This window comes from Marivivens niveibacter, assembly GCF_002150005.2.
GTDB lineage: Bacteria > Pseudomonadota > Alphaproteobacteria > Rhodobacterales > Rhodobacteraceae > Marivivens > Marivivens niveibacter.
The window spans coordinates 171,061-224,542 of record NZ_MSPP01000005.1 but is presented as its reverse complement, the minus strand read 5'-3'; the positions used below and the strand labels follow the sequence as shown (position 1 = coordinate 224,542).

The window sequence follows — 53,482 nt, the reverse complement described above, 5'->3', positions numbered from 1 at the left end:
CTTTCGACAAAGCGGCTTTCGCCGTCGCCGTGGCCCGCAACGCCCCACAGGTTCGGACGGTAATCGATGTCCAGCGCAGTGCGCGCACCGAATTCACGCGCCAGTTTCAGCGCCTTGATCGTCGCCGCTTCGGTCTGTGGGTTCGACAGGTGGGTGCCCGTCGCAACAACCGACCGCGCGCGTTTGATGAACGCAGGGTCAATGTCGTCTTCGCACAGCGCCATGTCAGCGCAATTCTCGCGGTAGAAAATCAGCGGGAACTGTTCTTCATCGCGGATGCCCAAAATCACCAGCGCAGTCAGACGCTCTGGATCGGTGACAACGCCTTCGACGTTCACGCCTTCGCGGACCAGCTGTTCGCGGATGAAACGGCCCATGTGTTCGTCGCCAACACGGGTGATCAGCGCAGTCTGCAGACCCAAACGGGACGTACCGCACGCGATATTCGTCGGCGAGCCGCCAATATACTTCTCAAAGGACCCCATGTCCTCCAAACGCCCACCAATCTGGGAGCCATACAAATCAACCCCAGCTCGACCGATCGTAATTACGTCAATGTCTTTGGTCATGTTCTAAAAACCTGTGTTCTTGAGAAAGGCCCGCGAGGTGCTCAGGTCATCTAAAATAGAGCCCGTATTGCGCGGATCGCGTTCCTGTTCGATGGTGATGTATCCCCCGTATCCCTTTTTCGTCAGGAACGAACGGATGGCGGGGTAGTCGATATTGCCCTTGCCGATAGGGCACATGACGCCTGCAGCACAGGCATCGAAAAAACGGATGTGTTGCGACATGACTTGGTCATAAATAACGGGGTCTATGTCTTTGAAGTGGATATAATCAACGCGGTCCCAATACTGATCTAGCGTCGTTACGGGATCCATTCCTGAATACGCCATGTGGCCGGTATCAAGGCAAAGACCAGCGGTTTCAGCGTCGATTTCGGCAACCAGCCGTGCCAGTTCATCCGCGAATTCAATGTAGCCGCCAGCGTGTGGATGGATCGTCGCGCGAACGCCAAATTCGTCTTTTGCGATGGTCGCAATGGCACGAATATTGGTCATCATTTGCGCCCAATTAGCGTCAGACAAGCGAGGTGCGCGGTCGGAGTGACCCGCTGCAAAATCTCTTTCGTCGTGACCCCAATCCATCACGGTCAGATAGGGGGCATTATAGCGTTGGCCTTTGTGGCGCCGCGGTTTGTTCAGTTTTGTGATTAGCCCGCAAATTTCACGGGTCTGCCTAATCAAATTGTAATGATTGTCAGCAGAGACCAAATCATCAAAAATTGTACCAGCTACGATCGACAAGCGTCGTTTTTCCAGTGCAGCCGAAACGCGTTTGTCATCCAACGGCATGTAGCCATAGGGGCCCAACTCTAAACCGCCGAAACCGGCGGCCGCAGCTTCGTCCAACACCTTTTCCCAAGGGGGCAGGTGTGGATTGGTAACGTCATCGACGCCCCAACAGCACGGAGCACAAGTGACAGTGAGGGAGGAGGAGGGTGTCACTGGTCACTCCGACTGAGAGGCGACGTTGATCGTTTCGAACGTCAAGCGTTCATGAAACTGTTCATGAAACGCGATGAACGTTTTGGTGTGGTCTTGTTCCATGTGAAAATCGTGGGCGGCTTGATCCGCCCACAATTCAACAAAGACAAGTCGATCAGGGTTGTCAGTGCAGGTGTAAAAGTCATACGCGATGCAGCCTTCTTCGGCGCGCGTAGCGGCTTGCGCTATGGGAGCTTGCGCAAGAATTTTGTCACGCGTGCCCGGCTTTAGATCGATCGTAATGATGAATTTATACACTTGCCCCACCCCCTGACGTTAGCGAATGATTGTCGCTTTTAGTGCGTCGATGGACGACTGAATGCCTGCTTCGGTGGACATGGTGAAATCTTCCATTTCCAGCGAAACCCAACCGTTGTAGCCACACATGCCAACAACCGAGAAGAACTCTTTCCACCACTGCAGATCGCGGCCAGCGCCAACAGCGACATAGTTCCACGAACGGTTTGCGACGTCGGTAACTTCTTTCAGTTCCAGCAGGCCGTTGACATCACACAGGCCGCGTTCGATGCGGGTGTCTTTGCCGTGGCAGTGGTGAATAGCCGAACCCAATGCGCGTGCGGATGCGATTGGCTCTGCGCCCATCCACATCAAGTGCGATGGGTCTAGGTTCATACCAACCATTTCGCCGACTTCGTTGCGCAGGCGGAACAGGGTCTCTGGGTTCCAGACCAGCATGGCCGAGAAGTTTTCCAGAGCGTAGCGTTTGATGCCTGCTTTTTTGCCGAAATCGACCAGATCGTGCCATAGAGGGAAAGCGCGGTCTTCCCACTGGTAACGGTCGCGCTCTGGCATCTCGTCAGGCCAGGATTTGGTGTAAACCAGCCAGTTTGGAACGGTGTCGCCGGGTGCTGCCTCTGGCAGACCGGACATGGTGACGATGGTTTCAACGCCGATTTCGCCAGCCAGAGTGATGGTTTCTTTCATCTCTTTCAGGTGGCGTTCGCCCATTGCACCTGGGTCCAGCGGGTTCGCCGAACAGTTCAGTGCTGCGATTTGCAGACCGCGAGCTTCGATTTCGGCCAACTTTTGTTTCAGCAGGCCTTTGTCCGCCAGCAGCTCGTCAGCGCGGAAGTGAGGGCCCTTGGACCAGCCACCGCCGGTCATTTCGATGCCTTCAACGCCCAGTTCGACGCATTTGTCCAGCATGTCAGTGAACGACAGATCGCCCATGACGTCAGTGCAGATTGATAGTTTCATGTCGCTATTCCTACGAAACGTTATTCAAAATCGATCCATGCAGCGCCGGCATCAGCCGAACGCACACAGTTTTCCAGCCAACGAACACCTTCGGTGCCTGCTTCGATGCCTGGATAGTGGTGTGTCTTTAGGAACTCTTCGTCGCCGCGCATTTTCGCGTCGATGGCCTGAGCGATCCAAAGATAGATGTTTGACCAGCTGTCGCCCAAACCTTCGGTGTGCAATGCACCCATACGGTCAGCGGCTAGGCTTTCGTCTTCTAGATACGGCATGCCGTGATGCATAATCTGCTCGGGTTCGCCCTGAACCTGATAGATTAACTGATCAGGGCGGCTGTCCGACCATGTGACCGACGCTTTGGAGCCGACAAAGCGATACTTTTGCGATCCCATGTTGCCAGCATCAACCGAGCTGACCCACAAACGTCCGCGTGCACCATTGTCGTAGTGCATCAGGACTGTCGCGTGATCCTCTAGCGGGGCACGCGATGGAATGAACGCTGTGCGGTCACACAGCAGTTTTTCCACCTTCAAATGTGGCAGAACAACTTCGGACAGATAGTATAGGTGGGTACCAATATCGCCTAGAACAAAGGTGTTGCCAGCAGTTGCTGGGTTTGTGCGCCATTTGACAGCTTCGCCCGCATCGGTGTCATCACCTGCGTTGAAACCGTGTGTGTATTGCATGTCCACGATGCGGATATCGCCCAACATGCCCTTGGCGACCATTGCAGCCATTTGATGAACCAACGGGTGACCCGTAAAACCATAGGTTACACCGACGATCAGGTTCTTCTCCGCCGCCAATTTGGCAACGACTTCGCATTCCTCGACCGTGAAAAACAACGGTTTTTCACAGATAACATGAATGCCGGCCTCTAGTAGAGCCTTAGTGATTTCAAAGTGGGTGAAGTTCGGTGTCGCCACCGAAACAACATCAACACCGTCTTCACGGTCTTTTTCGCCCGCGATCAGATCTTGATACGTCGCATAGCAGCGATCCTCGGCAACGCCGAGGTTCGTGCCAAAATCGCGACCACGCTCTGCGTCTAGGTCGAACGCACCAGCAACCAGCTGGTACGTTCCATCACGCAGTGCGCCCGTACGGTGTTTATACCCCACCTGACCGGTGCGGCCTCCCCCCACCATACCCCAGCGCATTGGGCGCTGGATTGTACGTTCACCGTTGATCATTGTCTCTTCCCTAACAATGAGCGCTTATTCAGCCGCGATTTTTTCTACCGCGGAGTACAACGCAGGTTTTTCAATCATTTCGATTTTTTCTAGCTTGCCGCTGTCCACTGCGCGCAAAGCTGCGTCCGCAACCAAGGTCGATGTGTAACCGTCCCAAGTTGTCGGGCCTGTCGCTGTGCCAGCCGACGCCGCAGCGATCCATTCACGGAATTCCTGGTCATATGCTTCGATAAAGCGTTCGCGCCAATCCTCTGGAATTGCCTGACGGATGCCAAACTGATCGGTGATGACAGTTGCTGGGCGGTTTGGCAGCGCTGCGATGCCTGTTTCACAGGACAGTTCGCCGCGGATGTCATAGCCATAAGCCACGTTTACCGAAATCTCGACGTCCACTATTACGCCAGATGACATGTGCAGCATGACCATCACGGGGTCGCGCAGATCATTGCCACGTGTCGAACGACGTGGAACGCGGACTTCAACGCCCGTGATTTCGTCGTCCAGCAACCAACGCGAAATATCCGCATCGTGCACTAGCGTGTCATTCAACGGCATGTCCGAAGTATACAGCCCCTCAGGCACCGACGCATTGCGGTGAACGGATTTGTACATCAGCGGAGCGCCCAATGCGCCACTATCCAGAACCGTCTTTAGGCGGCGATAGTCAGCGTCGAAACGGCGCATGAACCCAACCTGAACCAGACGTTTGCCATAAGCGACCTCTGCCTCCATCACGCGGATTGCGGACTCGGCACTGGTCACCAATGGCTTTTCACAGAACACTGGTTTGCCCGCAGCGATACAGGCCAGCAGCTGCTCTTCGTGTGCCGGACCCCAAGAACAAATAACGATCGCATCTACGTTTTCGTCGTTGATCAATTCCTGCGGGGTTTCGAACACTTTTGCGCCTGCTGGCGCAGCGGATTCGGCGCGGTCCATTGCGATGTCATTCACCGCAACGACTTCGACACCAGACAGCACTTGGGTTAGGCGGCGGATGTGATCCTGCCCGATCATACCAGTGCCGATTACACCTACTTTAAGGGACATTGCTGCGCTCACTTCTTGAAATATTTATCGACGTAGCGCTGCATTTCAGAGCGCATAAAGGTGCCGGATTCATCCATGCGGTCTTCCCATGCGAAAACGCAGGCGGTCATGATGCCGTCAAAGCCGATTTCAGCCAGGGTCGAGAAGAAATCGTCCCAAGGCACTTCGCCCTGACCGATGTCCAAGTGCTGGTGGATACGTGCGTTGGTGCCCGGAGGGTTCAAGATGTAGCGCAGACCCGAAGACGCCTTGTGGTTAAAGGTGTCAGCCACGTGTACGTGCGCCAGAACGTCCGCGCATTCACGCAGCATTTCTTTGGTGTCATCACCAAAGTAGAAAGTGTGCGGCGCGCAGTATAGGAATTTGACGTTTTTCGAATTCACGGTACGGATCAGGTCAGCAGCTGGTTTCAGCTCTTCGACCCAGTCTTCGGGGTGTGGTTCGATGTGCAGGTTGATGCCTTCGCGTTCAAAGACAGGAACCAGCTCTTCCATCGAACGCCACCATGCGTCTTCGCAGGTTTCGATCATCGCGCCGGTGTGGCAGCAATAGCAGCCGCCTTTGTCTGGGTGTGGGCCGCGACCGAATTCAGAATTCATCACGTCGACTTCTAGTTCGACAGCGATTTCGATAGCGCGCTTCCAGTGACGCACAGCAGCCTGACGTTCGTTTTCATCGTTCGAAGCCCAGCGGTACATCGGCAGCAGGGACGAAATGCCCACGCCGCTGTCTTTCAGCGACTTTTTGAACGACTTCAGGCGGTCAGGATAGACGCGAGGGGCTTTGAACCACTCAAGAAAATCCGCGCGTGGCGAAAGTTCGATCCATTCATAGCCCAGCTCTGCTACCTTCGATGGCAGCTCTTCTAGGCTTAGATGGCGGTGCATAAACGGGTCGAGGGCGATTTTCATACCTAAATCCTCCAAGGGGTGTTCGGGGTGCGCCGCTTACCTCCTAAGCGGCGCAGAATTGTCTTAGTCAGCGGAAACTTTTGGCGGATGGCCGTCGTGGGTTTCCATGTAGCCTTCGATGCTGGCTTCTAGGTCTGCCATGTTCTGGCCGCCTGCCATCAGGTCGGTGATTTCTTCGCGGGACTTTTCGCCTTTACGGAAATCAGCTGCGATGGCGCCGCGGATCAGAACCGCAAAGTGGTCGCCAACGGTCATCGCGTGCATCACTTGGTGAGTGATAAAGATCACAGCCAGACCGCGCTTTTTCGCCTCGTTCACGATGCGCAGAACGTGTGCTGCCTGTTTCACGCCCAGTGCCGCAGTCGGCTCGTCCAGGATCAGTACGCGCGCGCCGAAATACACCGCGCGGGCAATTGCCAGCGACTGACGTTCACCGCCCGACAGGCCGCCAACCAGACGGTCGCCATCGGTGATGCGGGTGATGCCCATTTTCTGGACTTCTTCCACAGCGATTTTGTTCGCGGTTTTGCGGTCGAATACTTTGAACGGACCAAAGCCTTTGGTCGGCTCTTCGCCCATGAAAAAGTTACGGCCAACCGACATCAGCGGATAGGTGCCGCCAAACTGGTGCACGGTTGCGATACCGCGGTTCTGTGCGTCTTTCGGACCCGAAAATTTGACCGGCTCACCGTCGACCAGAACTTCGCCGCGGGTCGGTGCGTGTACACCTGCCAGCGTTTTAATCAGGGTCGATTTACCAGCGCCGTTATCGCCCAGCAGACACAGAACTTCGCCAGCTTTTACCTTCAGCGAGATTTCGTGCAAAACGTCAATCGGGCCAAAGCTTTTGTCGACGTTACGTAGTTCAATTACAGGAGTGTCAGACATTGTTTCAGCCTTTCTTTTTCTTGGTGGCAGCGGTCATTGCTTTTTTGCGGAAGGTTTCATTCATACCCACAGCCAAAAGAAGCATGACGCCGATGATCAGGTTGGCCCAGTTTCGGTCGATCGATGTGAAATCGATGCCTTTGATCACGATGGCAAAGGTTAGGGTGCCGATGAAAACGCCCACGATGGATCCAAAGCCGCCGGTGAGCAGGACGCCGCCTACAACCACGCTAACGATGATGTTGAAGATGTCGTTCATGCCACCCGATACCTGAGCAGAGTTGAACAGGATCGCGTGGCACATGCCGACAAAGGATGCCGCAGTGGCTGTGCCTACAAACAACAGGATCGTAATACGGTCGACGGGGATACCTGCGTTACGGGCCGATACTTTGTCGCCGCCCATAGCGAAAATCCAGTTGCCGTATTTGCTTTGGTGCATGATGAACCAGAATACGACCGCTAGGATCAGCCACCAGATGATGACGACTTGGTGGCTGCCGCCCCAGATGAAATCACCAAAGATGGTTTTCGCCCAGCCAGGCGCGGTCAAAGGAACCGAAGCGCCACCTGTCAGCAACTTGGATCCTGCCAATACAATACCTTGCATTGCAACCAGAGTGCCCAAGGTGATGATCAGGGTCGGAACGCTGGTGCGTACCGCAAGTATGCCGTTAAACAGTCCAACAACTACACCGATGGTCAATGCGCCAAGGATGGCAAAAATCATTGGTAGTTCGTAGTGACCTGCAATGATTGCAGTGGTCATAGCGCCTGCAGGGATCATCGCGCCAATCGAAATGTCGATTTCGCCCGAAATCATCAGTAATGCCACTGGCAAAGCTACGATGCCGATACGCGCTGCGTAGTTAACCCAGCTGGCTGCGCCGCTAAGTTTACCCAGATCAACACCACCAAAAACGATGTAGAACAACAGAACGCCTATCAGGCTGATCACGGATGCCGCAGCAGGGCGGCGAAGAATAGTCATGATATCCATTGTCGCGTCCTACTTTTTCTTAGTTGCGTAGTTCATGGCCAGCGCGCGGAAGGTGTCGTTCGAAAGAACAGCCGCCAGCAACAGCGCACCGATGATGATCGAACCAACGTTCGGATCCAGCGAAGCAAAGAAGATACCTTGGTTCACGACAGCAAATGTCATGGTACCCAGCAAAATGCCGATCACAGAACCTGCACCCCCGGTCAGCAGGACGCCGCCGATGACAACGCACATGATCGAGTTGAAGATGAACGACTGACCACCAGCAACCTGTGCAGCTTGATAGGTCATGACCTGTGCAATGCCGACAAATGCCGCGCCAAAGCCAGAGGCCATAAACAAAGTGATGGTAAGTTTGTTCGTCGGAATGCCCGCGTTACGCGCACTTTCGCGATCGCCGCCGATGGCGAAAATCCAGCTTCCCAATGGGGAAAGGTGCAGGACAAAGAAATAAATCGCGACAAAGCCAACCCACCAGAAAATAGATACGTTGAACATTCCGCCGATGAATGTGCCCAACAGCTGTTTCGATGTTGCGTCAGGAACGTATGAAACGCTGGTCGAACCTTTGACCAAAACAGCAAGGCCCAAAGTCAGTCCCATAACGGCGAACATCATACCGATGGTCGCAATCAGCGAAGGGATCGTTGTGCGGGTCACAATCAGGCCGTTTACAAAACCGACCAGCAGACCAACGCCCAGACCGCCCAGAATACCAACCAAAGCAGGTAGTTCGTAGTGACCGCTTAGGACAGCTGCCATCATGGATGAGGCAGGTACGACTGAACCGACGGACATGTCGAATTCACCCGAAATCATCAGAAGACCGACGGGCAATGCGATGATGCCGACTTCGGCTGCGATGTTCAGCCAGCTTGACCAACCAGGCGCGCCAAGGAAAACCGCACCGCCCAAGATGGCAAAGAAAACATAAACTACGATAAAACCGATTAATGACCCAGTTTCGGGTCTGCGTATAAGTGACCCAAGCGAAAATCCACTCGCTTGTTCGCTGCTTTGAGTTGTCATCGAAACACTTCCTGTTTGATGGGGATTAGCCGCCGTTGCATTATTTCGTGGCGGATCGACTAAAGACGGCACACGGGCATTTGCCCGTGTCCTGCTTTAGGAACCGAGCAAGCCGAAGCCTGCTCGGTAGGAGGAGTTGGGATTAGCGAGCGCCCGCTTTAACACCCTCGATTACCAGTTCGACGTTCGAAGCATCGATGATGCCTGGGCCGGTCAGGATTTCGCGGGTTGGAATGGTTACGCCGTAGTTGACGTAGTTGTTCAGGATCGACACTGCAAAGAAACCTTGCTGGTAACCTTGCTGATCGATTGCGCACGCTTGAGTGCCAGCCTGGATGTTTGCCAGGATCGACTCGTTGAAGTTCATGCCGCAGATGCTGACTTCGCCAGATTTGCCTGCTTGCTGGATGCCGGAAACTGCTGCGTTGGTGTCAGCGTCGCCGATTGCGAACAGAGCGTTGATTTCTGGGTTCTGCAGCAGGTGAGCGCGAACAGCCTGAGCAACTGCGGTTGCGTCGCCGAACGAGGTTGCTGGCAGCTGAAGAACGGAACCGGTGCCACCGACAGATTCGATACCAGCGTTGAAGCCGTCACAGAATGCTTCGATGTTTGCAGCACCTGGCAGTGTGTTTACACATGCGCCGTTCAGGTTGCCTGCGTTGCCCTGGTATTCGCCAGCAGCGTAACCGGATTTGTAGTCAACTGCACCGACGTAGTTCAGAGCGCCCAGTTTGTCTGCAGCTTCCAGACCACCAGCGTTGTAGATAACCAGTGGGATGCCTGCTTCGACAACGGCTTCGAATGCTGGGTCCATTGCTTCTGGAACCCAATCAGGGCCAACGATTGCGTCTGCGCCTTGGTCGATTGCCTGACGGATCAGCTCTGCTGCGTCTGGGCCTAGGTTGTCGTAGTTCTGTGGGCCAAGCCAAGTAACCGAACCGCCTTGGGATTCAGCAACAACGCCTGCGTCCTCTGCGCCTTTTTTGACGCGCGACCAGAATGGATCGTCTGGCTTGCCGCCGATGACATAGATGTCTGCAGCCATAGCGGAACCTGCGACGCAAGCAGCAACGATAGTAGCCGTTGCAGAAGCAACGAAACGATTGGTCAATTTCATTTGTAATCCTCCCTTGCCCTCGACTCCTCCGAGGGCGTGTTAAGTGAGGGTAGTGTTAATTTTTGCGCGAAGTTTTGAAAATAAGAATATCATTTTTGTGTTGATTTCATCTCATTTTATGTCATTCAATTTGAGAGACAAATGGGAGGAAATATGAAAAGGCCAACGATTACAGACTTGGCAAAGGAATCCGGAGTTTCGGTGTCCACCGTCAACCGCATCCTTGCAGGGTCCACGCAGGTCAAAGCTACGACCGCGCAGCAGGTGCAAGCCGCCGCCGAGAGAATCGGTTTTTATGGGTTGGGCACGATCGAGACGCAGATCAAAAAGAATGCGCCGACTTATCGTTTGGGGTTCTTGATGCAACAATCGACGCGAGAGTTGTATCAGTTGTTCGCCCAAATGATCCGGACTGTGTGCCACGAACGACCCCTTGATGTGGTTGAACCTGTCGTTGACTTTGTTGACCTTTTGACGCCTGAAAATATTGCGCAACGGTTGAAAGTATTAGGTGAGCACTGTGATGCAGTGGCCATTATTGCCGCAGATCACCCGTTAATCGGGCAAACCATTCGCGATCTAAAAGAGGCCGGAAAACCTGTTGTCACTTATATCACTGATCAGTCCGCGCCAGAGCGGGCCGCCTTTGTTGGAACCGACAATTGGAAGTTGGGCCGAACTGCTGCATGGCTGATCACCAACATGGTCCCGCCTGAAGGCCGCATAGCTATTTTTCAGGGCAATCACCGGTATCAATGTCAGGATACCGCTGATGCGAGCTTTAGGTCATTTGTCCGCGAAAATGCTCCGAATTTGACGGTTGAAAACAGTCGTCCGACCCATGAAATTTCGGACAACGCGTATCAGATGGTGCGGGAATTGTTGGACACGACAGACGATGTGGTTGGGATCTTTATCGTTGGTGGTGGCATCTCTGGCGTGCTGCGCGCGCTTCGTCAGGCACCAGTTGAAAGACGTAAAAACATCAAACTAATTTGCCGTGATATCGGTCCAGAGACACGTAAAGGCCTATCAGAAGGTTTGATCACCGCAGCTCTGTGTCATCCTATGCGCCAAACAACCGAAGCCTTAGTGCAAACGATGATCGATTCAGTAAATTCTCAGACACCGCAATCGACCATTCAGTGCACTGTTCCATTCGAAATTATCACACCTGCAAATATCTAAGCGTCCTTCGCACCCGTTTTTGTTTCAATTCAATCAGTCGAAGCTGCGCAGTGGATGAAACGTCATGCAATAAATGATGTAAAATATTTCATTTTACGCGCTGATATCGATTTGCGTGGCGATCAAGAGTGAAGGAGTGCCTCTTTCTTGGCTGTTTATGTTCATTTCGGTCATAAAAGCACTACGTTTCCACTAGATGGATATTTTGATCGGCGCCCCAATGTCTTTGACTTTTTCCCATTTTTTGATCGTTTTCGGCATTGTCGTTGCGGTCGCGGCGGTCGTGACGGTTTTGCAGCAACGTCGGACGCCGCAGTCCGCAATTGCTTGGATTTTGGCGATCGTATTAGTGCCTTACGTGACCTTGCCGGTTTTCATGGTGCTCGGGTTTCGCAAAAAAGGGTCGAAATTTTCGAAAGTTAAATTCGCAGAGCCTGAACCGCAGGATCGAATTAGCACGCCGCTTTCAGATAATTTGCGACAGCTGGGCGCATCGATTGCGACAGGTGCGAATTCCTTAGACCTGCATAGCGATGCCGACACGGCTCGGACGTCTTTGTTCGATATGTTGGATGGTGCAGAGACTCGAATTGATGCGCTATTTTACATTTTGCAAAATGATGCCTTGGGCCGTGAATTTGTGGACCGCTTGACCGAAAAAGCCGAACAGGGTGTTGCTGTTAGGTTGAACCTGGATTGGCTGGGATCGATGAGGCGGCCGTCCAAGCAAATTGCGCAATTGACCCGCGCGGGTGGTGAGGTCCGGTATTTCCTACCGTTCTTTCATCATCCTGCTACAGGGAACATCAATCTGCGAAATCACAGGAAAATGGTTATCGCGGACGGCAAATATCTGTGGTCAGGCGGACGTAATATTGGGGCTGAATATCTAACCGCACAAATGGATCGGTGGCATGATCTTAGTTTCTGCGCATCAGGGCCTGTGGTCCAATCCTATGTTGATCTGTTCGATGCGGATTGGGATCCCGAACAGCCCCAAACGCCACAGCCGCGACATATTGGAAATACGGGTACAGCCCAATTGCAGTTGGTTCCTTCTGGACCTGACGTGGATGAGGATCCGTTTCATGACGGGTTATTGACTGCGATCTATCGCGCCAATCAACGTGTTTGGATTGCGACGCCCTATTTCATCCCGACCAGTGCGATGCAGCATGGTTTGTTAAGCGCCGCGAAAAGAGGCGTTGATGTTCGTATTTTCGTACCAGAAAAATCCAACCATCGCATGACGGATTTTGCGCGGGGATTGTACCTGCGCGATCTGCAAGAGGCTGGAGCCAAAGTATACCTGTTTCAAAACGGAATGCAGCACGCCAAGGCGGGTCTGGTGGATCACTCGGGCTGGGTCGGGTCGGCCAATTTTGATGTACGATCGTTGTTGTTGAATTTCGAAAACATCTTGTTTTGTTATGATGATACATCCGTGCAATCACTGAAACACTGGTTTGCGCAACAGCGGGAATCTTCAAAAGTTGGGATGCCTAAGGCTGGTAAGTTTGCGAAATTGGTCGAGGGAATTTTTCGCCTCGTGTCGCCTGTTTTATGATCGCGCTGCGGCCTGCAACCCATCTACCAACATATCCCAGACCCGCCTAATCCGTAAATTTCTGCGCAGGGCGTCAGTTGCTGCAATCCATATGGGCAATTTTGGCAGGGGCGGTTGGTATGTTATTCGGCAAACGCGGTCATCGTGATCTCCGACAGATGTTTGCATGCCGCCAACCCCGCAGCCCGACCGAACCAGATTCCAATGTGCTGCTTGATCATCGCATCGCACACCAAAAAAATGTCGATCAATTGGCCAGCCCAAATCGCGCATCAGTTTGATCAACGTGTCGGATTTGTCGAAGCCGACGAAAGGTAGCTTGCTTAGCTCGTCCATTGTTGACGGTTGGCCGTACCGATTAATCAATTCGTTTGAGGCATATAATGCCATTTCCTGATCGGCGATGTGTTGGGCAACGATGTCTAGCTGCTTTGGCCGGTACATGCGGATGGCGATGTCGGCTTCGCGGAATAAGAGATTTTCGGTGGCATCAGAAGGGACCAATTCGATTTCGATGTGTGGCTCTGATCTGCGTATATTTGCGATAATTTCTGGCAGAACATAGTGCGACATAACCATGCTTGCGGTAATGCGAACCGTTCCCGAAATGCCTTGGTCGAGGCCAGTCGCGATGTTCTGTAGTCGTGCGGCCTGTTCCGCCATTTGTTTGGCTGGTTCAAGCACGGATAAACCAAATTCAGTTAGCGATAGGCCGCGTAGTTCCCGTTTGAATAGCGCTGCGCCAAACATGTCTTCGGCGGCTTTGATATGACGCCCAATTGTCGGCTGGCTTTGACCCAATCGCTGTGCTGCGGCTGTGAGTGATCCGGTTTCAGCCACCGCGACAAAGGACTTTAGATAGCTCCAATCTAACTGATCTATCGGATTATCCATTCAATAATGCATACCTTTTAAACAGATTTGGGAAATTTCAATGCATATGTGAACGTACCATCTTTTGCTCACACAGCAATAGAGGGTGTCATGAGCAAGACAGTTTTGATCCTAGGGAGCTCTGGAAAAATCGGGGTTCACAGCGCCAAAGCGTTTAAAGATGCAGGTTGGAACGTCCGTAAATTTAACCGTTCGACCGACGATTTGATGACTGCGGCGCGAGGCGCCGATGTGATTGTAAATGGGTTTAATCCCCCAAATTATCATGACTGGGAAAACATCGTTCCAAAGTTCACCGCCGATGTCATACGCGCTGCGAAACACAGCGGATCCACGGTTATAATTCCTGGTAACGTTTATCATTTCGGTGACACGCCGGGCGTTTGGTCGGAACAGACCGCGCCGAACCCAGTCAGCCGCAAAGGCCGCATTCGGTTAGAAATGGAGAAAGCCTATAAGGCCAGCGGAGTTCGTACGATTGTTTTGCGAGCGGGCAATTTCATCGACCCCAACCGCGATGGTTGCGTCATGTCGATGATTTATCTGCGTTCGATTCAAAAGGGCAAAGTCACTTTGCCAGGCCCAACTCAAACGCGACAAGCGATGTGTTATTTACCTGATTGGGCCCGCGCCGCTGTTGATCTTGCCGAAAAACGGGCAGAGCTGGCAGCATTTGAAGATATTCCATTTCCGGGAAACGATTTTTCCGCTGAAGACATCAAACAGGGATTGGAGCGGATTTTAGGTCGCCCGTTAAAATATACGCGGTTCCCTTGGCCTCTATTTACCTTGTTATCGCCGGTCTGGGAAATGGCACGCGAATTGAGCGAAATGCGTTATTTATGGACCACAAACCACACCTTATGCGGCGAAAAATTTGGTCGGATTCTGCCTGATTTTAAACCGACAGATGTGGATACGGTTCTGACGGCTGCATTGCCCCATAATCTGAGAGTGCAGGGATCAGAAGTGCGGGCAAAGTCGATGGCTGCCCGCACTTAATTTAAACGCTTTATTGGTCGCGCTGAACAGATAAAGGAACGTTATTCTAGGATAACGGTTTTGCCTGTGCGTGCGGCCGCTCTGGCGGCATCCAGAACGGCGACGGTGTGGATCGCCGTTTCAATTGGGACAGGCCCTTTGCCACCGGTTTGGGCGTCATGCGCGAATTGCGTATACAAATCATAGATACGTGATTGCACAGAAGGAACTGTTTCGGCCTTTCCTTCGGTGTACAGTGTGCCCCATGCCTCTTTGGGTTCTATGCCCCAGTTTTCTGGGTCATCCGCAGGGCGTTTTCCGTTGATTGCAGCGCCGGCCTGAACGTCGGTGCCATTTACCACAAAGCATCCTTTGGATCCGTAAACGCGGATCTCGCGTTCGGTAAAGTAATTGATTTTAGACGCGCTGATGTAGGAATGAACGCCGCTTTTGTGCCGCACATGAACGACAAAACTAGCGTCCGTAGTTCCACCGGGCAGGTCAACATATTCAACTTGTGCATCAACCGCAGCGGCTGGGCCAAATTGGAACAACATTTGGTCGATCACATGGCTACCCAAATCCCGCAGCAAACCACCACCCGGACCGACCTCGAGTGTAACCCAGTCATCGAAATCCATCCGATTGTGAACGCGCCAAATATCACCCAGCTGCCCTGTATCGATCAGATGCTTCGCGGTTCTGAAATCAGTATCCCAGCGGCGGTTATGAAAGACGTTTAGCAACACCCCATTATCTTTGGCAGCTTGCGCCATTTCGCGCGCATCGTCCAAAGTTGGCGCAAATGGTTTGTCGCAAATAACGTGCAGGCCTGCGTTGATCGCCTCTAGGGCAAGGGGTTTATGGGTTTCAGGCGGAGTTGTGATTGTCACCATGTCGACGATTTTCGCATCAATGAGTTCGGTCAGTGATGCAAATACGGGTACATCTGGCAGGCGTTCATTGATTTGTGCGATTTTGTCAGGAGAACGGGCAACAACGGCAGCAACTTCGACCCCGTCGGCGGCATCAATGAAAGGTTCATGGAAAACGCGGCCGCCAAAGCCATAACCAACTAGACCTAATTTCATAACTATTCCCTCTTTAGCGATTTAATTCAGCTTCGATGTGATCGAAACTTTCAGCCAACGCCGTTTCCAGGTTGGCCATGTTCTGTGTTTCTGGCGAAAAACATTCGTACGAAAATGCCCCATCGTAACCAGATGCGATCAAGTCTTTGATCTGGGCAATGTTTGACAATCGATCGTTGCGATCGACTAATATGCGATGTGCATCGGTCATCTGCACTGTTGTTGGTGCGGGGTCTGACACACCTGAAATATGCACGATACCCGTCGCACTAGGGAAATATTCCGTTTCATGCGCCAGCGTGTGATGGAAAGTGTCGTGGACAATTTTGAACCGGTCGCCAAGGTGCAGCGTGTCGATCGTATCGACCAGTTCGGACTTTTTACGAAGCGACGATTGAGTGAAACCCAAAGGTTCGACCAAAGCCACCATATTGGCGTCTTTGAGCATCGGATAAATTTCCTTTAGCGCGATGCGCAGATTGGCCTGGCGTTCACCATTCGCACAGCCCGCGCCATCGTTACGGGGAATGAGGCTGATGGTTTCAGCGCCAGCTTTTTGAGCAATCGAAATCAGATTTTCGACTTCGCTGCGTCGTTGGTCATCCCAAGAGTTAAAAGGGTAGACTTGGCTCAGCCCCAATAATCGGAGCCCCTTTGCGCGGACCAATTCGCCGGCGTCGGCTGCGTCTATACCGTCGAATAAGGGACGCCCCAAGCTGTCCATGTCATTGCGGGCTTCGATCCCGACGCAACCCAAGTTTGCAGCCAATTCTACAAACTCAGTAAAGCTCAGATGAGGCGCAGTCATCTGATTCAGAGCTCTTTTCATCTATCCTCCTCCTTTGGTTCGGTTGTGAACCATGTTTGGTAGGCTGTCTGAAACTAGATGCGCAGGTCAATTTGAGCGCTCGCATTTAACGTCATACATGACGCAATGCGGTCATTGGGAATGACGTAATTACAGCATTTCAGGCAGGTAAACCCTTGGTTCCAGAAAGTGCTGACCTGTGCCGCCATCATATGTGCCAGCAACGATAGACGCCAGCTCCGCGCATAGTTCACGGAGCGGCGTAGCAATAATCATTTGAACGTACCCATCGGCCAACGCGCGGCGCGTTGTATCAGTCAGTTCGTTCACGACCAGACGCACCTCGCCTGCATTGCGCGTTTCCCTTAGCGCCGCGATTGCGCCTTCCATTCCGCCGCCAGCAACGCAAATTCCAGCCAGATCAGGGTGGCGATGCAGTAGATCCAACGTGGCTTCATATGTAATTTGCCGCGTTTCTAGATTAACCAATGTATCCAGCACGGTAAATTCGGGGGCTTCGGCGCGGATAAAGGACCGAAATCCTGCCTCGCGCAGGTCATGCCCGTGCCATCGATTCCCACCTACAAATACAGCGAGCTTTCCGGGTGTGTGAATGGTCTGTGTCAACATCCACGCCGCGGTTCTACCTGCACGCATGTTGTTGAGGCCTAGATAATATTTGCGGATATTCTGAGCGGTATCGTTCAATAATGTGACGACTGGCACGCCTTGGTCGGCAGCATTTTGAATGACTTGATCTAGTTTGGGGTGGTTGATTGCAACACAGGCAATCATGTCAACTTTGTCGGTTAGGTCCTCGATCGCGGCTGTGAAATCATCGGGCGATTGCGATGACACAAATCTAACGACCGTCTCGCCTCGGACGTTGGGTTGCAGCCGCATCGCGGTTGCCAATTCGTGCGCAAAGTTTTGATAAAACTCTTGCTTTCCTTTGACCAAAACAACGCCCAAACGTCGACACGGGACTGATTTTGTCAATCGGCTCAATAGGCTACCGTGTCCGTGATAGCCGACTTTATGCGCGGCATCCGCAATGCGTTGCAAGGTATCCTCGGACACTTTGCTACGGCCATTGATTGCGCGATCAACGGTTGTGACACTCACGCCTGCGGCGGCGGCAACGTCTTTGGTGGTTGGACGATTGGCCATCGTTTCCTCCGTTAAACGTTCTGTGACGTGTAGATTTCAAAGTTCAGATAGGTCGTGATTGCCCCAGCATCCGAATGCTGTTTTTTAGCTGCCACAAGGTTGCTGATCGTTTGACGGGCAAATGCATCAATCGGGTGACAAATGGCCATTGTCAGCGCGCCGTCAATCAGACCTTCGCGGGTCGCAGCGAATAATTCATAGCCGATTGTTACGAAATCTGGACCCGGATTGAATTCACGGATCGCTTCGATCGCGCCAGTTATGCCGCCGCCAGACACAAATAATCCGCCTAGGTTCGGATTTTCATGCAGCAACTCCAGCGTGATTTCTTTCGCGATGGCCAGGCTTTCTAACGTCAAACGTGGTTCCAGCAATTTGAAGCCGCTGCCATATTCGCGGAAATAGGACCGGAATCCGATTTCGTTTAGTTCCTGGTTCCTATAGCGGGGGTTACCTACGAGAATGCCAATTTCGCTAGGGCCTTTGCACATTTTGTGAAAACCCCACGCGGCTGTTCGACCGACTTTCCAATTGTTCCAACCAACAAAACCGACATCGGATTTTGCAGACAATGGTGCGATCATTGCGGTAACGGGTGTTCCGCGATCTTGGACGAAATCAATCGCTTCGGACACTCTGGGATGTTCTGCAGCAACAACTGCCATCGAATCGCATTGTGTGCCAAGCGACCTGATACGCGCCGCGACGGTTTCGGGGCTAAGGTCGCTGAGATATTCCAACTGTAGGTCGATTCCAGCGTCGTGATAAACCCTGGCGGCCTCTTCCAACGCTTTGCCCAAGTTGGAATAAAAAACGCGGTCTGCCTGTTGCAAAAGAACACCCAAGCGATGTGTTTCACGCGATTTTTTTATAGCGTTTTCAATGGATCCCAGCCCGTAAAAGCCGATTGTCTCGGCTGCGTGCAGGACCCGATCCCGAGTCGGTTTTCTCACTGATTCAGGTTGGTTGATGACTCTGTTCACGGTTGAAACAGATACACCTGCGGCATTGGCCAAATCGCGGATAGTTGGTCGCGTTCCCATGTCTCCTCCTCCTTCAATTTGTCTCAATATCAACTTCAAATGAAACTTTTTGAGGTCATTTTTTGAAACAGATTTGAACAGTCTTGATCCGTTCCACGTCAATCTGTCAATTTTCTTTCGTCAACAGCGGTGCCTTGAGGAGGGCGAAATGCCGCAACCGACAGGAGGAGACAAACAATTTCGTATCCGTTGCGCCGAACGCATTTCGATCAGTCTGATCGCTCTGCGGTTTGGACGTAGACAGAATATCTTGCGTAAGCAGGATTTGCGCGAACGTCACCTTTTTCGACCAAATACTCCTTGGGCCTATACGAATGACACAACTATGAGTTGTTCATTTCCCTTAGGTAAATGAATTAACTGAATTGGCCAGTGGCCAAGACAGCATCGAAATGTTCGGGCTGCACGAAATGCAGCTTCAATAGGGAGGAAACGAACATGAAATTCACCAAACTGGTCGCAGCAGCATCGACTGCAATGGTTCTGGCATCCGGCGCAATGGCGCAGGACATCGCCGTGATCGCGGGTTCGATCGAAGACGCGTTCATGGACAAAATCAAAAAAGGCGTTGATGACGCGACCCACATGGTCGAAGCAAACGGTGGTACCGTTCAGTATCTGCGCACCCAGAACTACGAAAACTTTGGTCCAGATCTGGTAACCCTGATCAACCAAGCTGTTGCACAGGGCGTTGACGGTATCGCGATCCCAGTTTGGGTTCCAGATGCACAGATCCCAGCTCTGCAAGCTGCTGCCGCTGAAGGCATCACCATCATGCAGTACAACTCGGGTCTGCCAGTCAAAGACGAAATCAACGCAGTGAACTACTTTGGTTCGGATGAATACGCAGCAGGCTTCGGCGGCGGCGCATACATGGCAGAGCAGGGCGCGACCCACATTCTGTGCCACATCCAGATGCCTGGTGCGATCAACCTAGAACAGCGTTGCCAAGGTGTAACCGACGGCGCAGCAGAGCACGGCGTTAAAGTAACCACCATCTCGACCCCGCCAAACCTGGACGGTGACGTAACCGGTACCGCAGAGGCATTCAAAGCAGAACTGATCGGCGACAGCTCGATCGACGCTCTGATCTCTTGCGCAGACTTTGGTGCAGCTGCAGCAGCAAACGCTGTTGAACAGACCGGTCTGGACCTGAAAATCGGTGCATTCGACTTCTCGACCGCGACGCTAGAGCGTATCGCAGCAGGTCAGCAGACCATGGCAATCGACCAACAGCCATACCTGCAGGGCTTCCTGGCGACTTCGATGCTGTTCGCTAACCTGAAATTCGGCACCGAAATCGCAACCGATCCAGTTCTGACTGGCCCAGCTATCATCGACGCAAGCAACGTTTCCGTCGTTGAAGCAGGCGCAGCACTGGGCGCACGCTAATCATTAGCTGAACCAAACCGCGCGGCCACCGTTTCAACAGTGGCCGCGCATTTAATTTGCCCGCGTACTGGGACAACGGGCAGAACATTCGACACTTGGAGACAAGCCAAATGGCCGACACATCGAATAACGAAAAATCCACAGGGGGCAGCGGCTTTTCGCTATTGGGCCTGTTACGACGTCCAGAGGCCGGTGCTGCAGCCGGTTTCATTCTGGTATTCATTTTCTTCAGCTACTTTGGCTGGGATAAAAACTTTCTGACGCCACTTGGATCGTCCACTTGGCTTAACTTTGCTTCCAAAGTCGGCATCATCGCGATCCCTGTTGGGTTCCTGATGATCGCGGGTGAATTGGATATTTCTGTCGGTGCGATGATCCCTGCGGGTGGTATCGTCATGGCCATGGCGACGAACCAATTTGGCATGAACATTTGGTTCGCAGTCGGGTTCACTATGGTTGTTGCTGGTATGATCGGCTGGGTTAACGGGATGCTTGTGACACGAACACAGGTGCCGTCACTGATTGTGACGTTGGCGACCTTGTTCGTTATTGCGGGTTTGAATGCTTATCTTTCGAAACAGATCGCAGGCACGACCCAGCACTCGGTTCCTGACGCGGGTATCGTTTCCGAATTCATCCTTGGCGACTACCATTCGTGGATCATCGGCGAAGGCGAAAACAGCTTCACTATCTTCCGCAGCCTTCAAAGCTCTTTCTTTATCTGGATCGTTTTCAGCATCGTCTGCTTTTACATCCTGCACGTTTCCCCGTGGGGTAACTGGATCTTTGCGATGGGTGGCGATCAAGAATCCGCACGCAACGCAGGTATCCCGACCAACGGTTTGAAAATCGCGCTGTTCATGCTGTCTGCTATGGCTGCTGCATTGGTGGGCGTCACCGAAGGCGTGCTTGCAAACTCTGCTTCGACCACGACGCAGTTTGGTATGATCTTTAACAGCATCATCTGTGTGGTTGTCGGTGGCGTGTTGTTGACGGGTGGTTTCGGTACTGTGACCGGCACATTCTTTGGCACGCTAACCTTTGGTATCGTGTTCCAAGGCATCAACTTTACCAGCTTTGATAAAGACCTGAACATGCTGTTCATCGGTGTTCTACTGCTGATCGCTGTTCTGATGAACGACACATTCCGCAAACTGGCGACCAATGCGTCGACCAAGAAAAAGGGATAAGTTATGTCTGACACTCCTGTAATTGAACTACGTAACGTCGACAAAAGCTTTGGCCCGATTGACGTTTTGCACGAAATCTCGCTGAAGGTGAAAGCTGGCGAAGTTCTGTGTCTGCTGGGCGATAACGGCGCCGGTAAATCGACCCTGATTAAAACGCTGGCAGGTGTGCATGCACCGACCCGCGGCGAAGTTCTGGTCGATGGTCAGCCGGTCAAATTCTCGGGTCCGAAGGATGCGCAGAACCGCGGTATCGCAACCGTGCACCAGTTCGGCGGCACTTATCCGCTGATGTCGGTTGGTCGTAACTTCTTCATGGGCGAAGAGCCGACCAAAGGCTTTGGTCCGTTCAAAGTCTTTGACCGCAAAACCGCGAACAAAATCGCTGTGGAAGAAGTCCAGAAAATGGGCATCACCCGCATCACCGACGGCGACCGTCTGGTTGGCGGTCTGTCGGGCGGTGAGCGTCAGTCGCTGGCGATTGCGCGCGCTGTGTATTTCGGTGCACGCGTTCTGATCTTGGACGAACCGACTGCGGCACTGGGTGTGAAACAGGCGGCGCACGTTCTGCGCATCGTGAACGAAGCGAAGAAACGCGGTCTGGCTGTTATCTTCATCACCCACCAAGTGATGCACGCGATGACCGTTGGTGACCACTTTGCGGTTCTGATCCGCGGCGCTATCGCAGCTGATTTCCGCAAGGGCGAAAAGTCCCGCGAAGAAATCACCGACCTGATGGCAGGCGGCCAGAACATGGCAGACCTAGAAGCCAGCATCGAAGGCTACATGGAAACCCACGACGGTCACCCGCCGAAAGTTTCCGCAGCAGAGTAACTCTCCCAAACTCTGCCTCACGCGGGCGGGGTTTATTTCCTGATAGGCGGCCTAGGTTTAACCTATGGCCGCTTTTTTTCCGCACATATCGCAAACCAACAAGGATATTTTATGAAGCTATACGTCTACGATCATTGCCCCTTTTGTGTGCGAGCCCGCATGCCTCTGGGACTGAAAAATATCGATGCTGAAGTCGTCTATTTAGATAATCATGACGAAGAAACGCCTATTGGTATGATTGGCGCAAAGATGTTGCCGATCCTAAATGATCGCGATGGCCACATGGGGGAGAGCCTTGATATCGTTCATAAATTGGACGTCATCGACGGCCAACCGATATTCGATGGTTCGCCAACAGAGGCCTTGTTAACTTGGCTTAAAACGCACGATGCAACAGTGAACACATTGGTGATCCCACGTGCGCCAAATGCAATCTATCCAGAATTTGTCGACCCTGAAGCGATCGCCTATTTTACTGCGAAAAAAGAAGCGACCTTTGGTCCGTTTGCGGAATTGATTGCTCAGACCGACGTGGCCAGAGCGAAAATGGAAGCTGCGCTAGATGAATTGATTGCCCTGCTGCCAAACGCAGAACGGCCCAGCATTGACGATATTTATCTGTTCCCGGTCTTACGTGGCCTGACAATTGTGCCCGACCTGACATTTCCCCAGCCAGTTATGGAATATATGACCATGATGGCGGACCGCTGCAAAACGCCATTGGTCCAGCTACAACGGGTAATTTGAACGTCCGTATGCATTCCTGATATACGGCCGCCAAATCAATTCAGAGGATAAATCAATGATCCAGCCAACCGCGTCTTTCAAAGAAAACCTTCAACTGATGCCTTCAATCGACGGCATTCAGGGAATTGATCTTGTGGACGTTGATGAGGTGACTGTGTCCTCTATTGAAAACCAACCTGGCAAACAGGGGTCGCTTGCTGTTTACCATTATCTGAGAAAAGAATTTGGTGAGCTGAATGCAAAGGCAGCCGAACATGGGCTGGCTATTTTCGCAGAGCACACCGAAGACGCAAAAAACCGCCCCGGTGCGCATCCTAATATCGACCGTTTGTTTGATGTGATCGACCAAAACACCGTATTGGCCATTCAGATACGTTAAACGGCGAATTGTTTAAAAACGGTCACGGGATTTTCCGTGACCGTTTCTATGTTAGGCCAAGCTGGGCAGCCAGAGCACGATGGATGGGAACGCCACGAGCAGCGCGATTGTCACCGCATCAGCGATAAAGAACGGCGTTACGCCTTTGAACACGTCTTGGACGCTTAGGTCTTCGCGGACGCCGGCGACGACAAAACAGTTCAGACCGATTGGCGGTGTGATCAGGCAGAATTCGGCCATTTTTACCACCAGAATACCGAACCAGATCGCACACATTGGGCCTGACATTCCAAACGTGCTGTCTGCCGCGGACACCATTTCACCGCCGTTCAGCGCCATGACCGCAGGGTAGACCACGGGCAAAGTTAGCAGCATCATTCCAATGGCATCCATGAACATACCCAGCACTGCATAGGCCAGCAGAATACAGACCAAGATCAACAGGGGAGGCATGGAAAGCGATGTCAGCCAATCGGAAAACGCACCCGGCAGGTCGGCAAAGCCCAGAAAACGCACGTAAATCAGAACGCCCCAAATGATCGTAAAGATCATTACGGACAATTTTGCCGTTTCCAGCAATGCACCACGCAGTTCTTTCCAGCGCATGCCGTTATAGGCGGCCATCAGGAAAACGACAAAGGCCCCGATTGCGCCGCCTTCGGTTGGAGTGCCCCATGCTTCGCCACCAAACGGATTATAGACGAACAAAACGATGGTCAGCACAACGATCAGGATGGGCGCAGCAGGGGGCAGCGACGCAAATCGTTCTTTCCACGTAAACCCACCAACGGCTGGGCCGAACCCTTTGATCGTCATCGCCATGCCGATGATCAGCGCGGCATAGACGATGGCCGAAAAGATACCGGGCAGGAAACCCGCCAGCAGCAGTTTACCCACGTCTTGTTCCACGATGATCGCATAGATCACCAAAATGGCCGATGGTGGGATCAAAGACGCCAGCGTACCACCCGCAGCCACAACGCCAGCCGCGAATTTTTTGTCGTATCCAACGGCCAGCATTTCAGGGATCGCAATCCGTGCAAAAACCGCAGAGGTCGCGATAGATGCGCCCGATACGGCCGCAAAGCCAGCGGTCGCAAATACGGTCGCCACGGCCATACCGCCCGGCACCCACGCGATCCAGCGTTTGGCGGCGGTAAACAGAGCTTTGGTTAGGCCCGCGTAGTAGGCAAGATAGCCAATCAGGATAAAGGTGGGGATCAGCGATAGCGCTTGGGACGCGACCTTGGAATGGGGGACTTGGCCTGCGGTTTTGACCGAAACGGTCAGCGCCCAGATGAACTGATCGCCTGCGAAATCCTTTTTCGCCCAGAAAATCGCAATCAGGCCAATCAGGCCCGCCAAACCAGCAGCAAAGGCCACGCGCATGCCGATAACGACCATGAACAACAGGCCGAGCGATACGATAATACCGATTTCAATAGGTTCCATGACGCTCTCCTTAGTCGTCGTGGCCCGAGACCGTTTTGGCCTCTAGCGCGGCTTGGGTTGCGACATCGATGGGCAGGGGGACGGCCACAGGGTTTTCAAGGCCCAGAACAATCGCGCGGGCATAGCCGTACAGTTGCAGCACCAGACGCGCGCACAGAACGGAGAACGCCACGGGCGCCAGCAATTTCGCGGGCCAGATCGGCAGGCCGATGTCCATCGTGCTGTCGCGGCTCCACATGGGGGCGGCGAAATCGAAGCTACGTTGGAAATGCGCCCACGATCCCCACATTAGCAGCGCCATCAGGATCAGCATCGCGAATGTTGTAATGAATTCAAAGGTGAACAGCGCCCGCCCCTTGAGCCGACCAACCAGCATGTCCATGCGGATATGGCCGCCTTCGCGTTGGGTGAAGGAAATACCCATAAACGCGATCAGGGGCATGAATTGTTCGATCCAATCCACATATCCCGGCACGGGGCGGTCGAAAAAGTTACGGCCAGCAACCGAAAACACGGCCAAAAGCATCAGCCCAAACACAGCAAGGCCCGACAACAGGGCCAATACACGTTCAATTTTTACAAAATTTTGGTCAATCCGACTAAGCGTGCTGTCGTCGGTCAGAATTTGCGCGGTACCAGCCATCGCAGTCCCCTATATCAAACCCCGCCCAACGGATGCTGGGCGGGGCGTTTCGTGAATTACTGTTTCGACGCGGCGACGGTATCAATCACCAGATCGTACAGTTCCTGCGCAGGCAAACCTCGCGCATTGTTTTCTTCGATCCACGCTTGGGCCGCTGGGGCAGCAGCCAATTCGCGTAGCGCGGTCAGCTCTTCTTCGGCCAGTTCAACACGTTCGATGCCACGTTCGTCGAGCGCAGGGCCCCATGCGGCCATGGTCTGTTCGTTGTAGTATTCGATGTAGTAATCCAGCGCTTCGTCGATGGAACTATCCAGCGCTTCGCGTTCTGCATCTGACAGGGAATCGTAGGCGTCGATGTTCACGACAACAGGGCAGTTTACCGCGCCTGGGTTCAGGTTGGTTGTCCACCAGTCAGCATTTTCGATTGTACCAAACGACATGTGCGCGTGCGGTGCGAACGATGCCGCACGGATAACGCCGCTGTCCATGGCTTGACGTACTTCGGTCGCGGACATGGATGTTGGCACTGCGCCTGCAGCCTCTAGTGCGGCACCGATGCCGCCGGTTGCGCGAACGGTCAGGCCTGCGAAATCTTCGATCGTGCGGGGCGCATCGCCCACGCCAGCCACGTTATACTGAGGCAGCGGCGACGGCATCAAAAGGCGCGCGTTCCAACGTTCCAGATCAGCCTGTGTTGCTGGGTGATTGTAGACGGCCATTGAAATTTCGCGCTCTAGCTCTAGGCTATCAACGCCGAGGAACGGCAGTTCCAAAACAGTGATCGATGGGTTTTTGTCTGGGTGATAGCCAGCGCAGAATTGAGCCATTTCAAACGCGCCGATGGAAATGCCATCCAGATTTTCGCGGTTGTTCGACAGACCGCCGTAGGAAATGTTCAGCGTGAATTCACCTCCGGTTTTTTCGTTCAGCAGCTCGGCCAGTTTTTCGACGTGTTCGGTGAATGCGCGGCGTTTGCCCCACAGCGATACATTCCATTCGGTCGCCAAAGTTTCGGTTGCAAATGCCATTGTCAGCGCAGCGGCGGCTGCGCCTGTCCATAGAGTTTTCATGATTTCCTCCCAGAAAACAAATTTTCTGGGCCAATCATGCACATATCATCGCGAAACGCCTATGAAGGAAAACGCGCGGCGATTACGCATGCCCCTGCGGATTTCCGCAGGGGCATGCTGCGCTACAGCAAAGCGTCCTTATCCAGCCCCAATTTCACGATCTTTTCGTTCAACGTGCGGCGGCCAATGCCCAATGCCTCGGCGGCGGCGTCCATGCGGCCTTGATGTGCTTTGATCGCTTTGGCAATCAGTTCGCGTTCAAATGCGGCCACGGCGGCGCGCAGGGTATGGGGGACGTCTTCGATCAGTGTGTCGGACCGCAAGGCGCTGATCATCGTGCCGCCACCGCGGCGGGCGGATAGAACACGCCTTTCGCAGACGCTGCGCAATTCACGAATGTTGCCGGGCCAATCGTGGGCCAATAGCGCGGCAAAATCGTCTGGCGTGAGTTCTGGCGGTTCGCATTCGTAGATGCGGGCGAAATCGTTCAAAAAATGCGCGGTCAGTAGCGTGATGTCATCTCGGCGTTGTCGAAGGTTTGGCAGGTCCACCACGAATGTATTCAGGCGGAACATCAGGTCACGGCGGAAATGGCCCGCAGACACCGCGTTTTCAATGTTTTCATTGGTTGCGGAAATGATGCGCAAATTAATTGCGACGGGGGCAGGGGACCCGATGGGCAGTATCTGTTTATCTTCGATCACGCGCAGCAATTTGGCCTGAACATCCATTGGACAGGCGCAAATTTCGTCCAGAAACAAGGTTCCGCCATCAGCCGCCTGCAAACGACCCTTTTGCGCGCCAAAGGTGCCGAACATGTCGGCCTCGAACGTGTCTGCGTTTAGGGTGGCGCAGTTTATCGCCAAAAACGGACGTTCGCCCATTGGCCCCAAATCATGTAGCGCGCGGGCAACCAGATCTTTGCCTGTGCCTGTTTCGCCTTGGATCAAAACAGGGGCATCGGCCGCCGCATAGTCCAGAATGGCAGCGCGCAGTTCCTGCACTGCTGGCGATCCGCCGACCAGCAGCCGATCCAGCCCCGACAATTCCAGCAGCCGTGCCTTGAGCCGCGCGTTTTGCGACCTCATCGAGCTTTGTTCAGCGGCGTGTTGTAGCACGGTCAACAGGCGTTTGGGGTGATAGGGTTTTTCCAAAAACCCATATGCGCCGTCCTGTATCGCCTGAACGGCCATGGGAATATCGCCGTGCGCTGAGATCAGAATCAACGGCGGGGCAAAGTTAGGATCCAGTTTCGTCAGTAAATCCAGCCCCGACATGCCAGGCATACGTACGTCGGATAAAATGACGTCAGGCGTGGCGCTTTTCAGGTGATCCAAAGCCTTTTCGGCGCGGGAAACGGTGTCGACCTGCCAACCCACGGCCTCTAGTAAATCGGTAAGGGAATGACGCATTTCTTTGTCGTCATCCACGACCAAAATCGAATATCGCATGGGGTTCCTTTAGGTCGGCAAATGCGCGGCGGGAAAGGTCACCCGAAACACCGCGCCACCGGTTTCGCGGTTTTGGGCGGTCATTTCGCCGTCGTGATCTTTGATAATATTGGCCGAAATCGCAAGGCCCAGCCCCATCCCCGCGCCGCTGGCCCGCGTTGTAACGAATGGTTCGGCCAGATCATTTAGCGTCGATTGACCCAGCCCGTGACCGTTATCGCCGACGGAAAACCAAACGATCTGATCGTCTTGGCCCATTGCGATTTCCACCTGCGGTGCATCGGTGTCATCGACCGCGTCCAGCGCGTTGCGGATCAGGTTGGTCATCACCTGTTCGATCCGCAATCGGCTGCCCCAGACTTGCATCGGGTCATCGGGGATGCGTTGATCAACGGTGACCTTCGCCGCGTCAATCCGATGTTGCAGCAGCGCGATCGATGCAGCCATTGAGGTGCGCAGATCAACCACCTCGAACGGTTCGGGGTCGGGCGTGGCAAAGAATTTCAGTTGCTTAGTTATCCCCTCCATCCGGTCAACCAAGCCGCCCAGTTTGCCTAGCACTTTGCCATCGGGGGCGCGGTATTCGGCAGCGGCCAGATGGTTTCGCATGGCGGAAATGGGTTGGCCCAATTCATGCGTAACGGACGCCGACAATTCGCCCAAAGCGGCCAGCCGGCTGGCCTTTTGCAATTCGCGCTGAGTGCGGCGCAGTTCAGATTCCGCCTGACGGCGTTCGGCAATTTCCAGCGCGAGTTTGTCGTTGGCGGTGCGCAAAATCGCCTCTTCTTTTTCGGAACGTTTCAGCGCCTGACCGACCTGACGGGCGTGTTGGATTTGCACCGCCAAAACGGCCAAACCCGCCAAAATCGCGATCCCTGCGGTCACCAGCCAACTGCGAGCAACGGCGCGGTCGTCGGACACGAAATAATGCAGCGACCAGCCATAGGGCAGGGCGTTGGACATCAGGTACAATCGCGGATCGCTGTTAACTTCGGCGGTTTGCGGGCCCGTGCGGCGCCAATCCAGCGAAGCCAGTTCGATATCCGCAAATTGCCGCGTGGTTGCGATTTTGCTGCGTTGTTCATCCGACAACGGGGCCAGCGTACGATAGGCCCACTCCGCGGTGGATGTTAGGATGATCACGCCGTCTTCGTTCGCCAAAAATACCTGTTCGCCCGCGGACACCCATGTTTGTTTCAAGGTGGCAAAGCTGATTTTCAAAACGATCACGCCCAGTGTTTCACCCGCGTCTGACACCACAGGTTCGGACAGGAAAAACCCCGGCAAACCAGTGGTCGCGCCGATGGCGTAGAACTGACCGCGCTGGCCGTTTGCGGCGATTTGGAAATAGGGGCGGAACGAATAGTCTTGCCCGATAAAGCTTAGGTCATTTTCGAAATTTGACGCGGCGGTGGTGATGCCGTCAGGGCGGATGAAATAGATCGCGTCCAGCTCCGCTTGATCCGAAAAATCGCGCAGCCTTGGGTTTACATAGGTCATGTCACCCGTCGCGGCCCCGTCGATCAGCACAGGATCACGGGCCAAAACATAGATCAGCGGGGCGTATTGTTCCAATTCGGCGGTGATCGAGCTGCGGTACAGGGATAGCGTGCCGTCGGCCTTGGCCACTTCGTCGGTGACGAAATACCGATAGGAAAAATGGTTCACGGCCCAACCCGCTAAGGGGGCCGTCAGAACGATGATCAGGATATAAATGGCGCGCATAGGCAAATATGGCCAAAGCCGCAGCGCAGGCGCAAGCCGTTATATTTGAACGTAGCCGCCGTGGCTGGTGATCATGTTTTCGAAATTTTCGACCTTGGCCGACGACTCAGGCGAACGCGCGATCATGACGGTCAACAACAGTTCAGCCGTGATAAAGGCGGTGGTGAGTGACGGCATCAACTGCGGCCCGATCATCGGCAACCGAATGGTTTTCCACGCGTCTTTGGAAATGGGCGACTGATAGCTGTCAGTCAGCGCCAAAATGCGCGCGCCGTTTTCGCGGGCGATTTGGACGGCGCGGACGACCTCGGATGAATAATGTTCATAGGACACGGCGACGACAATATCGTTGGCATTACAAGTCGCCATCTGGTCCAGAATTGCCCCCGGCATGCTGGGGACCTGTTCGAAATTATCGAACGCCATAGACCCCGCATAACTGAAATAATGCGCGACACTGAAACAACTGCGCACGCCCAGAGTATATACGCGACGCGCGGACAGCAGCGGATCGATGCAAGATTCCAGCGTCGCCTGCGCCTCTGGGCTGAACAGCGTTTGCATGTTCATCCAGTTCGCTTGCAGGGTTTCGCTCCAGATATCGTCGCCAGATTTGTTGTGCAGGGCGCGGGCGCGGTCGCCATAGTTTTGGGGCGATTTCATCAGGGCCTGCACGTCCTGCCGAAACGCGTCATAGCCGTCATAGCCCAGCTCAGACGCCAGTCGTGTGACGGTGTTCGCATTTACACCCGCAGAGGTTGCCAACCCACGAATCGACGAAAACGCGACCTCGGGTAGGTGATCCAGCATCCACGCCGCAAAGTTGGACAAAGCAGGCGTTCCCGTTTGTACAACACGGATCAAGGCGGACCGAATTAGTTTTGAATTTTCCATCCTTTACCTCGATTGACAGCGTGTTATTGGGGTCTAAGTGAGCTTTACCAAAAATTCAAATAATACATTTGCATTATTTTTGGAATAGGAATATCACAATCGCATTATCGCCCATTGGGTGAAACAGAGAGGAAAATCCATGAAATTCGCTAACTTTGCAGCAGCGGCCGCTTTGGCTGTCGCAGGCGCTCCGGCAATGGCGCAAGAATTCATTTCGATCGGTACCGGCGGCGTGACCGGCGTGTATTACCCAACTGGCGGCGCAATCTGCCGTATGATGGCGAAAACCCGTTCGGAACACGGCATCCGCTGCGCAGTCGAATCCACTGGTGGTTCGGTTTACAACGTAAACGCAGTGCGTTCGGGCGAACTGGAATTTGGCGTTGCACAGTCCGACGTTCAGTACAAAGCTGTTCACGGCGAAGGTTCGTTGGCAGATGCGGGTCCAAACCCTGATCTGCGTTCGGTATTTTCGATCCACCCAGAGCCATTCACCGTTGTTGCACGAGCTGATGCGGGCATCGTCAACTTTGAAGATCTGGCAGGAAAACGCGTAAACGTCGGCAACCCTGGCTCTGGTCAACGCGACACGATGGAAGTCGTGATGGCAGAACTGGGTTGGGACATGAGCACCTTTGCGCTAGCGTCCGAATTGCAAGCGGCAGAACAGTCGCAGGCGCTGTGTGACAACAACATCGATGCAATGGTTTACACTGTTGGCCACCCATCGGGTTCGATCCAAGAAGCAACCACCGCATGTGACGCCGTTCTGGTGAACGTATCGGGCGACGCGATCGACGCTCTGGTCGAAGCAAACCCATACTACCGCACCGCGACCATTCCGGGCGGCATGTACCGCGGCAACGACGCAGACACCGCAACTTTCGGTGTTGGCGCAACGCTGGTCACCTCGGCTTCGGTATCGGACGAAACCGTGTATCAACTGGTCAAAGCTGTGTTCGAAGACATCGACGGTTTCCGTTCGCTGCACCCAGCGTTCGCAAATCTGGACCCAGCTGAAATGGCAAACGACGGTCTGTCCGCTCCGCTGCACCCAGGCGCAGAGCGTTACTACCGCGAAGCAGGCCTGATCGAATAAGATCACGCTGATCGCCTGAAACACGGGCCGCCGTTTCCGCGGCGGCCCATTTTATTTGCCAAACGGGGGCACCATGACCGAAACGACACAGAAAACAGACCGAAGTTTCACCGAAGACGAGCTTCAGGATCTGGTGGCCAGCACGGATACGGGCGGACGTAATCCAACCAATCGGGCGGTCGCGTTTTTCATCTCTGGCGCTGCATTCGCGTGGTCGCTGTTTCAGTTGTGGATCGCGCAGCCGCAATTGTGGTTCGGCGCGTGGGTTCCTGTTTTAAATTCATCGCAAACGCGCCCCGTTCATTTGGGCTTTGCTATTTTGCTGGCATTTTTGGCTTATCCTGCGCTGAAATCGTCGCCGCGTAACCGCATTCCGATAACCGACTGGATTTTGGCCATCGTCGGGGCGGGCTGTGCGTTTTACGTTTTCCTGTTTTCGCGTGACCTGTCGATGACGGCCCGTTCGGGGCTGCCAACAGATACGCAGATCATCGTCGGTTCGGTCGGCATCCTGTTGTTGCTAGAGGCATCGCGCCGCGCATTGGGGCCTGCGCTGACGATCGTCGGGTCGATTTTCCTGCTGTACGCCTATATGGGGCAGGGCTGGTTGATCCCTGATATTATTGAACATTCCGGCCTGAGTTTCCGCGCGATTGTAAACGCGCAATGGTTGGACACGACGGGCGTGTTCGGCATTCCGCTGGGCGTTTCGACTGCCTTTGTTTTCCTGTTCGTTCTGTTCGGCGCGATGTTGGACAAGGCCGGCGCGGGCAACTATTTCATCCAGCTTGCTTTTGCGGGTCTCGGCGCGCTACGAGGCGGTCCGGCAAAGGCCGCTGTCGTTGGATCGGCGATGACTGGTCTGATCTCGGGTTCGTCCATTGCAAACGTTGTGACGACGGGCACGTTCACCATTCCGCTGATGAAAAAGGTCGGCTTTAGTTCCGAAAAATCGGGCGCGGTCGAGGTTGCGTCTTCGGTCAACGGTCAGATCATGCCACCCGTTATGGGCGCGGCCGCGTTCCTGATGGTTGAATTTGTCGGCATTTCCTATGTCGAGGTGATCAAACACGCCTTTATCCCAGCCGTGATTTCCTACATCGCGCTGGTTTACATCGTGCACCTAGAGGCACTAAAGAAAGACATGCCAGCGCTGGGTCCAGCGGCGAATTTGGGCAAAATGTTCCTGAAAATCGCGGTTGGGTTTGTTGTCACGGGCATCGGATTTACCGCTTTGGTCTATGGCATCAACGGTCTGCGCGCTGTTGCGCCTTCGCTGTCGGGCTGGGTCATTATGGCGGGTATCATCGCGGCCTATGTCCTGATGGTCCGCACGGCGGCGAACAATCCTGACCTGACGCTGGATGATCCAAACTCTGGCAAATTCAGCCTGCCAACCGTCAAAGAGGTGTTCCCGACAGGCTTGCATTACCTGCTGCCAATTTTGGTGCTGATCTGGTTCCTGATGGTCGAAATGCAGTCGCCTGCCAAATCGGCGTTCTGGGCTGTGGCGGTCATGTTGGGCATCATCCTGACTCAGCGCCCGCTAAAGGCAATGTTCCGCGGCGAAAGCATCGCCGCCGCATCGCGCGAAGGCCTGAACGACATGGTCGAAGGCATGATCACAGGCGCGCGCAACATGATCGGTATCGGCGTTGCAACTGCAGCGGCGGGTATCATTGTGGCGACCGTGACCAAAACACCTATCGGCACTGAATTGGCCGGATTGGTTGAACTGCTATCGGGCGGTCACCTGATGATCATGCTGCTGCTGGTTGGTCTGTTTTCGCTGATCTTGGGCATGGGCCTGCCGACCACAGCGAACTATATCGTTGTGTCGTCGCTGATGGCTGGCGTTGTAGTTCAACTGGGCGCCCAAGAAGGATTGATCGTTCCTCTGATCGCGGCGCACCTGTTCGTGTTCTATTTCGGGATCATGGCAGACGTAACGCCGCCTGTTGGGCTTGCCAGTTTTGCCGCGGCGGCGGTGTCGGGCGGCGATCCGATCAAATCGGGCTTTACCGCGTTTTTCTATTCGATGCGGACCGTCGCACTGCCGTTCCTGTTCATCTATAACCCCGCGCTGATCCTATATGGCGTGGATTTGGGAACGACGGCGGGCATCCTGCAGGCGCTGATGATCTTTGTCATTGCGACCATCGCGATGCTGTTGTTCGCGGCGGCAACGCAGGGGTATTTCCTGGCTCCCTCCCAAAAATGGGAAAGCGCAGCGTTGTTGCTGGTGGCCTTTACCCTGTTTGTGCCAGGTTTCTGGCTGGACCGCATCCAACCCCGTTTCGAAGAGCTGCCCCCAACCCAATTGGCGCAGGCCTTTGATGATGCGGCAGTGGGCGACAACATTCGGTTCGTCGTGGCTGGCCCCGCGTTTATCGACGGTAGCCCATCACAGCTAACCATCGTTCACACGGTTCAGGACGGCGATCCCGAAACGGGCCGCGCCGATGCTGCGGGGCTGTTCCTACTGCCCGAAGACGACCGCCTGTTCATGGACGAACCCATGTTCGGCACCGACTATCAGCAGAAATTGCAAGATTTCGATTTTTACACCGATCCTCGGGTCGAAGTGATCAGCCTGCTGCACCCCGCCGACCGTATGCCAAAACAGGTGTTCTGGATCCCTGCCCTGTTGCTGCTGGTTCTGGTCATCGTGCTGCAACGTCGCCGTCAAACCAAACCCGCGTTCTAAGGAGCCGCAAATGTCAAAGAATATTCTGATCCCCATTGATCTGAACACCGCTGACACCACGGCGATCAAACCGCTGGGCGAAGCTATCAACATGCTGGACGGAGGCGTATTGCACATGATCACCGTCATTCCCGAATTCGGGATGGCGCAGGTGTCGGGCTTTTTCCGCGCGGGCTATGAAAAGGACATGCTAAAGGCGTTCGGTGACAAACTGACCGAATGGGTCAACACCCACGTCCCTGATAACGTCGAGGTCCGCCCGCATGTTGTTCACGGCACCGTTTACGATGAAATCCTGCGGGCCGCCGAGAAACTGAACGTTGATCTAATCGTCATGTCGGCCCACCGCCCTGATTTATCCGACTACCTGCTGGGCCCGAATGCCGCGCGGGTCGTTCGTCATGCCAAACAATCGGTCTATGTCGTAAGGAACTAACACATGAGCCACATTTTCGGGCGCTCCACACGCGGCCAGCTGCCTACAGCGGTCGCGGGAGATGGCTGTTATCTAATTGATGCCAATGGCAAACGGTATCTGGATGGATCTGGCGGCGCGGCGGTGTCCTGTCTTGGGCATTCGAACGCGCGGGTGCGGGCGGCGCTGCATGAACAAATGGACAAACTGGCCTTTGCGCATACGGGGTTCTTTACCTCTGATCCTGCGGAACAACTGGCAGATCGGCTGGTGTACTATGCGCCCGAAGGTATCGATCGCGTCTATCTGGTTTCTGGCGGGTCAGAGGCCGTTGAATCCGCGCTCAAACTCGCCCGTCAGTATTTCATGGAAGTCGGCCAGCCTCAGCGGCACCGCGTGATTGCCCGCCGGCAGAGCTATCACGGGAATACTCTGGGCGCACTGGCAGCGGGTGGTAACGAATGGCGGCGTGCGCAGTTTGCACCGATGTTGGTTGAAACGTCCCACATCGCGCCATGCTATGAATATCGTGATCGCCGCGATGACGAAACGGCCGAACAATACGGCCTACGCGCGGCCAATGAATTGCAGGCTGAAATCGAAAGACTGGGCCCTGACAGCGTGATGGCGTTCATCGCTGAACCCGTTGTGGGCGCGACCGCAGGCGCAGTGCCTGCAGTGACCGGTTACCTAAAACGCATCCGCGAAATCTGCGATCAATATGGGATCCTATTAATCCTGGACGAAGTCATGTGCGGCATGGGGCGCACCGGTTATCTGTTCGCCTGCGAAGAGGACGGAATTTCCCCCGATATGGTCACAATCGCCAAAGGTTTAGGCGCAGGTTATCAGCCGATTGGCGCGTTGATGGTGCAGGGAAAAATATACGACGCCATCGCCGCAGGTACGGGATTTTTCCAGCACGGTCACACTTATCTGGGCCACGCTATGGCCGCGACCGCAGCAAATGCCGTTTTGTCCGAGATCGAAGAAAATGACCTACTGACGCGCGTTCGCGCTCAGGGCGAAAAGCTGCAATCGGCATTGGTTTCCGAATTCGGTCAGCACCCGAATGTAGGCGACATTCGCGGGCGCGGTTTGTTCCGCGGTGTCGAACTGGTCGCTGATCGCGATAGCAAAACGCCATTTGAAACAGGTACCAAAATCCACGCAAAAATCAAATCAGCGGCCTTTGATGCTGGGCTGATTTGCTATCCGATGGGCGGCACGATCAACGGGCAGCGGGGCGATCATGTGCTGCTGGCGCCGCCGTTCATCATCACGGACGAACAAATTGATGAACTGGTTTCGAAACTATCTTTGGCTGTGAAAACTGCACTGAAACAATGACCAAACTACCTAAAATTATGGTTGCGCCCAACGGCGCGCGCCTGACGACCAAAGATCACGCAGCGGTGCCTGTCACGATCCCTCAGATCGTAGATTGCGCGGTGAAATGCGCGGCGGCTGGCGCGGATGGTATTCACGCCCACGTCCGCGACGAAGGCCAGCAGCACGTTCTGGACGCAGGGCTGTATCGCGAATTGCTTTCCGAAATTTCGCGCGTTTTGCCCGATTTCTACGTGCAAATCACGACCGAAGCCGTCGGCAGATACTCCCCCGCTGAACAGCGCAAATTGGTTTATGACGTGCGGCCCGCTGCTGTGTCGATCGCGCCTCGTGAAATGTTTGCGGGCGAAATGGATGCAGATTTGCGCACGTTCTACCACGACTGCGCATCGGCAAATATTGCCGTGCAACACATTTTATACGACGAACCAGATGTGCAAAATCTGGCGCTGGCGGTAGAGCGCGGAGTGATCCCCGTGACAGATCTACAGGCGTTGATTGTCTTGGGTCGCTATAACGCGGGGCAAAAATCGTCGCCCGATGAATTGGGTAAACCGGCGCAGCAGCTATTGTCTTTGTTGCCGGGCGTCGATTGGGCCGTCTGTGCGTTTGGTCCCAAAGAAACCGAATGCTTGATCGCGGCGCAAAAGATGGGCGGTAAAATGAGGATTGGGTTCGAAAACAACCGCATCAATTCCGATTTAACCTGCGCTGCTGACAATGCGGAACGTGTGGCCGAATTGGTCGGCAAACTTAAGGCCTAGTAGACATGAGATTTATACCAATCGCCGCAATCGGATTGATCGCTGTTATCTGCACCATTTGGCCGATATTCGGCGCGGCCTCTGCTTTTGTTTCACTGGTTTGTGTCGGTCTGTTCGGGCTGGGCATTTACGACATGGTCCAAACCCGCCATGCTGTTCTGCGCAACTATCCGGTCATCGGGCATCTGCGGTATTTCTTTGAATTGATCCGCCCCGAAATTCGGCAATATTTGATAGAGGGAGACGACGAAGAGGTGCCGTTTTCCCGCGACACCCGCGCCATAGTTTATCAACGCGCCAAAAACGTCGAAGACAAGCGCCCGTTTGGCACAAAAATGCGTGTCTACGACAGTGGCTATCAATGGATGACCCATTCGATCCAGCCAAAGAAAATTGAAAACCCCGATTTTCGCGTCTTGATCGGTGGCCCTGATTGTGCCAAACCCTATAACGCCTCGATTTATAATATTTCCGCGATGAGCTTTGGCGCGTTGTCCGCGAATGCTATTTCTGCGTTGAACAACGGCGCAAGGATGGGTGGATTTGCCCATGATACGGGCGAAGGCGGGATTTCCAAATACCATATCCAAGGCGGCGGAGACCTGATTTTTGAAGTCGGCACAGGCTATTTCGGATGCCGCACCCATGGTGGGCAATTCGACCCTGACAAATTCGCGAAAACCGTATCGTCTGATCAAGTTAAGATGATCGAAATAAAGCTGAGCCAAGGCGCAAAACCAGGGCAGGGCGGCGTTTTGCCAGCGGCAAAAATCACGCCTGAAATCGCAGCGGCGCGAGACGTTCCGATGGACAAAGATTGCGTATCGCCGGCCAGCCATTCGGCCTTTTCCACGCCGATTGAAATGATGCAGTTTATTCAAAAGCTACGCGATCTGTCGGGCGGCAAACCTGTTGGGTTCAAACTGTGCATTGGTCACCGGCGCGAATTCATGTGCATCGTGCGGGCCATGCTGGAAACGGACATTACGCCTGATTTCATCGTCATCGACGGGAAAGAGGGCGGTACGGGCGCAGCCCCGTTGGAATTCGCGAACCACATGGGGATGCCACTGGTCGAAGGTCTGACCTTTGCCCACAACACCCTGCGCGGCGTTGGGCTGCGCGATCGCATCAGGTTGGGCGCCAGCGGTAAATTGGTGCAGTCGTTTGACATCGCGCGGACGCTTGCCTTGGGCGCGGATTGGGTCAATTCGGCGCGCGGATTTATGTTTGCGGTCGGCTGCATTCAGGCGCAAGCCTGCCACACAAACCACTGCCCCACGGGCGTTGCGACCCAAGATCCGGCACGGCAACGCGCGCTAAACGTTACCGATAAATCCCAACGGGTCGCCAATTTTCACAAAAACACGCTCAAGGCGTTGGCGGATATCACGGGCGCTGCGGGGCTAAACCATCCGGGTGAGTTTCTGCCACGCCACTTGATGCTACGCGAAAGCGACCGTGACATGATGACAGGCGATGACGTCTATCCATACATGCCCGAAGGATTTCTGTTGCGCGAAGATGACGATAGATACGGGTATCTGGAACGATGGCGCCGCGCATCGGCAGCTAGTTTCCGTCCATTTGACGGCGGTATCTAAAAACAAACCCCGCGGTTTTCGAACCGCGGGGTTTTTAATTGGGTCAAACCAACTGCATCAAGATCGCGGGCACGCCGACCATTAGGAACGTGACGATTGCGATTGAAATACCTAGTCCTTTGAACATGTTACACCTTTGGTTTGTGATTGCCATTGATGTACGTACAGGTTCGGCGTTTGGTTCAATTTCTGCTCAACGAAGCCGCATTTCCGTTTTGGCATCAAAATAAAACAGCGTGCTGTCGTCAAATGTAACACCCACGGTACTGTCAGATTTGATTTCGTTATCATCGCGGCTTTCTACCACGATCTTGGATCCGTCTGCGGCGATCAGGTAATCATAGGACACGCCGCCCAGACGTTCGCGCAGGTCCAGTTTTGCGTCGTTGCCACCTGACGTCACTGTGATGTTTTGCGGACGAATGCCAACGATTACTTTTGCGCCATCAATCAAATTGGACACATTAGGGGTGACCGCGCGGTTATTCAGCGCGGGCAGGACAATCTGACCATTCTGCACGACGCCGTCCAAGAAATTCATAGACGGAGATCCGATAAAGCCCGCTACAAATTTGTTGTCGGGGTCTTTGTAAAGCTCCATCGGGCTGCCAACCTGTTCAACGCGGCCCGCACGTAAGACGACGATTTTGTCGGCCAAGGTCATCGCTTCGACCTGATCGTGGGTCACATAGATCATGGTAGCGCCGATTTCTTTGTGCAGGCGGGCGATTTCAACGCGCATATCCACACGCAGTTCTGCGTCTAGATTCGACAGCGGTTCGTCGAATAGAAACACTTCGGGTCCGCGAACGATGGCGCGGCCGATGGCGACACGCTGGCGTTGGCCCCCCGATAGCGCCTTGGGTTTGCGCGACAGGTATTGATCCAGCTTTAGGATACGGCTGGCTTCGGCGACTTTTTCTTTGATCTCGGCCTTTGGGTGGCCAGTCATTTTCAGGCCGAACCCCATGTTTTCCGCGACCGTCATATGCGGGTACAGCGCATAGGTCTGAAACACCATTGCAACGCCGCGTTCGGCGGCATCCAGTTTGGTGACATTGCGCGCACCGATGTTGATTTGGCCGTCCGTTGTGTCCTCTAGCCCTGCGATCATGCGCAACAGGGTCGATTTTCCGCAGCCCGATGGGCCAACGAATACGCAAAATTCGCCATCATCGATCTGTAGATCGATATCGTGGATGACCTGTACATCACCGTATTTTTTAACGGCTTTGGTTAGAGTGACCCCTGACATGGGTGCGCTCCTTTTAGCTGGGGAACTGCCACGATTCAGCGGCAGATGCGATTTGGGTTGCTGTGTGGATGAGGTCGTTCTGAAACGCCCCCAATCCGTCTAAAGTGTTACGTTGGGTCGACGTCGTGATCGAAATGGCACCGATCACTTTGCCCGTAGACAGGATGATCGGAGCGGCGATGCAAACGATGCCTTCTTCGTGTTCTTCGCGGTCAAAGGCGACGCCTTGGGCGCGGATCGTATCGAAATCTGCGCGCAGCGCGTCCGGCGTGATCAGCGTATGTTCGGTATGTTTGAAATAGGCCTGACGCTGTAGGGCGTCGTCCTGTTCTATTGGCGGCAGGTAGGCCATGATCGCCTTGCCCACGCCTGTGCAATAGCCGGGGCCGATTTTGCCTGCCTGCGAAAACATTTCAATCGGACGCGCCGCATTGCGTTTGTCGACATATAGAACCTGACCGCGATCAAGCTGTGCAAGGTGGATGGTTTCGCCTACCTTTTCCGACAGTGCATCTAGATAGGGGCGGGCGATGGGGGCGATTGAACTTTGTCTCCATGCGGAATGAGCAAGGCGCACCAGTCGAAGGCCCAACGAATAAGTCTGAGCTGCTTGGTCATAGGAAAGCATCCCTAAATTCGTCAGCGTTTGGATCAATCGATACAAAGTTGCCTTTGGATGGTCGGACTGTTCCAGAATTTCAGTGAAACGAACAGGCCGCCCAAAATTGGCGATTTGGTCCAGCACTTCCAATGCCTTACCCACAGTTCCATCGCTGTTTTTGTTTGGTGATGTCGCCATCTGCTCCTCCTGATCTTTCGTATCGGCGTCCTCCTTGCCGTCACGAAGATGTTGACAGGGTTAGCGCGAATCGTTCATGATTTCAATAGTTGGAAAACGGTTCCACTATGTGAAACTTAAACGGGACCGTCAATGGGAGGAAAAAAATGAAACTATGGAAAAGCACCGCAGCGGTGCTTGCGCTGACACTTGGTGCGTCGGCGGCTCAGGCAGAGCTGTCTGGCGAACTGCGTATTTTTTCGGACATGTCGAACCCTGCTCCGCGCGCAGTGATGGAGGGCATGGTTGCTGATTTCGGCGCGATGCACCCTGATCTGGACATCGAACTGACCATCATCGACCGCGAAGCCTATAAAACGCAGATCCGCAATTTCCTGACGGCAGACGCGCCAGACGTTGCGAACTGGTACGCAGCGAACCGTATGCGCCCCTATGTGGACGCAGGTCTGTTCGAAGACATCAGCGATCTGTGGGCCGAACCTGAAATCGCGGACGCGCTGGCATCGACCAAAGGCGCGATGACGCTGGACGGTGCGCAGTGGGGCGTGCCTTACACCTACTACCAGTGGGGCGTTTACTACCGCGAAGACATCTACAACCAGTATGGTTTGGAAGAGCCAACCGATTGGGAAACATTCAAATCGAACTGCCAGACCCTGCTGGACAACGGCGTGAAATGTTTCACCATCGGCACCAAATACCTGTGGACCGCTGGCGGCTGGTTTGACTACCTGAACATGCGCACCAACGGCTATGATTTCCACATGCAGCTGACTTCGGGCGAAATCGAATGGACCGACGAACGCGTGCGTCAAACATTCGCAAACTGGCGCGAGCTGATCGACATGGGCGCGTTTGTGGACAACCACCAGTCCTACAGCTGGCAAGAAGCCCTGCCATTCATGGTCAACGGCGAAGCAGCCGCATACCTGATGGGCAACTTTGCTGTCGCACCACTACGCGAAGCAGGTCTAAACACCGATCAGTTGGATTTCTACCAGTTCCCAACCATCACCGATGGTATCGCGCTGGCTGAAGATGCCCCAACCGATACCTTCCACATCCCTTCGGGCGCACAAAACAAAGAAGCCGCACGTGAATTCCTGCGCTTTGTTGTGTCGGCAGACAACCAGACCAAAATCAACGCAGGTGATGCGCTGGGTCAGTTGCCTGTAAACTCGAATTCGTCAGTGGATGATGACGAAATGCTGAACCAAGGTTTCGCAATGCTGTCGTCGAACGCGCCGGGCGGTATCGCGCAGTTCTTTGACCGTGATGCACCTGCGGAAATGGCATCCGTCGCTATGGAAGGTTTCCAGGAGTTCATGGTGTTCCCAGACAATCTGGATGACATCCTGAACCGCATGGAATCCACGCGCAAGCGTATCAACGAACAGTAACCCATCAACTGTTTTTGAAACGCTGGCCAGGCGGGGGGATCCTTGCCTGGCTTTCGCGCCCGATTTCGGGTGCCACCTACAAGAGGCCAAATCATGTCCCAAGCCATCAACGACCAGACCAGCTGGCTCCGGCGGAACCGTTTGACGGTGACCCCGCTGTTGTTCCTGCTGCCTGCGGTTTTGTTTTTCCTAGTCTACGTCATTTTCCCGATCGCCGAGAGTTTCCAAATTTCGTTCTATCGTTGGGACGGTCTGGGCGAACCGCGCTATATCGGTATGGCCAACTACGAAGAGCTATGGACCGACCGCGCGTTCGAAGTGTCGTTGTGGAACAACATGAAATGGCTGGCGCTATATCTGCTCGCGATCCCTGCGGGCCTGATGATCGCGCTGTTCCTGAACCAGAATGTTGTAGGCATTCGCCTGTATAAATCTTTGTTTTTCTTTCCTTTCGTGATTTCTCAGGTCGTTGTGGGTCTGGTGTTCACTTGGTTTTATGATCCGTCATTCGGTCTGTTGAACAAAATCCTGACGGGGTTCGGATTTGATGCGGTCAACGTGTTGGGCGACCCGAAACTGGTGACCTATGGCATTATCGCGGCGGGCCTATGGCCGCAGACCGCATATTGCATGATCCTGTATTTAACCGGCCTGAACGCTGTAGATCCCGAACAGGTCGAAGCCGCCCGTTTGGACGGCGCAAAAGGCCCCAAAATGCTGTGGTATGTGATCTTGCCTCAGCTACGGCCAGCGACATTTATCGCGTTTGTTGTGACGATCATCGGCGCGCTGCGGTCGTTCGATTTGATCTCGATCATGACCAATGGCGGCCCGTTCGGCACCAGCCGCGTCCTATCGTTCTACATGTTCGAAAAAGCGTTGTCTGAATACGGGTTCCGCATGGGATATGGCGCTGCAATCGCCGTTGTCCTGTTCCTGATTATGCTGTGTTTCATCGCCTACTTCCTATGGTCGATGTACCAAGACGAAAAAGGAGCGCGCTAATGTTCCCGCGTCCTATCGAAAAATCCTCTCGTGCTTGGCAGGTGACGTATCAGGGATTGGTGCCTTTGGTGCTGATCATGTGGCTGCTGCCGTTGATCGCTGTTGCTGTGTTTTCAATCAAACCGGATGTCGATTTCACCAGCGGCAATTACTGGGGCATGCCATCATCGTTCGAAGGCGTAACCAACTATAGCCGCGTATTTTTTGAATCGGACATGCCACGCTATTTGTTGAATTCTGTGTTCATCACGATCCCAACGGTGATCGGGGCGGTGGCCTTGTCCTGTATGTCTGGTTTCGCGCTGGGGATTTATAAATTCCGCGGCAACCTGTTTATCTTTTTCATGTTCATCGCGGGCAATTTCGTACCGTTCCAAATTCTGATGGTGCCGGTACGCGACCTGACGATCGACATGGGGCTATACAACACAAAACTTGGTCTGGTCCTGTTCCATGTGGCATTCCAAACGGGGTTCTGTACGCTGTTCATGCGCAACTTTATCCGCGCGCTGCCCTATGAACTGATCGAAGCCGCCCGCGTCGAAGGCATCGCAGAATGGCGCATATTCTGGTTCATCGTTCTGCCGCTGATGAAACCCGCGATTGCTGCGCTGTCTGTGTTGATCTTTACCTTTATCTGGAACGACTACTTCTGGGCTGTGGTTTTGACCCAAGGTGCGGAAAGCCAACCCGTGACAGCAGGCATCACCAGTTTCAACGCGCAATACCGCGCGGCCTATCACCTGATGAGCGCGGGCAGCATCGTCGCCGCGTTGCCACCTGTAGCGGTGTTTTTCCTGATGCAGCGCCATTTCATCGCAGGTCTGACCTTAGGGGCGGTGAAATGATCCGCCACTGGATTTTATCCGCTGGCGGGCGGTCGCTGATCCTTGCGTCGATCAATGACCGTCTGCCGTTTGTAGCCTACTGGGGCGCAGCAATCGCGGATGGCGACAACCTGATCGAAGCTGGCATTGCGGATGTCACAGGCGGCATGATCGATGAAAACGCCGATCTTTCGATCTGCCCCGAGGCTTCGCGCACCTTCCCTGGTCAGCCCGGAATGTCCATTGCGGCGCACGACGGCACTCCAATCCGTCCGCGATTTACATTGACCGAGGTCGCGCAGGGCAACGGTTTGTCCGTGACAGCAGTGGACGAAGCGAACGACCTGACCTATGTGGCTGATTTCTGCATTGATGCAGAAACATCGGTACTGACGGCAAAGGCACGTTTGGATTCCAACACGCCAATTCGGGTGCATTACCTATCGGCGCCCGTTTTCCCCGCATCGCATTTCGCCGATGACATGATCGATTTCGCGGGGCGCTGGATTGGCGAATTCCAACAGGTTCGTACGCCTTGGGCCGCGGGTATTCACATGCGCGAAAACCTGACGGGCCGCACAGGGCACGAACATTTCCCTGCACTGATCGTGCCCGAACGCGGCGCGACAAACACCGCTGGTTCAGTACAGGCATTTCATTACGGATGGTCGGGCGGGCATCGTATGATCGCCGAAGAATTGCCCGATGGACGCCGTCAGATCCAATTTGGTCGTGCCGCTGGAACGCAGCTAACTGCGGGCACGCATTTTGAAACCGCGCCGCTATACGCCGTGCATTCGGACCAGGGTCTGAACGGTTGCGCCGTTGCATATCAACACCATTTGCGTGACCGCATCGTTGTTTGGCCCCACCCCGATCGGCCGCGCCCAGTACACTACAACTGTTGGGAAGCGATTTATTTCGATCACAAACTGAACGACCTTACAGCGATTGCAGACCGCGCGGCAGCGCTGGGGGCGGAACGGTTTGTTCTGGATGACGGATGGTTTGGGCGCCGCGATGACGATACGTCGTCATTGGGAGATTGGGAGATCGACGAACGTAAATACCCCGATGGGCTGGGCCCGCTGATCGACTATGTTCACGGGCTGGGCATGACGTTTGGAATCTGGTTCGAACCTGAAATGGTGAATCCAGATAGCGATCTGTATCGCGCGCATCCTGAATGGGCCTTGGGTGCGGCGGATCAAGTTCTAGGCCGTCAGCAAATGGTGCTGGACATGGCAAACCTGCAGGTCCGCGATTACCTGTATGAACGCATTTCCGCTGTCCTGTCGGCATACGATATCGACTATATCAAATGGGATCATAACCGCGTTCTACCGATGCCTGATGCTGCGCAAGCATTGGGGTACTATGACCTGCTAAGCCGCTTGCGTACAGATTTTCCGAACACGGAAATAGAATCCTGTTCTTCGGGCGGGGGCCGAATTGATTTCGGGGCTTTGTCGCTGACCCAGCGGGTTTGGCTATCGGATAGTAACGACGCATTGGAACGGCTGCGGATCCAGCACAATGCGGCGCTATTTTTACCGATGGCCGTAACCGGCAGCCACGTTGGGCCGCGTCACTGCCACACGTCGGGCCGCGTGATTGATATTCGTATGCGGGCGTGGGTCGCCGCGCAGCGGCACATGGGTTTCGAAATGGACCCCCGCGAATTAACGGACGATGAAACGGCGGTCTTGCGCGATGTTACCGCGTGGTGGAAATCAAACCGCGATTGGATGAAGACCGCTGACATCCTGCGGCTGGATAGTGCGGACCCATCGGTCATCGCGGAACAGCAATTGTCGGCGGATGGTGATCAGTTCGTTGTCTTTGCGGGACTGGCTGACACCAGCCGTCAAATTCTGCCGCGCCCCATTCGTTTGACGCGTTTGGACCCCAGCGCAACGTACCGCATCACACTGGTGAACCGCGACGATACCGTCGGGCTGTCGCGCGGCAACCCTGCATTGAAAACACGTGACCTGACCCTGAGTGGGCAGGCATTGATGGCCCGAGGCATCACGCTGCCTTGGTCTTTCCCACTGCATATGTGGGTGATCAAAGGACAAAGACTATGACGAAGGATCGGCGCAGCCGCGCATGGTACGGAAAGCTGGATAAAGACGGATTTATCCATCGTAGCTGGATGAAAAATCAGGGATTTCCCGATGACGTGTTCGATGGCCGTCCGATCATCGGGATTTGTAACACATGGTCTGAACTGACGCCCTGTAACAGTGGTCTGCGCGATCTAGCCGAAGGCGTCAAACGCGGCGTTTGGGAGGCAGGCGGTTTCCCCGTGGAATTCCCCGTAATGTCGCTGGGCGAAACCCAAATGAAACCGACGGCCATGCTGTTTCGCAACCTGCTGGCGATGGACGTCGAAGAATCCATTCGTGCCTATGGGATCGACGGTGTTGTATTGCTGGGCGGTTGTGACAAGACGACTCCGGGGCAGCTGATGGGCGCGGCATCGGTTGATCTGCCGTCGATCGTAGTCAGCTCTGGCCCGATGCTGAACGGTAAATGGCAGGGCAAAGATATCGGTTCTGGCACCGACGTTTGGAAATTTTCCGAAGCAGTGCGCGCAGGCGATATGACGCTGCAGGATTTCATGAACGCCGAAAGCGGGATGAGCCGTTCCAAAGGCGTCTGTATGACGATGGGCACCGCATCCACCATGGCGTCGCTGGTCGAAGCGATGGGCATGTCACTACCAACCAACGCTGCGCTGCCCGCGGTGGATGCCCGCCGCATGGCACTGGCCCATCTAACCGGCAAACGCATCGTCGAAATGGTCGAGGAAGACCTGAAACCATCCGACATTCTAACCAAAGAGGCATTCGAGAACGCTATTCTAGCGAACGCCGCCGTCGGCGGTTCGACCAACGCGGTGGTTCACCTATTGGCGCTGGCAGGGCGCGTGGGCGTTGACCTATCGCTGGATGATTTCGAAATCGGCCGCGAAATCCCGTTGCTGGTCAACTGCATGCCATCGGGCAAATACTTGATGGAGGATTTCTGTTACGCGGGCGGCATGCCTGTCGTGCTAAAGGAACTGGCGGACAAAGGTCATTTGCGCAGCGCGAAATCCGTTCTGGGCGGCGATATCGCGGCCTATGCTGAAGGTGCCGAATGCTATAACAGCGATGTCATCAAATCCTATGATGATCCCGTCAAACCTGCCGCTGGCCTGATGGTTTTGCGGGGCAATTTGGCACCGAACGGCGCGATCGTGAAACCTTCGGCTGCGACCGAACGTCTGCTAGAGCACGAAGGCGAAGCCTATGTGTTCGAAAGCATCGAAGATTTAAAAGCCAACATCGATCGCGAAGATTTGCCCGTCACGCCTGACACCATTCTGGTGCTCAAAGGTTGCGGCCCCAAAGGGTACCCCGGCATGCCTGAAGTCGGCAATATGCCAATCCCTCGCAAATTGGTCACTCAAGGCGTGCGCGACATGATCCGTGTGTCAGACGCGCGGATGTCTGGCACGGCCTTTGGCACGGTGGTACTGCACGTATCACCCGAAGCGCAGGCAGGCGGCACGTTGGCTTTGGTCAAAACGGGCGACCGGATCAAAGTCAGCGGATCGCAGGGCATTCTGGAGTTGCTGGTGGATGACGCCGAACTACAGGCACGCCGCGACGCATGGCATCCGGATGATCCGCATTACACCCGCGGCTATGCAAAACTGTATATCGACCATGTTCTGCAGGCCGACAAAGGCGCCGATCTGGATTTCCTGGTCGGCAAAGATACGCGCCCAGTTACAAGGGAAAGCCACTGATGATCGACGCAAATTTCCACGACCTACAGGGCAAAACCGTATACATCACAGGCGGTGCATCAGGCATCGGGGCGGCGCTGACCAAAGGGTTTTTGGAGCAGGGTGCCAAAGTCGGCTGCGTTGGCCGTTCGCCAGCGGATGAATTTGTTGACCAGATGGAACAGGAAACGGGCAACCGCCCCCTGTTTATCCAATGCGACATCACCGACATTCCCGCGTTGAAACAATCGATGCAGGATGTGCAGGACCAGTTGGGTCCGATTGATGTGCTAGTAAACAACGCAGCCAATGATCAGCGTCATTCCACTTTAGAGGTTACCGAAGAATTCTGGGATTGGTCGCAATCGATCAACCTAAAGGCCTATTTCTTTGCCTGTCAGTCGGTCGTTCCGATGATGCAATCGCGCGGCGGCGGGTCGATCATCAACTTCACGTCGATCAGCTATATGATGGGAAACACGGGCTATCCTGCGTATACCTCGGCCAATTCGGGGATCAACGGCATGACCCGCAGCTTGGCCCGCGAATTTGGCCCTGATGCGATCCGTGTGAACGCGCTCGCCCCTGGGTGGGTTCTGACGGACAAACAATTGGAAATGTGGGCCACACCCGAAGCTTTGGCAGATCATCTGGAACGCCAGTGCCTTAAGGAGCACCTCAAACCCGAAGACATCGTCGCAGCAACGCTGTTTTTGGCATCTAGCGCCAGCCGTATGATCACGGGCCAGTCGCTGGTTGTGGATGGCGGTGTAGTGGTGACGGGATGACGGATCTACGCGAACATACCTCTTGGGTCGCTGTGGATTGGGGCACCACCAATCTGCGCGTTTGGTTCATGGATGAAACCAATGCTGTTCTGGATCAGGTTTCAACCGAACAAGGCATGGGTACCTTGTCGCGTGACGCGTTTGAGCCAGCCTTGATTGCCGCATTGGCCCCTGTACTATCCGACACCCGCGTTTTGCCAGTCGTGTGTTGCGGTATGGTCGGATCACGTCAGGGCTGGGTGGAGGCACCATACGCTGCCGTTCCCGTATCGCCGCTGAACACGCAAAACGTTGTCACCGTTCCAACCACCGACCCGCGCATTTGCGCCTTCATTTTGTCGGGGATCAAACAAGTGACGCCCCCAGATGTGATGCGCGGTGAAGAAACGCAGATCGCGGGCGTTCTACGGGCGTACCCCGATTTTTCGGGCTGTATTTGTCTGCCTGGTACGCACACCAAATGGGCGATGGTTTCAGACGGGAAACTGACTAAATTCAATACGTTCATGACCGGCGAAATCTATGCGCTGCTTAGCAAACAGTCGGTGTTGCGCCATTCCGTTGATGGGGCAGCCTGTGATGAAGCGGGTTTTGTTCAAGGCGTCAGAACGTCGGTCGCGGCTCCAGAAATGGTCGCCGCCTCTCTGTTCGGCATTCGGGCTGGAGATCTGGTGCTGGACCGCATGGGCGACGTTTCTAACGGCCTGCTGTCTGGTTATTTGATCGGCGCAGAGATCGCCGCGATGCGCAATGATTTAAACTCGTCGCCCGTGGTCATTGCGGGCGCGTCGAAACTGTCCGCTCTATACGCGCAGGCATTGGCTACAATCGATATTTCGGCGGACATTCACGACGGGGAAGCATGCACCTTGGATGGTCTGATCGCTGGTTATGAATTGCTAAAGGACACGATATGAACCAACGCGAAATCATCGCGATCCTACGCGGTTTGCGTTCGGAGAACGCGATCGCCGTTACCGATGTTTTAATTAACGCAGGCATCACGAAAATCGAGGTGCCGTTGAACTCCCCCGATCCGTTTGTGACCATTGAAAAAATGGTGAACCACGCGGGCGACGCAGCACAAATTGGGGCAGGGACCGTTCTAACCATCGCGGAGGTGGACCGCTTGTCAGACATTGGCGCGGCAATGGTTGTATCCCCGAATTGCGACCAAGACGTCATCGCGCATACAGCGGCCAAAGGCATGGCGTCCTATCCAGGCGTGTTCACGGCGACAGAGTGTTTTGCCGCGATCCAATTGGGCGCAACAGGCCTGAAATTTTTCCCTGCGTTCAAATTGGGCCCTGACGGATTATCGGCGCTAAAGGCGGTGTTGCCAGCGGACGTCGCCACCTATGCCGTGGGCGGGGTCGGGCCTGATGATTTCGCGAATTGGTACAAGGCAGGGGTTACAGGCTTTGGCCTTGGGTCGAACTTGTTCAAACCTGATTGGTCGATTGATCAGATTGAAACCGCCGCGCAATCCGCCGTGACAGCTTTTGATCGGGTATTCGGATGATACGGGTTCATAGCGAAACCAAATGCACTTTGGGCGAAGGCGCGTTTTGGCACCCGAAACGAAACCAGTTTTTCTGGTTCGACATTTTGGGCAAATCACTGCGCACCGTGGTTGAGGGCGACGAACAGCATTGGCAGTTCGATGAATGCGTGTCGGCGGCGGGCTGGATCGATCACGACACCATTTTGATGGCCAGCCAGACGGGCCTATGGCGGTTCAATCTGGAAACTGCCGCGCGCAAATTGATCACCCCGTTAGAGGCGGACAACCCCGTCACTCGTTCCAACGACGGCCGCGCGGATCCCCAAGGCGGGTTTTGGATCGGTACCATGGGTTTCAACGCGGAAAAAGGCGCTGGATCGATCTATCGGTTTTATCGCGGCGAACTGCGCATACTGTTTTCGGACATCACGATCACGAACTCGATCTGTTTCGCGCCTGATGGCAAAACCGCCTATTTCACTGACACGGTCGTCGGCGTGATCATGGCGCAGCCGCTGGACGCGGACGGCTGGCCAGTCGGCGATGCGGTCCCATTTGTGGACGTGTCGGGCGCGGATTTCGGCGCGGATGGTTCCGTTGTGGATGCCGATGGCAAACTTTGGAACGCCCAATGGGGCGCGGGCCGCGTTGCCTGCTATGGCGCGGACGGCGCGTTGATCAAAACGGTTGATGTACCCACGCCGCAAACGTCCTGTCCTGCTTTTGGCGGCGCGGATTTGACCGACCTATACGTCACGACCGCCGCCGAAGGGATCGATGATCCGAACGCGGGCAAAACCTATGTCATTTCGTCGGTCGGCAAAGGCCAGACCGAACATCAAATCATTCTTTGAGGCTGGTATGAAACGCACTCTTGGCACTTGTTACTATCCCGAACACTGGCCCGAAGCCCTATGGCCCCAAGACGCCGAACGCATGGTCGAAGCTGGCCTGACGTGGGTCCGCATCGGCGAATTCTGCTGGTCTCGGATCGAACCGAAAGAGGGCGAATTCAACTGGGATTGGTTGGATCGGTCGATCGAGGTTCTGGGAAATGCTGGGCTAAAGGTCGTTTTGGGGACACCCACCGCGACTCCGCCGAAATGGGTTGCTGACAAACACCCCGACATGTTCGCGGTGGACATTGATGGCAAACCGCGCGGTTTCGGATCGCGTCGTCATTATTGTTTCAGCCATGCAGGCTATTTCGCAGAAAGCGAACGGATCGTGCGCGCCTTTGCGGAACGTTACGGTCAAAACCCGCATGTCGCGGCGTGGCAGACAGACAATGAATACGGCTGTCATGATACGATCTATAGTTATTCAGCGTCCGCTAAAACGGCGTTTCAGGCGTGGCTGTCTGCGGAATTTGGCGGGGACATTGACGCGCTGAACCGTGCGTGGGGCAACGTGTTTTGGTCGATGGAATATAATAATTTTTCCCAGATCGAACTGCCAAACCTGACCGTGACCGAACCCAACCCCGCGCATGTACATGCGTTCAAACGGTTTTCGTCCGATCAGGTTGTGGCCTACAACAAAATGCAGGTCGACACGATCCGTGCGCAAAGCGACCGACCGATCGCACATAACTACATGGGCCGGGTTACGGATTTCGACCATTATAAAGTCGGTGATGATCTAGAAATTGCAAGTTGGGACAGCTATCCGCTGGGCTTTCTTGAAGACCGTGTTGAGGCGTCCGACGAACACAAACGCGCCTTTGCACATCAGGGCGACCCTGATTTTCAGGCGTTTCACCACGACATTTACCGCGCCGTCGGCAAAGGCCGCTGGTGGATCATGGAACAACAACCCGGCCCCGTGAATTGGGCCCCCTATAACCCGTCGCCGTTACCCGGCATGGTGCGTTTTTGGACGTGGGAGGCATTCGCCCACGGCGCCGAAGCGGTCTGTTATTTCCGTTGGCGTCAGGCCCCATTTGCCCAAGAACAGCTGCACGCTGGCATGCTGCGCCCCGATAGCCAGGACGCCGAAGCAATTGTTGAAGCGCGCCAAGTCCGCGACGAACTGCAATCCGCGCCCGATGTCGCCCCTGCACAGGCACCCATCGCGCTGGTGTTCGATTACGAGGCTGAATGGTCGTGGGCCGTTCAGCCGCAGGGGCAGGGGCTTAGCTATTTCCAACTGGTTTTTGACACCTACCGCGCGCTGCGCAAACTGGGCCAAAGCGTCGATATTGTTCCGCCGAGCTGCACGGATCTTACGGGGTATTCGGCAATTTTTGCACCTGGTATCATGCACCTGAATGATGACCTGAAACAGGCGCTGTCGGCCGCCGACGGTACGGCTGTTTACGGTCCCCGCACAGCGGCACGTGACGCGCATTTCAACATTCCGAACCCTTTGCCACCGGCAATTGATGGTCTGGATATCGTTGTGTCACGTCTGGAAACGCTCCGCCCTGATATGCCAATCGCGTTGAATGGCAAAGGTCACGTCATTCGTTATTTCGAGGAGTTGAATACCTCTGAGCCAATTATGATGGAGACGTCAGCCAATCAGCCGGTACTGGTCGGTCAGAACGGACAACTGTATTGCGCGGCGTGGTTAGACGACGACGGTATGATGGCGATGGTTGAACAGGTCTGTGAAATTTCGGGCATCACAACCGTTGAATTGCCCATAGGTGTCAGACGCCGGGAAACCGCGACAGAGACATTTTGGTTCAATCATAATAGCCACGCGTCCGAAACACCCGTGGGGACTATCGGTGCAGCGGATTTCGTTAAAAGATCGCGAAACTAGACCGTTCCGAAAAAATGCCCGCCCACAAACACCATCAGAAATTGTGCAAAGGTGTGATTTAGCAAATAGGTCAGGATTTTTCTTGAATATTTGGCGAACAATTTACAATCATAAGCATTGTAGCATTTAGCGATGGTGTATCTTGACCGGCGCAATGTTGCGTGGGGAACGATTGTGAACGATCTAATGCATTTTGACGGCCGCGCAGGAAAGGCGATGCCTGTTTTGGATTTCAGGCATCAATTACGTGCGCTTACAAGGCCGGAACACGATGCGACCGAAGCACTGTTTGATCCGTTCCTAAACGACCCTGATTCAAACCTTGGCTGGTATTTGGCGGCTCAGCGTGCGGGGTTGTCTGCGCTGTTTCGCGATCAGAAACCCGAACAAGCATTGTGTGCAGAGTTGGTTCCCGATTTGATCGACCGACTTGACCATGATTTACAGCAGATGGGCCGCCGATCCTATGCTGTCGTAACACCAGGCCCCATTGATCCAGTAGCCTGTGATTATTTGGTATTGGGGTCACGGTTAGGCACCGAAGTCATCCGCCGTAAGCTATTTGCATCGGCAGAACGGAAAACCGTCCCGTCATATTTCCAGACGGTCTCCGATACCAATCTATGGCGTGAACATTGTGCGATCTTGGACCAGATTGATCCCACCACAGCGCGCGCTCGAACTATAATAAAAGATGTAAGACGTGGTTTCCGAATATTTGAAACCGCCGCACAATCCCAACAGGACTGAAATGACCGACCTTTCCAATTCGATGCAGAATGTCGATCTAACCAACTGCGACCGCGAACCGATCCACCAATTGGGCCGGGTCCAATCATACGGAGCGATGATCGCGGTTTCGTCCGATTGGATTATTCAGCACGCTTCTGAAAACCTGACATCTATTCTGGGCGTATCCGTTGATGACGTTTCGGGCCAGCCGTTA

Annotated in this window: 50 protein-coding genes (1 of these 50 cut by a window edge); 26 read left to right on the top strand and 24 right to left on the bottom strand. The window is 54.3% G+C overall.

Features of this window, described 5'->3' with window-relative positions; genetic code table 11:
* The 11 genes from BVC71_RS13775 to BVC71_RS13725 all read right to left on the bottom strand — a co-directional run.
* The coding region (locus tag BVC71_RS13775; protein ID WP_240516863.1) for a PfkB family carbohydrate kinase at positions 1-569 on the bottom strand (569 nt) is incomplete at its 3' end.
* A gap of 3 nt (positions 570-572) precedes the next feature.
* Positions 573-1,508 carry a TIM barrel protein gene (locus BVC71_RS13770; RefSeq protein ID WP_086452265.1) on the bottom strand — a complete coding sequence of 312 codons (936 nt, stop codon included), beginning with the start codon at positions 1,506-1,508 and terminating at the stop codon, positions 573-575.
* 3 nt (positions 1,509-1,511) lie between these two features.
* Entirely contained in the window at positions 1,512-1,805 is a 294-nt protein-coding gene (locus BVC71_RS13765) for a putative quinol monooxygenase (protein ID WP_165767779.1), read from the bottom strand.
* A gap of 18 nt (positions 1,806-1,823) precedes the next feature.
* Entirely contained in the window at positions 1,824-2,765 is a 942-nt protein-coding gene (locus BVC71_RS13760) for a sugar phosphate isomerase/epimerase family protein (RefSeq protein WP_086452264.1), read from the bottom strand.
* 20 nt (positions 2,766-2,785) lie between these two features.
* The gene (locus tag BVC71_RS13755; protein ID WP_086452263.1) at positions 2,786-3,958 is read right to left on the bottom strand and encodes a Gfo/Idh/MocA family protein; all 1,173 of its coding nucleotides are present in this window, start codon (positions 3,956-3,958) and stop codon (positions 2,786-2,788) included.
* A 24-nt stretch (positions 3,959-3,982) separates the two neighbouring features.
* Positions 3,983-5,008, bottom strand: coding sequence for a Gfo/Idh/MocA family oxidoreductase (locus tag BVC71_RS13750; RefSeq protein ID WP_086452262.1), 1,026 nt, complete (start codon positions 5,006-5,008; stop codon positions 3,983-3,985).
* An 8-nt stretch (positions 5,009-5,016) separates the two neighbouring features.
* The gene (locus BVC71_RS13745) at positions 5,017-5,919 is read right to left on the bottom strand and encodes a sugar phosphate isomerase/epimerase family protein (protein ID WP_086452261.1); all 903 of its coding nucleotides are present in this window, start codon (positions 5,917-5,919) and stop codon (positions 5,017-5,019) included.
* 63 nt (positions 5,920-5,982) lie between these two features.
* Positions 5,983-6,807, bottom strand: a complete 825-nt coding sequence (locus BVC71_RS13740; protein WP_086452260.1) for an ATP-binding cassette domain-containing protein — start codon at positions 6,805-6,807, stop codon at positions 5,983-5,985.
* A gap of 4 nt (positions 6,808-6,811) precedes the next feature.
* Positions 6,812-7,807 carry an ABC transporter permease gene (locus BVC71_RS13735; RefSeq protein WP_086452259.1) on the bottom strand — a complete coding sequence of 332 codons (996 nt, stop codon included), beginning with the start codon at positions 7,805-7,807 and terminating at the stop codon, positions 6,812-6,814.
* Between the two features lie 9 nt (positions 7,808-7,816).
* A complete protein-coding gene (locus BVC71_RS13730; protein WP_086452258.1) occupies positions 7,817-8,836 on the bottom strand; it encodes an ABC transporter permease in 1,020 nt (339 codons plus the stop codon).
* A gap of 142 nt (positions 8,837-8,978) precedes the next feature.
* Complete coding sequence (locus BVC71_RS13725) at positions 8,979-9,953, bottom strand: substrate-binding domain-containing protein (RefSeq protein WP_086452257.1); 975 nt, start codon at positions 9,951-9,953, stop codon at positions 8,979-8,981.
* Positions 9,954-10,106: 153 nt separating this feature from the next.
* On the opposite strand from BVC71_RS13725, the gene BVC71_RS13720 reads away from it, so the two are divergent.
* Together BVC71_RS13720 and BVC71_RS13715 are read left to right on the top strand one after the other, a co-directional pair.
* On the top strand, positions 10,107-11,141 hold the full coding sequence (locus BVC71_RS13720; protein WP_086452256.1) for a LacI family DNA-binding transcriptional regulator: 1,035 nt from the start codon (positions 10,107-10,109) through the stop codon (positions 11,139-11,141).
* Positions 11,142-11,361: 220 nt separating this feature from the next.
* Positions 11,362-12,708 (top strand): phospholipase D-like domain-containing protein, encoded by a 1,347-nt coding sequence (locus BVC71_RS13715; protein WP_165767778.1) that lies wholly within the window; start codon positions 11,362-11,364, stop codon positions 12,706-12,708.
* Here the strand turns inward: BVC71_RS13715 and BVC71_RS13710 are convergent.
* Positions 12,703-13,602 carry a LysR family transcriptional regulator gene (locus tag BVC71_RS13710; RefSeq protein ID WP_086452254.1) on the bottom strand — a complete coding sequence of 300 codons (900 nt, stop codon included), beginning with the start codon at positions 13,600-13,602 and terminating at the stop codon, positions 12,703-12,705. The two genes, BVC71_RS13715 and BVC71_RS13710, sit on opposite strands and share 6 nt — an antisense overlap.
* A 90-nt stretch (positions 13,603-13,692) precedes the next feature.
* Here BVC71_RS13710 and BVC71_RS13705 point away from each other — a divergent pair, with 90 nt between their 5' ends.
* The gene (locus BVC71_RS13705; RefSeq protein WP_086452253.1) at positions 13,693-14,604 is read left to right on the top strand and encodes a Rossmann-fold NAD(P)-binding domain-containing protein; all 912 of its coding nucleotides are present in this window, start codon (positions 13,693-13,695) and stop codon (positions 14,602-14,604) included.
* Positions 14,605-14,645: 41 nt separating this feature from the next.
* Here BVC71_RS13705 and BVC71_RS13700 read toward each other — a convergent pair whose 3' ends face one another.
* The 4 genes from BVC71_RS13700 to BVC71_RS13685 form a co-directional block, all read right to left on the bottom strand.
* Complete coding sequence (locus tag BVC71_RS13700; protein WP_205905982.1) at positions 14,646-15,674, bottom strand: Gfo/Idh/MocA family protein; 1,029 nt, start codon at positions 15,672-15,674, stop codon at positions 14,646-14,648.
* Between the two features lie 13 nt (positions 15,675-15,687).
* Complete coding sequence (locus BVC71_RS13695) at positions 15,688-16,503, bottom strand: TIM barrel protein (protein ID WP_086452251.1); 816 nt, start codon at positions 16,501-16,503, stop codon at positions 15,688-15,690.
* A gap of 129 nt (positions 16,504-16,632) precedes the next feature.
* Entirely contained in the window at positions 16,633-17,652 is a 1,020-nt protein-coding gene (locus BVC71_RS13690; RefSeq protein WP_086452250.1) for a LacI family DNA-binding transcriptional regulator, read from the bottom strand.
* Between the two features lie 11 nt (positions 17,653-17,663).
* Entirely contained in the window at positions 17,664-18,695 is a 1,032-nt protein-coding gene (locus BVC71_RS13685; RefSeq protein ID WP_086452249.1) for a LacI family DNA-binding transcriptional regulator, read from the bottom strand.
* 438 nt (positions 18,696-19,133) lie between these two features.
* Between BVC71_RS13685 and BVC71_RS13680 the strand changes: the two genes are divergently transcribed.
* The 5 genes from BVC71_RS13680 (at position 19,134) to BVC71_RS13660 (ending at position 23,234) form a co-directional block, all read left to right on the top strand.
* Positions 19,134-20,087 carry a substrate-binding domain-containing protein gene (locus BVC71_RS13680; RefSeq protein ID WP_086452248.1) on the top strand — a complete coding sequence of 318 codons (954 nt, stop codon included), beginning with the start codon at positions 19,134-19,136 and terminating at the stop codon, positions 20,085-20,087.
* A 110-nt stretch (positions 20,088-20,197) separates the two neighbouring features.
* Positions 20,198-21,277, top strand: a complete 1,080-nt coding sequence (locus tag BVC71_RS13675) for an ABC transporter permease (protein ID WP_086452247.1) — start codon at positions 20,198-20,200, stop codon at positions 21,275-21,277.
* A gap of 3 nt (positions 21,278-21,280) precedes the next feature.
* Positions 21,281-22,108: an ATP-binding cassette domain-containing protein gene (locus tag BVC71_RS13670; protein WP_086452246.1), complete on the top strand. Its 828-nt coding sequence runs from the start codon at positions 21,281-21,283 to the stop codon at positions 22,106-22,108.
* A 111-nt stretch (positions 22,109-22,219) separates the two neighbouring features.
* On the top strand, positions 22,220-22,855 hold the full coding sequence (grxB, locus tag BVC71_RS13665; protein ID WP_086452245.1) for a glutaredoxin 2: 636 nt from the start codon (positions 22,220-22,222) through the stop codon (positions 22,853-22,855).
* A gap of 55 nt (positions 22,856-22,910) precedes the next feature.
* Complete coding sequence (locus tag BVC71_RS13660) at positions 22,911-23,234, top strand: DUF2322 family protein (protein ID WP_086452244.1); 324 nt, start codon at positions 22,911-22,913, stop codon at positions 23,232-23,234.
* A 51-nt stretch (positions 23,235-23,285) separates the two neighbouring features.
* On the opposite strand, the gene BVC71_RS13655 is transcribed toward BVC71_RS13660, so the two are convergent.
* From BVC71_RS13655 to BVC71_RS13630, 6 genes are all read right to left on the bottom strand, one after another.
* Entirely contained in the window at positions 23,286-24,686 is a 1,401-nt protein-coding gene (locus BVC71_RS13655; protein WP_086452243.1) for a TRAP transporter large permease, read from the bottom strand.
* Positions 24,687-24,696: 10 nt separating this feature from the next.
* The gene (locus tag BVC71_RS13650; protein WP_086452242.1) at positions 24,697-25,329 is read right to left on the bottom strand and encodes a TRAP transporter small permease subunit; all 633 of its coding nucleotides are present in this window, start codon (positions 25,327-25,329) and stop codon (positions 24,697-24,699) included.
* A gap of 56 nt (positions 25,330-25,385) precedes the next feature.
* The gene (locus BVC71_RS13645) at positions 25,386-26,399 is read right to left on the bottom strand and encodes a C4-dicarboxylate TRAP transporter substrate-binding protein (protein WP_086452241.1); all 1,014 of its coding nucleotides are present in this window, start codon (positions 26,397-26,399) and stop codon (positions 25,386-25,388) included.
* Between the two features lie 122 nt (positions 26,400-26,521).
* Positions 26,522-27,850, bottom strand: coding sequence for a sigma-54-dependent transcriptional regulator (locus BVC71_RS13640; RefSeq protein WP_086452240.1), 1,329 nt, complete (start codon positions 27,848-27,850; stop codon positions 26,522-26,524).
* 9 nt (positions 27,851-27,859) lie between these two features.
* Entirely contained in the window at positions 27,860-29,575 is a 1,716-nt protein-coding gene (locus BVC71_RS13635) for a sensor histidine kinase (protein WP_086452239.1), read from the bottom strand.
* A 39-nt stretch (positions 29,576-29,614) separates the two neighbouring features.
* Positions 29,615-30,469 carry a MurR/RpiR family transcriptional regulator gene (locus tag BVC71_RS13630; protein WP_086452238.1) on the bottom strand — a complete coding sequence of 285 codons (855 nt, stop codon included), beginning with the start codon at positions 30,467-30,469 and terminating at the stop codon, positions 29,615-29,617.
* Positions 30,470-30,608: 139 nt separating this feature from the next.
* On the opposite strand from BVC71_RS13630, the gene BVC71_RS13625 reads away from it, so the two are divergent.
* The 6 genes from BVC71_RS13625 (at position 30,609) to BVC71_RS13600 (ending at position 38,408) form a co-directional block, all read left to right on the top strand.
* Positions 30,609-31,568 carry a TAXI family TRAP transporter solute-binding subunit gene (locus BVC71_RS13625; protein WP_086452237.1) on the top strand — a complete coding sequence of 320 codons (960 nt, stop codon included), beginning with the start codon at positions 30,609-30,611 and terminating at the stop codon, positions 31,566-31,568.
* A gap of 73 nt (positions 31,569-31,641) precedes the next feature.
* Positions 31,642-34,275 (top strand): TRAP transporter permease, encoded by a 2,634-nt coding sequence (locus BVC71_RS13620; RefSeq protein ID WP_086452236.1) that lies wholly within the window; start codon positions 31,642-31,644, stop codon positions 34,273-34,275.
* Positions 34,276-34,285: 10 nt separating this feature from the next.
* The gene (locus BVC71_RS13615) at positions 34,286-34,711 is read left to right on the top strand and encodes a universal stress protein (protein ID WP_086452235.1); all 426 of its coding nucleotides are present in this window, start codon (positions 34,286-34,288) and stop codon (positions 34,709-34,711) included.
* A 3-nt stretch (positions 34,712-34,714) separates the two neighbouring features.
* Positions 34,715-36,040, top strand: a complete 1,326-nt coding sequence (locus BVC71_RS13610; protein WP_086452234.1) for an aspartate aminotransferase family protein — start codon at positions 34,715-34,717, stop codon at positions 36,038-36,040.
* Positions 36,037-36,804, top strand: coding sequence for a beta-keto acid cleavage family enzyme (locus tag BVC71_RS13605; protein ID WP_086452233.1), 768 nt, complete (start codon positions 36,037-36,039; stop codon positions 36,802-36,804). Before BVC71_RS13610 ends, BVC71_RS13605 begins: the two co-directional genes overlap by 4 nt.
* 5 nt (positions 36,805-36,809) lie before the next feature.
* Positions 36,810-38,408 carry an FMN-binding glutamate synthase family protein gene (locus tag BVC71_RS13600; RefSeq protein WP_086452232.1) on the top strand — a complete coding sequence of 533 codons (1,599 nt, stop codon included), beginning with the start codon at positions 36,810-36,812 and terminating at the stop codon, positions 38,406-38,408.
* Positions 38,409-38,601: 193 nt separating this feature from the next.
* On the opposite strand, the gene BVC71_RS13595 is transcribed toward BVC71_RS13600, so the two are convergent.
* Both BVC71_RS13595 and BVC71_RS13590 read right to left on the bottom strand, forming a co-directional pair.
* Positions 38,602-39,663 carry an ABC transporter ATP-binding protein gene (locus BVC71_RS13595; RefSeq protein WP_086452231.1) on the bottom strand — a complete coding sequence of 354 codons (1,062 nt, stop codon included), beginning with the start codon at positions 39,661-39,663 and terminating at the stop codon, positions 38,602-38,604.
* A gap of 13 nt (positions 39,664-39,676) precedes the next feature.
* On the bottom strand, positions 39,677-40,462 hold the full coding sequence (locus BVC71_RS13590) for an IclR family transcriptional regulator (RefSeq protein ID WP_086452230.1): 786 nt from the start codon (positions 40,460-40,462) through the stop codon (positions 39,677-39,679).
* A gap of 146 nt (positions 40,463-40,608) precedes the next feature.
* On the opposite strand from BVC71_RS13590, the gene BVC71_RS13585 reads away from it, so the two are divergent.
* From BVC71_RS13585 to BVC71_RS13530, 12 genes are all read left to right on the top strand, one after another.
* Entirely contained in the window at positions 40,609-41,862 is a 1,254-nt protein-coding gene (locus tag BVC71_RS13585; protein WP_086452229.1) for an ABC transporter substrate-binding protein, read from the top strand.
* A 93-nt stretch (positions 41,863-41,955) separates the two neighbouring features.
* On the top strand, positions 41,956-42,867 hold the full coding sequence (locus BVC71_RS13580) for a carbohydrate ABC transporter permease (protein WP_086452228.1): 912 nt from the start codon (positions 41,956-41,958) through the stop codon (positions 42,865-42,867).
* The gene (locus BVC71_RS13575; RefSeq protein WP_086452227.1) at positions 42,867-43,715 is read left to right on the top strand and encodes a carbohydrate ABC transporter permease; all 849 of its coding nucleotides are present in this window, start codon (positions 42,867-42,869) and stop codon (positions 43,713-43,715) included. Before BVC71_RS13580 ends, BVC71_RS13575 begins: the two co-directional genes overlap by 1 nt.
* On the top strand, positions 43,712-45,784 hold the full coding sequence (locus tag BVC71_RS13570; RefSeq protein WP_086452226.1) for an alpha-galactosidase: 2,073 nt from the start codon (positions 43,712-43,714) through the stop codon (positions 45,782-45,784). The genes BVC71_RS13575 and BVC71_RS13570 overlap by 4 nt, the downstream gene beginning before the upstream one ends.
* Positions 45,781-47,496 (top strand): IlvD/Edd family dehydratase, encoded by a 1,716-nt coding sequence (locus BVC71_RS13565; RefSeq protein WP_086452225.1) that lies wholly within the window; start codon positions 45,781-45,783, stop codon positions 47,494-47,496. The genes BVC71_RS13570 and BVC71_RS13565 overlap by 4 nt, the downstream gene beginning before the upstream one ends.
* Positions 47,496-48,263 (top strand): SDR family NAD(P)-dependent oxidoreductase, encoded by a 768-nt coding sequence (locus tag BVC71_RS13560; RefSeq protein WP_086452224.1) that lies wholly within the window; start codon positions 47,496-47,498, stop codon positions 48,261-48,263. The genes BVC71_RS13565 and BVC71_RS13560 overlap by 1 nt, the downstream gene beginning before the upstream one ends.
* A complete protein-coding gene (locus BVC71_RS13555; protein WP_086452223.1) occupies positions 48,260-49,180 on the top strand; it encodes a 2-dehydro-3-deoxygalactonokinase in 921 nt (306 codons plus the stop codon). Before BVC71_RS13560 ends, BVC71_RS13555 begins: the two co-directional genes overlap by 4 nt.
* Positions 49,177-49,785, top strand: coding sequence for a 2-dehydro-3-deoxy-6-phosphogalactonate aldolase (locus BVC71_RS13550; protein ID WP_086452222.1), 609 nt, complete (start codon positions 49,177-49,179; stop codon positions 49,783-49,785). The genes BVC71_RS13555 and BVC71_RS13550 overlap by 4 nt, the downstream gene beginning before the upstream one ends.
* Positions 49,782-50,621 (top strand): SMP-30/gluconolactonase/LRE family protein, encoded by an 840-nt coding sequence (locus BVC71_RS13545; RefSeq protein ID WP_086452221.1) that lies wholly within the window; start codon positions 49,782-49,784, stop codon positions 50,619-50,621. Before BVC71_RS13550 ends, BVC71_RS13545 begins: the two co-directional genes overlap by 4 nt.
* Positions 50,622-50,628: 7 nt before the next feature.
* Positions 50,629-52,536, top strand: a complete 1,908-nt coding sequence (locus tag BVC71_RS13540) for a beta-galactosidase (RefSeq protein ID WP_086452220.1) — start codon at positions 50,629-50,631, stop codon at positions 52,534-52,536.
* Positions 52,537-52,710: 174 nt separating this feature from the next.
* Positions 52,711-53,286, top strand: a complete 576-nt coding sequence (locus BVC71_RS13535) for a heme oxygenase-like domain-containing protein (RefSeq protein ID WP_133064547.1) — start codon at positions 52,711-52,713, stop codon at positions 53,284-53,286.
* Between the two features lies 1 nt (position 53,287).
* On the top strand, positions 53,288-53,482 hold the start of the coding sequence (locus tag BVC71_RS13530) for an HWE histidine kinase domain-containing protein (protein WP_086452218.1). The gene runs 2,367 nt beyond the window's last position; only the first 195 of its 2,562 coding nucleotides appear in the window; it begins with the start codon at positions 53,288-53,290; the stop codon falls past the right edge of the window.

What these genes read in the sequence shown, in the direction of transcription:
- BVC71_RS13720 (WP_086452256.1), top strand. Translation starts at nt 10,107, where the DNA reads ATGAAAAGGCCAACGATTACAGACTTGGCAAAGGAATCCGGAGTTTCG.
- BVC71_RS13590 (WP_086452230.1), bottom strand. Translation starts at nt 40,462, where the DNA reads ATGGCGACATCACCAAACAAAAACAGCGATGGAACTGTGGGTAAGGCA.
- BVC71_RS13560 (WP_086452224.1), top strand. Translation starts at nt 47,496, where the DNA reads ATGATCGACGCAAATTTCCACGACCTACAGGGCAAAACCGTATACATC.
- BVC71_RS13730 (WP_086452258.1), bottom strand. Translation starts at nt 8,836, where the DNA reads ATGACAACTCAAAGCAGCGAACAAGCGAGTGGATTTTCGCTTGGGTCA.
- BVC71_RS13695 (WP_086452251.1), bottom strand. Translation starts at nt 16,503, where the DNA reads ATGAAAAGAGCTCTGAATCAGATGACTGCGCCTCATCTGAGCTTTACT.
- BVC71_RS13685 (WP_086452249.1), bottom strand. Translation starts at nt 18,695, where the DNA reads ATGGGAACGCGACCAACTATCCGCGATTTGGCCAATGCCGCAGGTGTA.
- BVC71_RS13620 (WP_086452236.1), top strand. Translation starts at nt 31,642, where the DNA reads ATGACCGAAACGACACAGAAAACAGACCGAAGTTTCACCGAAGACGAG.
- BVC71_RS13575 (WP_086452227.1), top strand. Translation starts at nt 42,867, where the DNA reads ATGTTCCCGCGTCCTATCGAAAAATCCTCTCGTGCTTGGCAGGTGACG.
- BVC71_RS13670 (WP_086452246.1), top strand. Translation starts at nt 21,281, where the DNA reads ATGTCTGACACTCCTGTAATTGAACTACGTAACGTCGACAAAAGCTTT.
- BVC71_RS13540 (WP_086452220.1), top strand. Translation starts at nt 50,629, where the DNA reads ATGAAACGCACTCTTGGCACTTGTTACTATCCCGAACACTGGCCCGAA.
- BVC71_RS13660 (WP_086452244.1), top strand. Translation starts at nt 22,911, where the DNA reads ATGATCCAGCCAACCGCGTCTTTCAAAGAAAACCTTCAACTGATGCCT.
- BVC71_RS13715 (WP_165767778.1), top strand. Translation starts at nt 11,362, where the DNA reads ATGTCTTTGACTTTTTCCCATTTTTTGATCGTTTTCGGCATTGTCGTT.
- BVC71_RS13710 (WP_086452254.1), bottom strand. Translation starts at nt 13,602, where the DNA reads ATGGATAATCCGATAGATCAGTTAGATTGGAGCTATCTAAAGTCCTTT.
- BVC71_RS13690 (WP_086452250.1), bottom strand. Translation starts at nt 17,652, where the DNA reads ATGGCCAATCGTCCAACCACCAAAGACGTTGCCGCCGCCGCAGGCGTG.
- BVC71_RS13680 (WP_086452248.1), top strand. Translation starts at nt 19,134, where the DNA reads ATGAAATTCACCAAACTGGTCGCAGCAGCATCGACTGCAATGGTTCTG.
- BVC71_RS13565 (WP_086452225.1), top strand. Translation starts at nt 45,781, where the DNA reads ATGACGAAGGATCGGCGCAGCCGCGCATGGTACGGAAAGCTGGATAAA.
- BVC71_RS13645 (WP_086452241.1), bottom strand. Translation starts at nt 26,399, where the DNA reads ATGAAAACTCTATGGACAGGCGCAGCCGCCGCTGCGCTGACAATGGCA.
- BVC71_RS13740 (WP_086452260.1), bottom strand. Translation starts at nt 6,807, where the DNA reads ATGTCTGACACTCCTGTAATTGAACTACGTAACGTCGACAAAAGCTTT.
- BVC71_RS13750 (WP_086452262.1), bottom strand. Translation starts at nt 5,008, where the DNA reads ATGTCCCTTAAAGTAGGTGTAATCGGCACTGGTATGATCGGGCAGGAT.
- BVC71_RS13640 (WP_086452240.1), bottom strand. Translation starts at nt 27,850, where the DNA reads ATGCGATATTCGATTTTGGTCGTGGATGACGACAAAGAAATGCGTCAT.
- BVC71_RS13735 (WP_086452259.1), bottom strand. Translation starts at nt 7,807, where the DNA reads ATGGATATCATGACTATTCTTCGCCGCCCTGCTGCGGCATCCGTGATC.
- BVC71_RS13705 (WP_086452253.1), top strand. Translation starts at nt 13,693, where the DNA reads ATGAGCAAGACAGTTTTGATCCTAGGGAGCTCTGGAAAAATCGGGGTT.
- BVC71_RS13745 (WP_086452261.1), bottom strand. Translation starts at nt 5,919, where the DNA reads ATGAAAATCGCCCTCGACCCGTTTATGCACCGCCATCTAAGCCTAGAA.
- grxB (WP_086452245.1), top strand. Translation starts at nt 22,220, where the DNA reads ATGAAGCTATACGTCTACGATCATTGCCCCTTTTGTGTGCGAGCCCGC.
- BVC71_RS13580 (WP_086452228.1), top strand. Translation starts at nt 41,956, where the DNA reads ATGTCCCAAGCCATCAACGACCAGACCAGCTGGCTCCGGCGGAACCGT.
- BVC71_RS13630 (WP_086452238.1), bottom strand. Translation starts at nt 30,469, where the DNA reads ATGGAAAATTCAAAACTAATTCGGTCCGCCTTGATCCGTGTTGTACAA.
- BVC71_RS13610 (WP_086452234.1), top strand. Translation starts at nt 34,715, where the DNA reads ATGAGCCACATTTTCGGGCGCTCCACACGCGGCCAGCTGCCTACAGCG.
- BVC71_RS13595 (WP_086452231.1), bottom strand. Translation starts at nt 39,663, where the DNA reads ATGTCAGGGGTCACTCTAACCAAAGCCGTTAAAAAATACGGTGATGTA.
- BVC71_RS13585 (WP_086452229.1), top strand. Translation starts at nt 40,609, where the DNA reads ATGAAACTATGGAAAAGCACCGCAGCGGTGCTTGCGCTGACACTTGGT.
- BVC71_RS13605 (WP_086452233.1), top strand. Translation starts at nt 36,037, where the DNA reads ATGACCAAACTACCTAAAATTATGGTTGCGCCCAACGGCGCGCGCCTG.
- BVC71_RS13550 (WP_086452222.1), top strand. Translation starts at nt 49,177, where the DNA reads ATGAACCAACGCGAAATCATCGCGATCCTACGCGGTTTGCGTTCGGAG.
- BVC71_RS13655 (WP_086452243.1), bottom strand. Translation starts at nt 24,686, where the DNA reads ATGGAACCTATTGAAATCGGTATTATCGTATCGCTCGGCCTGTTGTTC.
- BVC71_RS13570 (WP_086452226.1), top strand. Translation starts at nt 43,712, where the DNA reads ATGATCCGCCACTGGATTTTATCCGCTGGCGGGCGGTCGCTGATCCTT.
- BVC71_RS13635 (WP_086452239.1), bottom strand. Translation starts at nt 29,575, where the DNA reads ATGCGCGCCATTTATATCCTGATCATCGTTCTGACGGCCCCCTTAGCG.
- BVC71_RS13625 (WP_086452237.1), top strand. Translation starts at nt 30,609, where the DNA reads ATGAAATTCGCTAACTTTGCAGCAGCGGCCGCTTTGGCTGTCGCAGGC.
- BVC71_RS13600 (WP_086452232.1), top strand. Translation starts at nt 36,810, where the DNA reads ATGAGATTTATACCAATCGCCGCAATCGGATTGATCGCTGTTATCTGC.
- BVC71_RS13755 (WP_086452263.1), bottom strand. Translation starts at nt 3,958, where the DNA reads ATGATCAACGGTGAACGTACAATCCAGCGCCCAATGCGCTGGGGTATG.
- BVC71_RS13650 (WP_086452242.1), bottom strand. Translation starts at nt 25,329, where the DNA reads ATGGCTGGTACCGCGCAAATTCTGACCGACGACAGCACGCTTAGTCGG.
- BVC71_RS13675 (WP_086452247.1), top strand. Translation starts at nt 20,198, where the DNA reads ATGGCCGACACATCGAATAACGAAAAATCCACAGGGGGCAGCGGCTTT.
- BVC71_RS13700 (WP_205905982.1), bottom strand. Translation starts at nt 15,674, where the DNA reads ATGAAATTAGGTCTAGTTGGTTATGGCTTTGGCGGCCGCGTTTTCCAT.
- BVC71_RS13725 (WP_086452257.1), bottom strand. Translation starts at nt 9,953, where the DNA reads ATGAAATTGACCAATCGTTTCGTTGCTTCTGCAACGGCTACTATCGTT.
- BVC71_RS13615 (WP_086452235.1), top strand. Translation starts at nt 34,286, where the DNA reads ATGTCAAAGAATATTCTGATCCCCATTGATCTGAACACCGCTGACACC.
- BVC71_RS13555 (WP_086452223.1), top strand. Translation starts at nt 48,260, where the DNA reads ATGACGGATCTACGCGAACATACCTCTTGGGTCGCTGTGGATTGGGGC.
- BVC71_RS13760 (WP_086452264.1), bottom strand. Translation starts at nt 2,765, where the DNA reads ATGAAACTATCAATCTGCACTGACGTCATGGGCGATCTGTCGTTCACT.
- BVC71_RS13545 (WP_086452221.1), top strand. Translation starts at nt 49,782, where the DNA reads ATGATACGGGTTCATAGCGAAACCAAATGCACTTTGGGCGAAGGCGCG.